Origin of the sequence: Pseudomonas urmiensis (assembly GCF_014268815.2) — a bacterium.
GTDB classification, from domain to species: Bacteria; Pseudomonadota; Gammaproteobacteria; order Pseudomonadales; family Pseudomonadaceae; genus Aquipseudomonas; species Aquipseudomonas urmiensis.
The window spans coordinates 4,611,610-4,668,912 of sequence record NZ_JABWRE020000001.1 but is presented as its reverse complement, the minus strand read 5'-3'; the positions used below and the strand labels follow the sequence as shown (position 1 = coordinate 4,668,912).

General features: G+C 62.8%; 51 protein-coding genes and 2 tRNA genes (1 of these 53 only partly in view). 26 read left to right on the top strand and 27 right to left on the bottom strand.

The features are described from left to right. The 10 genes from HU737_RS21135 to HU737_RS21090 form a co-directional block, all read left to right on the top strand. On the top strand, positions 1-270 hold the end of the coding sequence (locus tag HU737_RS21135; RefSeq protein ID WP_186552825.1) for a PP2C family protein-serine/threonine phosphatase. It extends 450 nt beyond the left edge of the window; the window shows 270 of its 720 coding nt (coding positions 451-720); its start codon lies beyond the left edge, outside the window; the stop codon is at positions 268-270. Positions 271-277: 7 nt separating this feature from the next. Then, on the top strand, positions 278-3,298 hold the full coding sequence (locus HU737_RS21130; RefSeq protein ID WP_186552824.1) for a serine/threonine-protein kinase: 3,021 nt from the start codon (positions 278-280) through the stop codon (positions 3,296-3,298). Continuing rightward, positions 3,298-4,014 (top strand): ABC transporter ATP-binding protein, encoded by a 717-nt coding sequence (locus tag HU737_RS21125; protein ID WP_186552823.1) that lies wholly within the window; start codon positions 3,298-3,300, stop codon positions 4,012-4,014. Before HU737_RS21130 ends, HU737_RS21125 begins: the two co-directional genes overlap by 1 nt. Then, a complete protein-coding gene (locus tag HU737_RS21120) occupies positions 4,014-5,216 on the top strand; it encodes an ABC transporter permease (protein ID WP_186552822.1) in 1,203 nt (400 codons plus the stop codon). Before HU737_RS21125 ends, HU737_RS21120 begins: the two co-directional genes overlap by 1 nt. Beyond that, positions 5,209-6,981: a formylglycine-generating enzyme family protein gene (locus tag HU737_RS21115; protein ID WP_186552821.1), complete on the top strand. Its 1,773-nt coding sequence runs from the start codon at positions 5,209-5,211 to the stop codon at positions 6,979-6,981. The genes HU737_RS21120 and HU737_RS21115 overlap by 8 nt, the downstream gene beginning before the upstream one ends. A gap of 77 nt (positions 6,982-7,058) precedes the next feature. After that, positions 7,059-7,985: a type VI secretion system-associated lipoprotein TagQ gene (gene tagQ / locus HU737_RS21110; protein WP_186552820.1), complete on the top strand. Its 927-nt coding sequence runs from the start codon at positions 7,059-7,061 to the stop codon at positions 7,983-7,985. A gap of 151 nt (positions 7,986-8,136) precedes the next feature. Then, the gene (gene ssp4, locus HU737_RS21105; protein ID WP_189661677.1) at positions 8,137-9,027 is read left to right on the top strand and encodes an Ssp4 family T6SS effector; all 891 of its coding nucleotides are present in this window, start codon (positions 8,137-8,139) and stop codon (positions 9,025-9,027) included. Next, complete coding sequence (locus HU737_RS21100; RefSeq protein WP_186552818.1) at positions 9,027-9,440, top strand: hypothetical protein; 414 nt, start codon at positions 9,027-9,029, stop codon at positions 9,438-9,440. The genes ssp4 and HU737_RS21100 overlap by 1 nt, the downstream gene beginning before the upstream one ends. A gap of 163 nt (positions 9,441-9,603) precedes the next feature. Next, on the top strand, positions 9,604-9,795 hold the full coding sequence (locus HU737_RS21095) for a type II toxin-antitoxin system HicA family toxin (RefSeq protein WP_186552817.1): 192 nt from the start codon (positions 9,604-9,606) through the stop codon (positions 9,793-9,795). 16 nt (positions 9,796-9,811) lie between these two features. Beyond that, on the top strand, positions 9,812-10,219 hold the full coding sequence (locus HU737_RS21090; protein ID WP_186552816.1) for a type II toxin-antitoxin system HicB family antitoxin: 408 nt from the start codon (positions 9,812-9,814) through the stop codon (positions 10,217-10,219). Between the two features lie 14 nt (positions 10,220-10,233). Here HU737_RS21090 and HU737_RS21085 read toward each other — a convergent pair whose 3' ends face one another. Together HU737_RS21085 and HU737_RS21080 are read right to left on the bottom strand one after the other, a co-directional pair. Next, complete coding sequence (locus tag HU737_RS21085) at positions 10,234-11,625, bottom strand: ATP-binding protein (protein WP_186552815.1); 1,392 nt, start codon at positions 11,623-11,625, stop codon at positions 10,234-10,236. Position 11,626: 1 nt separating this feature from the next. Continuing rightward, positions 11,627-12,334: a response regulator gene (locus tag HU737_RS21080; protein ID WP_186552814.1), complete on the bottom strand. Its 708-nt coding sequence runs from the start codon at positions 12,332-12,334 to the stop codon at positions 11,627-11,629. Positions 12,335-12,472: 138 nt separating this feature from the next. On the opposite strand from HU737_RS21080, the gene HU737_RS21075 reads away from it, so the two are divergent. After that, positions 12,473-14,767 carry a TonB-dependent siderophore receptor gene (locus HU737_RS21075; protein ID WP_186552813.1) on the top strand — a complete coding sequence of 765 codons (2,295 nt, stop codon included), beginning with the start codon at positions 12,473-12,475 and terminating at the stop codon, positions 14,765-14,767. A gap of 69 nt (positions 14,768-14,836) precedes the next feature. Here HU737_RS21075 and HU737_RS21070 read toward each other — a convergent pair whose 3' ends face one another. From HU737_RS21070 to HU737_RS21020, 11 genes are all read right to left on the bottom strand, one after another. After that, a complete protein-coding gene (locus HU737_RS21070) occupies positions 14,837-15,184 on the bottom strand; it encodes a type II toxin-antitoxin system RelE/ParE family toxin (protein WP_186552812.1) in 348 nt (115 codons plus the stop codon). A 10-nt stretch (positions 15,185-15,194) separates the two neighbouring features. Continuing rightward, positions 15,195-15,443, bottom strand: coding sequence for a type II toxin-antitoxin system Phd/YefM family antitoxin (locus HU737_RS21065; RefSeq protein WP_186552811.1), 249 nt, complete (start codon positions 15,441-15,443; stop codon positions 15,195-15,197). Between the two features lie 75 nt (positions 15,444-15,518). Then, positions 15,519-16,454: a DNA-binding transcriptional regulator DsdC gene (gene dsdC / locus HU737_RS21060; RefSeq protein ID WP_186552810.1), complete on the bottom strand. Its 936-nt coding sequence runs from the start codon at positions 16,452-16,454 to the stop codon at positions 15,519-15,521. 8 nt (positions 16,455-16,462) lie between these two features. After that, on the bottom strand, positions 16,463-17,821 hold the full coding sequence (gene dsdA / locus HU737_RS21055) for a D-serine ammonia-lyase (RefSeq protein WP_186552809.1): 1,359 nt from the start codon (positions 17,819-17,821) through the stop codon (positions 16,463-16,465). Positions 17,822-18,167: 346 nt separating this feature from the next. Next, a tRNA-Thr gene (locus tag HU737_RS21050) sits at positions 18,168-18,243 on the bottom strand. A gap of 98 nt (positions 18,244-18,341) precedes the next feature. Beyond that, entirely contained in the window at positions 18,342-18,590 is a 249-nt protein-coding gene (locus HU737_RS21045) for a hypothetical protein (RefSeq protein ID WP_186552808.1), read from the bottom strand. A 307-nt stretch (positions 18,591-18,897) separates the two neighbouring features. Continuing rightward, positions 18,898-20,124, bottom strand: coding sequence for a methyltransferase (locus HU737_RS21040; RefSeq protein ID WP_186552807.1), 1,227 nt, complete (start codon positions 20,122-20,124; stop codon positions 18,898-18,900). Positions 20,125-20,224: 100 nt separating this feature from the next. Further along, positions 20,225-20,914, bottom strand: a complete 690-nt coding sequence (locus HU737_RS21035) for an ABC transporter permease (RefSeq protein WP_186552806.1) — start codon at positions 20,912-20,914, stop codon at positions 20,225-20,227. Next, positions 20,911-21,606, bottom strand: coding sequence for an ABC transporter permease (locus HU737_RS21030; protein WP_186552805.1), 696 nt, complete (start codon positions 21,604-21,606; stop codon positions 20,911-20,913). Before HU737_RS21030 ends, HU737_RS21035 begins: the two co-directional genes overlap by 4 nt. A 55-nt stretch (positions 21,607-21,661) precedes the next feature. Continuing rightward, positions 21,662-22,417, bottom strand: a complete 756-nt coding sequence (locus HU737_RS21025) for an ABC transporter substrate-binding protein (protein ID WP_186552804.1) — start codon at positions 22,415-22,417, stop codon at positions 21,662-21,664. Positions 22,418-22,428: 11 nt separating this feature from the next. Then, positions 22,429-23,202: an ABC transporter ATP-binding protein gene (locus HU737_RS21020; protein WP_186552803.1), complete on the bottom strand. Its 774-nt coding sequence runs from the start codon at positions 23,200-23,202 to the stop codon at positions 22,429-22,431. 672 nt (positions 23,203-23,874) lie between these two features. Between HU737_RS21020 and gabP the strand changes: the two genes are divergently transcribed. Continuing rightward, positions 23,875-25,269 (top strand): GABA permease, encoded by a 1,395-nt coding sequence (gene gabP, locus HU737_RS21015; protein ID WP_186552802.1) that lies wholly within the window; start codon positions 23,875-23,877, stop codon positions 25,267-25,269. Positions 25,270-25,421: 152 nt separating this feature from the next. Here the strand turns inward: gabP and HU737_RS21010 are convergent, their stop codons facing one another. Beyond that, complete coding sequence (locus HU737_RS21010) at positions 25,422-25,865, bottom strand: hypothetical protein (RefSeq protein WP_186553220.1); 444 nt, start codon at positions 25,863-25,865, stop codon at positions 25,422-25,424. Positions 25,866-25,996: 131 nt separating this feature from the next. Here HU737_RS21010 and HU737_RS21005 point away from each other — a divergent pair, with 131 nt between their 5' ends. Beyond that, on the top strand, positions 25,997-26,530 hold the full coding sequence (locus tag HU737_RS21005; RefSeq protein WP_186552801.1) for a hypothetical protein: 534 nt from the start codon (positions 25,997-25,999) through the stop codon (positions 26,528-26,530). 55 nt (positions 26,531-26,585) lie between these two features. Here HU737_RS21005 and ppk2 read toward each other — a convergent pair whose 3' ends face one another. From ppk2 to HU737_RS20980, 5 genes are all read right to left on the bottom strand, one after another. Then, positions 26,586-27,593: a polyphosphate kinase 2 gene (gene ppk2 / locus HU737_RS21000; RefSeq protein ID WP_225915631.1), complete on the bottom strand. Its 1,008-nt coding sequence runs from the start codon at positions 27,591-27,593 to the stop codon at positions 26,586-26,588. 214 nt (positions 27,594-27,807) lie between these two features. Next, positions 27,808-27,883, bottom strand: a tRNA-Phe gene (locus tag HU737_RS20995). Positions 27,884-27,974: 91 nt separating this feature from the next. Further along, a complete protein-coding gene (locus HU737_RS20990) occupies positions 27,975-28,247 on the bottom strand; it encodes an oxidative damage protection protein (RefSeq protein WP_186552800.1) in 273 nt (90 codons plus the stop codon). Then, entirely contained in the window at positions 28,244-29,311 is a 1,068-nt protein-coding gene (gene mutY / locus HU737_RS20985) for an A/G-specific adenine glycosylase (protein WP_186552799.1), read from the bottom strand. Before mutY ends, HU737_RS20990 begins: the two co-directional genes overlap by 4 nt. Beyond that, positions 29,308-31,560, bottom strand: coding sequence for an AsmA family protein (locus HU737_RS20980; RefSeq protein WP_186552798.1), 2,253 nt, complete (start codon positions 31,558-31,560; stop codon positions 29,308-29,310). The genes mutY and HU737_RS20980 overlap by 4 nt, the downstream gene beginning before the upstream one ends. 418 nt (positions 31,561-31,978) lie before the next feature. Here HU737_RS20980 and HU737_RS20975 point away from each other — a divergent pair, with 418 nt between their 5' ends. The 6 genes from HU737_RS20975 (at position 31,979) to hisF (ending at position 36,864) form a co-directional block, all read left to right on the top strand. Beyond that, positions 31,979-33,637 (top strand): OFA family MFS transporter, encoded by a 1,659-nt coding sequence (locus tag HU737_RS20975; protein ID WP_186552797.1) that lies wholly within the window; start codon positions 31,979-31,981, stop codon positions 33,635-33,637. 188 nt (positions 33,638-33,825) lie between these two features. Beyond that, positions 33,826-34,419, top strand: a complete 594-nt coding sequence (gene hisB / locus HU737_RS20970) for an imidazoleglycerol-phosphate dehydratase HisB (RefSeq protein ID WP_186552796.1) — start codon at positions 33,826-33,828, stop codon at positions 34,417-34,419. After that, entirely contained in the window at positions 34,420-35,058 is a 639-nt protein-coding gene (hisH, locus tag HU737_RS20965) for an imidazole glycerol phosphate synthase subunit HisH (protein ID WP_186552795.1), read from the top strand. After that, complete coding sequence (locus HU737_RS20960; RefSeq protein WP_186552794.1) at positions 35,059-35,319, top strand: DUF2164 domain-containing protein; 261 nt, start codon at positions 35,059-35,061, stop codon at positions 35,317-35,319. Positions 35,320-35,346: 27 nt separating this feature from the next. Then, the gene (gene hisA / locus HU737_RS20955) at positions 35,347-36,084 is read left to right on the top strand and encodes a 1-(5-phosphoribosyl)-5-[(5-phosphoribosylamino)methylideneamino]imidazole-4-carboxamide isomerase (RefSeq protein WP_186552793.1); all 738 of its coding nucleotides are present in this window, start codon (positions 35,347-35,349) and stop codon (positions 36,082-36,084) included. 9 nt (positions 36,085-36,093) lie between these two features. After that, complete coding sequence (hisF, locus tag HU737_RS20950) at positions 36,094-36,864, top strand: imidazole glycerol phosphate synthase subunit HisF (protein ID WP_186552792.1); 771 nt, start codon at positions 36,094-36,096, stop codon at positions 36,862-36,864. A gap of 260 nt (positions 36,865-37,124) precedes the next feature. On the opposite strand, the gene choV is transcribed toward hisF, so the two are convergent. The 3 genes from choV to HU737_RS20935 form a co-directional block, all read right to left on the bottom strand. Then, the gene (choV, locus tag HU737_RS20945) at positions 37,125-38,303 is read right to left on the bottom strand and encodes a choline ABC transporter ATP-binding protein (protein WP_186552791.1); all 1,179 of its coding nucleotides are present in this window, start codon (positions 38,301-38,303) and stop codon (positions 37,125-37,127) included. Continuing rightward, the gene (gene choW / locus HU737_RS20940; protein WP_186553218.1) at positions 38,300-39,148 is read right to left on the bottom strand and encodes a choline ABC transporter permease subunit; all 849 of its coding nucleotides are present in this window, start codon (positions 39,146-39,148) and stop codon (positions 38,300-38,302) included. The genes choV and choW overlap by 4 nt, the downstream gene beginning before the upstream one ends. 81 nt (positions 39,149-39,229) lie before the next feature. Further along, on the bottom strand, positions 39,230-40,177 hold the full coding sequence (locus HU737_RS20935) for a choline ABC transporter substrate-binding protein (protein ID WP_186552790.1): 948 nt from the start codon (positions 40,175-40,177) through the stop codon (positions 39,230-39,232). 442 nt (positions 40,178-40,619) lie between these two features. On the opposite strand from HU737_RS20935, the gene HU737_RS20930 reads away from it, so the two are divergent. From HU737_RS20930 to HU737_RS20900, 7 genes are all read left to right on the top strand, one after another. Then, positions 40,620-41,996, top strand: a complete 1,377-nt coding sequence (locus HU737_RS20930) for an L-serine ammonia-lyase (RefSeq protein ID WP_186552789.1) — start codon at positions 40,620-40,622, stop codon at positions 41,994-41,996. 470 nt (positions 41,997-42,466) lie between these two features. Beyond that, positions 42,467-43,573 carry a choline metabolism transcriptional regulator GbdR gene (gene gbdR, locus HU737_RS20925; RefSeq protein ID WP_186552788.1) on the top strand — a complete coding sequence of 369 codons (1,107 nt, stop codon included), beginning with the start codon at positions 42,467-42,469 and terminating at the stop codon, positions 43,571-43,573. 191 nt (positions 43,574-43,764) lie between these two features. Then, positions 43,765-44,265 carry a sigma-70 family RNA polymerase sigma factor gene (locus HU737_RS20920; protein ID WP_186552787.1) on the top strand — a complete coding sequence of 167 codons (501 nt, stop codon included), beginning with the start codon at positions 43,765-43,767 and terminating at the stop codon, positions 44,263-44,265. Positions 44,266-44,365: 100 nt separating this feature from the next. Beyond that, positions 44,366-45,337 (top strand): FecR family protein, encoded by a 972-nt coding sequence (locus HU737_RS20915; RefSeq protein WP_186552786.1) that lies wholly within the window; start codon positions 44,366-44,368, stop codon positions 45,335-45,337. 279 nt (positions 45,338-45,616) lie between these two features. Beyond that, the gene (locus HU737_RS20910; protein ID WP_225915630.1) at positions 45,617-48,457 is read left to right on the top strand and encodes a TonB-dependent receptor; all 2,841 of its coding nucleotides are present in this window, start codon (positions 45,617-45,619) and stop codon (positions 48,455-48,457) included. A gap of 29 nt (positions 48,458-48,486) precedes the next feature. Next, positions 48,487-51,270, top strand: coding sequence for a M16 family metallopeptidase (locus HU737_RS20905; protein WP_186552785.1), 2,784 nt, complete (start codon positions 48,487-48,489; stop codon positions 51,268-51,270). Continuing rightward, positions 51,267-52,934 carry an ABC transporter ATP-binding protein/permease gene (locus HU737_RS20900; RefSeq protein ID WP_186552784.1) on the top strand — a complete coding sequence of 556 codons (1,668 nt, stop codon included), beginning with the start codon at positions 51,267-51,269 and terminating at the stop codon, positions 52,932-52,934. Before HU737_RS20905 ends, HU737_RS20900 begins: the two co-directional genes overlap by 4 nt. Positions 52,935-53,122: 188 nt before the next feature. On the opposite strand, the gene HU737_RS20895 is transcribed toward HU737_RS20900, so the two are convergent. The 5 genes from HU737_RS20895 to choX form a co-directional block, all read right to left on the bottom strand. Continuing rightward, positions 53,123-53,380, bottom strand: a complete 258-nt coding sequence (locus HU737_RS20895) for a hypothetical protein (protein ID WP_186552783.1) — start codon at positions 53,378-53,380, stop codon at positions 53,123-53,125. 278 nt (positions 53,381-53,658) lie between these two features. Continuing rightward, positions 53,659-54,129 (bottom strand): thioesterase family protein, encoded by a 471-nt coding sequence (locus HU737_RS20890; RefSeq protein WP_186552782.1) that lies wholly within the window; start codon positions 54,127-54,129, stop codon positions 53,659-53,661. Between the two features lie 10 nt (positions 54,130-54,139). Then, a complete protein-coding gene (locus HU737_RS20885) occupies positions 54,140-55,105 on the bottom strand; it encodes an L-carnitine dehydrogenase (protein WP_186552781.1) in 966 nt (321 codons plus the stop codon). A gap of 134 nt (positions 55,106-55,239) precedes the next feature. Continuing rightward, positions 55,240-56,124 (bottom strand): 3-dehydrocarnitine:acetyl-CoA trimethylamine transferase CdhC, encoded by an 885-nt coding sequence (gene cdhC / locus HU737_RS20880; protein WP_186552780.1) that lies wholly within the window; start codon positions 56,122-56,124, stop codon positions 55,240-55,242. 170 nt (positions 56,125-56,294) lie between these two features. Next, positions 56,295-57,239, bottom strand: coding sequence for a choline ABC transporter substrate-binding protein (gene choX, locus HU737_RS20875; RefSeq protein ID WP_186552779.1), 945 nt, complete (start codon positions 57,237-57,239; stop codon positions 56,295-56,297). Positions 57,240-57,303: the final 64 nt, after the last annotated feature.

Below are 57,303 nucleotides of genomic sequence, written 5' to 3'. Positions count from 1 at the left end.
GAGGCGCGCGTGCACCCACGCGGAAACATCGTCACCCGCGCCATTGGCGTCGAGGATCACCTCGAGCTGCAGGCCGTCACCTTGCAGGTGCAGCCGGGCGATACCTACCTGCTGTGCAGCGATGGCCTGAACAAGACCGCCGAAGATCACGAGATCGCCGAAGTGCTCGGCCACGCCGACCCCTACCAAGTGGTGCGCAGCCTCGTCCATCTGGGCCTGACCCGTGGCGCGCCGGACAACATCACCGCTGTGGTCGTAAAGGCGAACTGAACAGAGCATGGACATGCACATCCCCGGATTCGACATCGACGGCGAGATTGGCCAAGGCGCCATGGCCAGCGTCTACCTGGCCACCCAGCGCTCACTGCAGCGCAAGGTGGCGTTGAAGGTCATGGCCGCGAGCCTGGCCGCCGACCCGACCTTCTGCGAGCGGTTCTTGCGCGAAGGCCGTACCCTGGCCCGCTTGGCGCATCCGCACATCGCCACCATTCACGACATCGGCAATGTGGGCGAGCTGTACTACATGGCCATGGAGTTTCTGCCCAGCGGTACGCTCAAGGAGCGCATCGCTGACGGCCTGACGCCGCAGCAGGGCCTGTTGTATGTGCGCCAGATCGCCCAGGCGCTGGGCTATGCCCACGCCCAGGGGCTGGTGCACCGTGACGTCAAACCGGCCAACATCCTGTTCCGCGCCGATGGCACCGCCGTGCTGTCGGACTTCGGCATCGCCAAGTCGCTGGATGATCGCACCCAGTTCACCCAGGCTGGGTTTGCTGTGGGCACACCCAGCTACATGAGCCCGGAACAAGCCCGCGGGCTTGAGATCGACGGCCGCGCCGACCTCTACGCGTTGGGCGTGGTGCTGTATGAAATCCTGGTCGGCAAGCTGCCGTACAACGGCACCGATGCGCTGTCCACGGCGTTGGCGCACCTCACCGAGCCACTGCCGGAACTGCCCATCGAGCATGGCCGTTACCAGGACATCTTGCGCGGGCTTCTGGCCAAGGACCCGAATGAGCGTTTCGCCGACGCTGCCGCCTTGCTGGCAGCGCTTGACCGCTTGCCGGTAGAAAGTACTGACAGCACTGTCATCCGCCCGCTGCCGCTGCCGCTGCCGCCAGTGGCACCGGCCAAGCCAGATCTGGCCGGGCTGACGCCGGTGTCTATCGAGATCCCCAAGGCGCCGCCAGCGCCCGAGCCGGTTAGCGCCGCCACTGTCGACCGCGCCCCTGCGCCAGCTGCCAAATCGGCATCGAATAAACCCGCCAAGGCGGTCCTGGCCTTGGCCATTGCCGCTGCGCTGGGCCTTGGTGGCGCGTTCTTCTGGCTGCTTGGCGGCGACCAGCAGCCCGCAGCGCAGGCGCCGCAAGAGCAATCGCCGGTGGCGCAGACAGCCGGTCAAACTGCGCCTGAGCGCACACCGCTCGCCGCCGTCGATGACCAGCGGCCTTTGCTGATGCCCGGCAAGAAGACCCTGTACCAGCGTGTGCTCAGCCAGCCCGGCGCGCAGCTGCTCGATCAGCCTGACGGCAGTGCTGGCGAGCGTTTGCCAGCGTTCAGCGTGCTCTATGTCTACCAACGCAAGGAGGTCGACGGTAAGCCGTGGATCGAGGTCGGCAGCTCCAGCGATGGTCAGCGCGATGGCTGGTTGCCGGCCAGCGCGAGCAGCGATTGGAAACAAAGCCTGGTGCTCAAGCTCACCGAGCGTTCCGGCCGCTCACCGGTGATGTTCATGCGCAATGCCGACGACGTGCAGCGCCTGCTCGATGACACCGGCCAGGCGCGCGAGCAGTTGCTCAAGGCGCAGAACCATCCCGACCAGGTGCCGCAGGTCATGGCCTTGGAGCCGACTGCCAGCGCCGTGCCGCAAGAGCAGTTCTACCTGATGCCGATCTTCGATTTCCGCGAAAGCTTCGATGCCCAGGGCCAGCCGGTGCAACTGCTCAACATCGCCTCGATCGACCCCGGCGCCAGCGCCCGCGACACGGCGCCAAAGGCCGCCGGGGTGGCGGGTGCCGATGGCAAGGCGTTTCGCACCGGTATCGTGCTGGTGGTGGACACCTCGGTTTCCATGCAGCCCTACATCGACCGCGTGCGCCAAGTGGTCAGCGAGCTGCAACAGCAGTTGGCTGCACGTGGCGAGCTGGACAGCGTCAGCTTTGGCCTGATCGGCTTTCGCAATAGCACCAAGCGCACCCCGGGGCTGGACTACCTGAGCAAGACCCTGGTGAGCCTGGAGCAGGGCCGCGATCCGGCGCGCTTCCTCAAGGCTGCGGCGCAAGTGAAGGCCACCAGCGTGTCCAGTCACTCGTTCAATGAAGATGCCTTTGCCGGGGTCATGCAGGCCGTTGAAGGCATGGACTGGAACGGCTATGGCGGGCGCATCGTGCTGTTGGTCAGCGATGCCGGCGCGCTGCGCAAGAACGACCCCTACAGCAGCACCCAGATGAACGAGGCCGAGGTGCGCCAGGCCGCCTTGAGCAAGCAGATCAAGATCTACGCCCTGCACTTGCGCACCCCGGCGGGGCAGAAGAATCATGCAGGCGCCGAGCAGCAGTACCGGGTGCTGACGGCCGACAGCAACCCGCAGATCGGCGACCTGTATGTGTCGGTGCCCGGCGGTGACGTCAACGCCTTTGGCGAGCGCGTGCGCGAGATCGGCTCGACCTTCGCCGAGTTGGTCCACCAGGTGCGTAGCCAGCAGCCCCAGCCGGTGCCATTGCTGACCTCGGCGTCGAGCCTGGCTGCCAAGTCGCAGGCCATCGGCTATGCCATGCACATGGATTTCCTTGGCCGCCAAAGCGCCAGCCAGGCGCCGCAACTGGTCAGCGCCTGGACCGCCGACCGCGACCTGACCAACCCTGCGCTGCCCACCTTGCAGGTGTGCGTGATGCTGACCAAGCTGCAGCTCAACGATTTGCAGCAGTCGCTCAAGCTGATCGTCGATGCCGCGCGCAAGACCCGTAGCTCGCCTGGCGATTTCTTCAATGAGATCGCCAGCGCCAGTGCCTACATGAGCCGCGATCCTGGGGCACTGAGCAAGGGCACCAATCTGGCCCAGAGCGGTGTGCTCGGCGAGTACCTGGAAGGGCTGCCGTACCGCAGCAAGTCGCTGAGCATGAGCCAGGACCTATGGCTGTCGCTGTCGGTCGCCGAGCAGCAAGACTTCATCGACGAGCTCGACTCGAAGATCCGTCTCTACGAAACCTTCCACAACGACATGGCCAACTGGGTGCGTTTCGGCAACGCCGAGCCGGGTGACGCCTTGTATCGTGTCCCGCTGTCGACGCTGCCGTGATGATCAACCTGCACGAGGTGCGCAAGACGCGTGGCGAGGGTAGCCAGCGCTACAGCCTGGAGATCGAGCGGCTGTGCTTGTCGGCGGGTGAGCGGGTGGCGTTGGTCGGCCCCAGTGGCTGTGGCAAAAGCACCTTGCTCGACCTGCTCGCGCTGGTGCTCGAACCTGATGCTGCGCAGGCATTCGGCCTCGCCCTCGATGGCCGCGAGGAAGATATCGCCGGGCTCTGGCGCAGTCATCGGCTCGACCGTCTGGCCGCCTTGCGTAGCCGCCATCTGGGCTATGTGTTGCAGGCCGGTGGGCTGTTGGGCTTTCTCGATGTGCGCGGCAATATTCGCCTGCCTCGGCAACTGCTGGGGCTGGACGAGGACGGCAGTGTCGAGCGCCTGGCGCAAGCGCTGGATGTCCACGACCAGTTGGAAAAGCGCCCGGGGGCGTTGTCGCTCGGCCAACGCCAGCGCGTCAGTTGCGCCCGCGCCCTGGCCCATCAGCCGGTGCTGCTGTTGGCCGATGAGCCGACGGCGGCGCTGGATCCGCTCAACGCCGAGCGGGTCATGGGCCTGTTGCTGCGTCAGGCCGAGGCACGCCGGGTGACCTGCGTGATCGCCACGCACGACGAACAGCTGGCCCGTGACGCTGGCCTGCGGGTGCTGCGCATGAGCTGTCGGCGCGATGCCGATGGTGGTGTCACGGCGACCTTGGGCAGGGCCGCCTGATGCGCCCGCTGCTGATCGCCAGCCTGGCCTGGCAGGACTATCGCAGCGATGCACGGCTGTCGGCCTGCAGCGTGTTGGCGCTGGTGGCGGTGATTGCGCCGCTGCTGGTGCTGTTCGGGCTCAAGTTCGGCTTGGTCGGCAGCCTGACCGAGCGCTTGCAGCGCGATCCTGGCGTGCGCGAAATCATCCCCTTGGGCGGTGGTCGTTTCGATGCCGCGTTCATCGCCAATCTGGCTACCCGCGAGGAGGTGGCATTCGCCATTGCCCGGACCCGGCAGATCGCCGCGACAGCCGAGTTGCGGCTACCGGCACAGGGCCGTGCGGTGACGGTGGAAATGCTTCCCACCGCTGACGGTGACCCGTTGCTGCAAGGGGCGCCAGTGCCAACCGGCCTGCAACAAGCGGTGCTCAGCTTCACTGCGGCAGAAAAGCTTGGGGTCAAGGCCGGTGACTCGCTACTGGCCAGCTTCAGCCGCCAGCAGGCGGGGCAGTTGCAATGGCGCCAGAGCGAGCTGCAGGTGCTGGCGGTGTTGCCGCTGGCAGCCTTTGAACGCGATGGACTATTTGCCTCGCTGACGCTGCTGGAGGCCGCCGAAGATTATCGCGATGGCCGCGCCGTGCCTGCCCTGGACTGGGCCGGTGAGCGCGAGGCCAATGCCACCCAGCGGGTGTATCCGGCGTTTCGCCTGTATGCCCGCTCGCTGAACGATGTCGAGCCGCTGCGCCAGTACTTTGCCGAGCGCAAATGGCTGGTGTCGACCCAGGCGGCGCAGATCGCCCAGGTGCAGTCGCTGAGCCGCAACCTTGACCTGGTGTTCTGGATCATCGCGGCCCTGGCTGTCGTTGGTGCTACCGCCGCCATCGGCGCAGGCGCGGTGGCGGCGGTCGAGCGCAAGCAGCGCGAGTTGGCGGTGCTACGCCTGCTTGGCTTCGGCACTGGCGCACTGCTGCTGTTCGTGGTGCTCCAGGCGTTGTACAGCGGGGTGTTCGCCGCGGCCCTTGGCGGCCTGTTGTATGCCCTGGCCGAGCTCGGCCTGAACCGAATGTTCACCCAGGTGCCGGGCGAGTACGCCAGCCATCTGCTGCCCCTGCACTACCTCGTCGCGCTGCTCGCCGTCCTCTCGGCCAGCACCTTGGCTGCCGCCCTGGGTGGCTGGCGGGTGGCGCGGATCGATGCTTGCGAAGGAATCCGTGATGTCTGAATTTCGCCTCGGGGCGCTGGCCCTGATCCTAGCCACCCTCAGCCTGGGCGCCTGCTCTCAGGCAGAGGATGAACAGCCCAAGGCAGCTGCCAAGGCTGAAACTGGCCAGCCGCTCGCCGCTGACAAGTTGGACAACCCCAAACCCTTGGCCGGAGATGTCAGCCTGCCGCTGCCCTGTGGCGGCGAAATCGTCTTCCGCCCTGTCTATGTATTGGCCCAAGGCAGCCTCGACGATCGTGAGGTGAGCCTGGGTTACCCCTTCAGCGAAGGCGAGGCGGGCTACAAGCAGTCGTTCATTTCTGGCTATCGGCGCGACTTCATCAACGGTCAGTTCAGCCTGGCCGACTTGGCCCCGCAGTGGCAACAGCAGGTCTCGCCGAACCTGCCCAAGGTCGACGCGAAAAGCCCGCTCAAACCGATGATGTATTTCATCGGCAAGTACGAAGTCACCGCCCGCCAGTATGCCCAGGTGATGGCCCAGGCCCAGGCGCTGGCCAGTGGCGAGCAGCCGCCGGCGTGCGCGCCAGTCACCGACATGGCCGGGCGCCTGCCCAAGGTCAAGCTGTCGCGCTTTGAGGCCGAGCGTTTCGCTGCGGTGTACAGCGCCTGGCTGATGCAGCATCACCGCGCGCTGTTGCCGGTCAGTGGCCGTGGTAGCAAAGCCGAAGATGGCGGCACTGGCTTCGTGCGCCTGCCGACCGAGGTGGAGTGGGAGTTCGCCGCGCGCGGTGGCTCGCTGGTCAGTCGCCAGGAGCTGGAGGGCCGCTTGTTCCCGCGCAAAGTCGAGGGCAGCGACAGCGAAGGGCCGTTGGCCGACTGGGCGGTGTTCAACCAGGTCGCCGGCGGCACAGGCCAGGCTGCGCGACTGTTGCCAATCGGCACCAAGTTGCCTAACCCGTTGGGCTTGTTCGATGTGATCGGCAACGCTGCGGAGATGGTGCAGGAGTCGTTCCAGCTGGTCCATGCCGGGCGCCGCCAGGGCGCTTATGGCGGCTTCGTGGTCAAGGGCGGCAACTACCTGGAAGGCGAGGGCACTTTGTTCACTGGCATGCGCCGGGAGTACCCGCTGTTTGGCGCCGACGGCACCGAGCAGCGCAACGAGACCACCGGTTTTCGCCTGGCCATTGGCGCGCTGTCGGCGCCGCGTTCGCGTTATCAGGAACTGTTCGAGCAGTGGCAAAAGGAGGGTCGCCTGGCCAGCCTGACCGATGCCATCGATGACGCTCAGGACCCGACCAAGCGCCTGGACGGGATCATCGCCAGCGCCACCGACCCGCGCCTGCAAGCCGAGCTGGGCCTGGTCAATGAAGAGCTCAAGCGCAACGTCTCGCTGATCGCCCAGCAGCGCGAGGAGGCCGCCGGCAACTTGATCCAGTCCGCAGCCCTGGTGGCCGAAACCATCAACAACTACAACATTCGCCTGACCAACCTGCGCAACACCCAGGCCAAGGCGCAAGCGGCTGGCGATCAGACCAGCGCGCGCATGTACGGCGCCGCCATCGCCAACGGCCGCAGCGCCCTCGATGGCGCGGTGGCGATCTATATCGACAACCTGGCCAGCGGCACGCGCTACACCGACGCGGTGATCCAGGCGCAGTTCCAGCGGGTCAAGCAAGAACTCAATCTCAAGCCGGTCCTGGGCAAGAGCCTGGAGAGCCGCGCCACCCTGTTCGTCCGCCACGTCGGGGAGTACCGCCAGCAACGGCGGGCCGATCCGGCGACGATCCTCAAGGAGCTGCTGGCATCGGCCGCCCCGCGCCCTTGAACGACTGCAATGCAAGCAAGCCATCCCGGGCGGCATGACGCCACCCGGACCTGTACAACCCAAGCGAGAACCTGACCATGCTTTTCACCCGTAACGCTCTGATCAATGCCACCCAGGCCCGTACCGCACTGCTCCTGGCCGCAGGCTTCAGCACCGTACTGTTGGCCGGCTGTGCTGGCTCGCCGGTCTCCAAGGTCGGTGCCAGCACCAAGGTCGAGTACTACCCAAGCTGCTACGAGCCTGTGCAGCACCTGCGCTCCACCGACTCCGACATGACCAAGTCGGTCGCCACCGGTGCCCTGCTCGGCGCGGTCGGCGGCGCGCTGACCGGCGCCCTGGTCGACGGTGACAAGCGCGGCCGCAATGCCGCGATTGGTGCCGCAGGCGGTGCCCTGGTCGGTGGCGCGGCGGGCTACTACACCGAGCGTCAGAAACAGATCAGCGACGATAAGCAGCGCATCGCCTCGTACGCTACCGACATCGACAAGAGCGCGGCCGACATGGACCGTACCACCACTTACGCCAAGGCTTCGCAGAGCTGCTACCAGCGCGAGTTCGCCAACCTCATGGATGGGCGCAAGGCCAACCGCATCAATGACACCGAAGGGCGCAAGCGCCTGGCCGAGATCGTCGCTGGCCTGCAAGAGTCGAACAACCTGATCAGCGCTGTCAGCGGTCGCCTGGGTGAGAACCTCAACAACTACACCCAAGCCTACGAGCAGGACCTCAAGCAGGTGGGTGTACAGCGCGCCGATGTGACCGTGGTGGCAGCGGCCGAATCGCCGAAAGCCGCGACCACCGGCAAGAAGGCCAAGGCGGTGAAGAAGACCAAGCTGCCTGACGTGCCGAAAGAAGCCGTCGCTACCGAGAAGACCCTGCAGAACGCCACCAGCAAGAAAACCGAGGCCCAGCAAGTGGCCAAGGCTGGCCAGGATCAGGTCAACGGTATGTGCCGCAACCCAGACATGGGTGACTGGGCGCCGGTGCCTTGCCCGAACGTTTGATGCCTGATCTTCAAGGCAGTTAAGTACCTCGTGGGAGCGGGCTTGGCCCGCGATCGAGTCCGTCACGACGCGGACTCATCGCGGGGCAAGCCCGCCTCCCTATGAGGCACGCCCGCCTACTTCTGCAAGGACAGCACTCGTGACAGACCTTTTGGCAAACCCATTGGGTAATACCTCGCAGTTTCTCGCGCGTCAGCGAATCCAGGCACGAATCAACTTGCCGAAAATGTTCGCCGCGATCGATGCCGACCCCCGCATCGTTGGGGCAGGGGTTGTGTACATTGACGCTGACTTCAATGTCATTACCCTGCGTGAGTTCCAGCCGATCTGCAGCATCAGGCCCAAGCGCGTGATTCTGCGGGAAATCAACAAATACCAGACCCCCGCGCAGTACACCGAGCAGTTGCAAAACAATCCGCGTGAGTCGCGAGTGGTCAAGGAAGCGATCAACACCTCGCTTTCCTGCGCCGGTGCATTCATCGGCTGGTGGGTGGTTTTCAGCGGTACCATCGCCGCGCCGTTCACTGCAGGTACCAGCCTGGTGCTGACCTATGTCGGCGGTACAGCAGCTGCAGCCAGCACTGCCCAGTGCGCCATTGGGGTTATCCGTACGGTGCGCGAAGTGACCAATCCGGCCGCCAACGATGCACTGGATGAAAACCAGTGGTACCAGGCGGCTTCCAAGGTGCTCGATGGCGCGTCGCTGCTGGGCGTCGGGGCTTCGGGGCTGACCACGCTCAAATACCTTCAGGTGCACAAGGCCTCGACCGGGCGCAGCTGGCTTGAACTGACCCGATCACTCAGCCGGCAGCAGCGCAAGGCGCTCACCGATGAGCTGCTTTCGATCAAGCATCCCAGTCTCACGCCCAAGCAGCTCAAGTTACAGCAGGCTGCAGGCACGATGACCAAGCGCTACACGCCCACGCAGATCAACCATGCCACCCAGACGCTGTTGCGCGACTCTCTTGGTGCCACTTTTGGTCTAGCCGGCAGTGCCACGGTGCAAAGCATCGCCGTGGGCCTCTATGAGGAGTTCGAGTGATGATGAAGTTTGGCGAGTTCCAGGCTTTCATGCGGTGTTACTTCCCAACGTTTTTGTTGGGCTTTTTCACCTGTGTGATGTCGGGGGCTTTGTCACTGGCTATGTGGATCGATAGTCACTGGCGCAATCATCCGGATAATCCGTTGTACACCCTGATGGGCACGGCAACGCTAGCGCTGTTGCTCTGCGCTGGGCACTTCGCGATGATCCGCGGCCTCAAGTGGGCCATGTGGGTTGTTTTACCCGTCCCGTTCGTGGCGTTGCTGATGGCATTGAGTCTGTTGGGAAGCGGTTTGAATGCGGTGCTATTGGCGATTCTGCTGGCGCTGCCGTTGTTGGCGGCATGGGTGTTCAATAGCGAGCGGCATCGCGAAATGCGTCGGCGGTTGGTGGAGTTACGGCGCCAGCGCTGAGCTGCGACCTGTACTCGGCAAGATCCCGCATCACTTGTTTTCGGCTCTCATTTCCGCCTTCACCATACTTGCTTGTGAGCAATCCACCGCCAAGCGGTGGGTATGGTGTTGATAGTTGCGTATCGGTGGGTATAATAACCACTGCGGCAGCCAAGGAAGGTTCATGAACAGCCGCGAACTGATTTGCGTCATCCAAGCAGATGGCTGGTATCTGGTGCGCACGCGTGGCAGCCACCACCATTTCAAGCATCCACACAAGACCGGGCTGGTCACCATCCCCCATCCAAAGAAAGATCTGCTGCCAAAGACGGCAGCCAGCATTCTGCGGCAGGCGCGGATCGGCTATGCCAGCTGACCATGGAGAGCACCCGATGCTGTTCCCTATCGCGATTTTTCCCGGTGACGACGCCCATGCCTGGGGCGTGGAAGTCCCGGATATTCCTGGCTGTTACTCGGCAGGCGAGGATTTGGACGACGCCATGGCCATGGCTCGTGAGGCCATCGAAGGCCACTTGGAGCTGCTTGCCCAGGACCAACAGGAGATCCCCAAAGCCCGCAAAGTGACGGTGCACGCCGCTGATCCGGCCTATGCCGGCTGCACCTGGGCACTGATCGATATCGACATCACTCGCTACCTAGGCAAGGCAGAAAAACTGAACATCACATTACCGGCCTATTTGCTCAACCGAATCGACGCTTATGTGAAGAATCATCCTGAGCAGAAAAGCCGCTCTGGGTTTCTAGCCGAGGCCGCGCTGAAAGTGCTTCAGGGTAACTGAGCGTCATCACACTTCTACGGCGTGGCTCGAGATCTGGGCAGTAGCACGCTGACTCGCAAGCCACCCTCGGGGCGATTGGTTACGATCAAATCACCGCCATGGCTGGCTGCGATTCGCTGAGCGATACTCAGCCCCAATCCGTAACCTCCCGAGGCTTGGTTGCGTGAGTTCTCGCCACGTACGAACGGCTCGGTGATGGTGCTCAACTGCGCAGCGGCAATACCTGGGCCGTGGTCATCGATATGGATGGCAACCTGGTCTGCAGTCGGCTGCAGCGTGACCGAAACCTCTTTGGCATAACGCAGCGCATTCACCAGAAGATTCTGCAAACAGCGTTGCAGCATCAGCGCGTCGACCTCGATCATCCCCGCCTGGCCATGCACCGGCAGCGGCTCTTCAGCGCTTGCGAGGTCTGCGCACAGGCGAGCCAGCAACCGGTCCATGTCCACCTGCTGCAGGTTCTGCTGCTCGCCGGCACGCAGGTAATCCAGGACCTGGCCGATCATCTCGTCCATCTGCACGATGTTCTGGCGCAGTCGCTCTTTATGTTCGCCCGGCTCAAGCCGTTCCAGGCGCAGGCGCATGCGCGTCAGCGGCGTACGCAGGTCGTGCGACACCGCTGCGAGGAAGTAGGCTTTGTCGTTGACCATGGCAATCAAGCGCTGCTGCATGGCGTTGAAGGCCTGGGCTGCTTGGCGTACTTCCTCTGGGCCGTCCAGCGGCAACGGCGCCTGTTCCAGATTGCTACCCAAGCCCCGCGCGGCATCGGCTAGGCGGCGTAGCGGGCGCAGGCACAGGCGCACGGCAATCAGGCATACCAGCAGTACCGCGACGATGCGCAAGGCGTACACCCTCAGCAAGTAGTCGCTGATCAGCACCCAGGCCGACTCGCCACTCCAGCCCTGCAGTTCCTCGCCGTCGATGGTCAGCCAGTGGCCGTCGGCCAGGGGCACGGCGAACTGGATATGCGCCTGGGCGGTGCGTAGGCCAAACAGACTGCGCCAGACGATCGGCTGGCCGAGCTCATCGGTCAGTTGCACCTTGAGCAGGCGCGCGTGTGCGTCGCGGCCCAGTTCGTATGCCAGGGCTTGATCTAGCAGCAACTCGACCCGGTGTCGGCCGCGGCGCTCGTCTGTGCGCGCGACAGGCTCGGACTCGGCGCAGCGTACCTGGTAGTGATTGGGCAACTGCAGGCTGCCAGCATGGCAGTCGGCCTGGGCGATCAGTGGCGCACTGCGGGCCGCGATCAGGCGTACCGGCGCTTCCATGACCTGGGCGAAGCGCACGTCGAACCAGATGCTGCTGGACATCAGCTGGATCACCAGAGTGCCGCTGACCATGATCAGCAGCAACTGGCCGAACAGGGTCTTCGGCCACAGGCGGCGCAGTGGGATCGGCAGGCGCATGTCAGCGCTGGGCGCCGGTGAGCAGATAGCCTTCGTTGCGAATGGTGAGAATCTGCACCGCGCCATCCGGGCTGCGCCGCAGCTGCTGGCGCAGGCGGCTGATGCACATGTCCACCGAGCGGTCGTCAGGCAGGTGGTCGCGGCCAAATGCACTGCGCGTCAGCAGATCGCGCGAGACCACCCGGTTGTTGGCATCGAGCAGTTCGCGCAGCACCCGGTAATCGGAGCGGGGCAGGGACAGCGCCTGGCCATCGGGGCAAGTCAGCAGGCGCTTGATGTGGTCCAGGCGGTAGCCAGCAAAGCTTTGCTCGTCCTGGGCGAGTGCCTCTACGGCCTGTTCGAGGCGCTGCGGGCGACGCAGCACGGCCTTGATCCGGGCGATCAGTTCGCGTGGCTCGAAAGGTTTGGCCAGGTAATCATCGGCGCCCACTTCCAGGCCGATGATGCGATCAAAGGTACTGCCCTTGGCCGACAGCATAATCACTGCCAGGCCCGGCTGGGCCTGCAACTGGCGGCACAGGCTCAGACCGTCTTCGCCAGGCAGCATCACGTCCAGTACCACCAGATCGACCTTGTGCCGCGCCAACTGTTGGCGCATCTGCTCGCCATCGGCGGCGGCCAGTACCGCATAGCCAGCATCGCTTAAGTAGTCGCAGAGAAGTTCGCGGATTTCGTCGTCATCATCGACAACCAGCAGGGTGGTGCTCATGGGCCAAGTACCTGTTCGGGGAGCGCCAGCAGTGCTCGTTACGTTCGATTACATGCCCGTACATGCCGGCCATGGTGCGCAGAGGGCGCATGCCTAGAATCGTATCAAAAAATCATCTGCGAATACGAAGCTTTCCCAATGACTCAGAGCATCAGCCACCCCATGTCACCTTCAGTACGCGGTACTAGCCGCCTTACTCCGCTTGCCCTGTGCATCGCTGCGGCCTTCAGCGCCCAGACCCTGGCCGCCGACAACCAGCCCTTGGAACTGGATGCCACGCAGATCGAAGACAGCGCCCTGCTGCCGGCCGATCAAGCGGGTCAGCTTGGCTATACCGTCGAGAGCACGCGCAGCTCAACGGGCCTGAAGCTTACCCCGCGCCAGACCCCGCAGTCAGTCACCAGCATTACTCGGCAACAGATGGATGACCGCGATATCCACACCATCGAGCAGGCGCTCGACACCACCCCTGGGGTGACTGCGAGCAAGATGGAAGTGGGCGGGCGTACCGATTTTCGCGCACGCGGTTACTCGATTTCCAACTGGAAGGTGGATGGCCTGCAGTTTCTCGGTGGCTCTGACTTCAGCGGCGGCGGCAATGCGCTGAACATGGACCTGTACGAGCGCATCGATATCGTCCGTGGCGCCAATGGCTTGCTGGGTGGTACCGGTGATCCTTCGGCAACGGTCAACCTGATCCGCAAAGCGCCGAGCAGAACCTTCGGCGGCAGTGCTTATGCCACCTACGGCAGTTGGGACAAACGCCGCCAGGGCGCCGACTTGAACCTGCCGTTGTCCGAAGATGGCCGCTTGCGGTCGCGCTTCGTGATGACCCAGCAGGATGCCAACTCGTTCCGCGACAACCAGTCCGAGCGCTCCCGCGCCGCCTTGGCCAACTTCGAGTTCGACCTGGATGACGCCACCACCCTTGGAGCGGGTTACCAGTACGAGTACAACAAAGTGGTCGGCGGCGGCTGGGGGGCCAACATCCCCATCTGGTACCGCGACGGCAGCAAGACCGACCTGCCGCGCAGCACCAACGTGGTCCCCAGCTGGAGCTTTGGCGAATACACCACCCGCACCACCTTCGGCTCGCTGGCGCACAGCTTCGACAACGACTGGAGCCTGGACCTGAAAGTCGCCCAGAGTGAAACCGAGGCGCTCAACCACCGCGGCTTGGCCAAGGTCAATTCGGCGGGCCGGGGCAGCTATGGCGGCTATTGGGAGCAGGACGGCAGCGGCGCTGTGCTCAATGGCCTGCACAGCTCCAGCGACACCACCCAGCAGTCGGCGCAGATCGATCTGTCTGGCCCGTTCCAGCTGTTCGGCCGCACCCATCAGGCGATGGTCGGCTACAACGACAGCCGCACCGTCGCCTGGTCGCCGGAATACACCTGCACCATGCTCAGCGATGATCGCGTCAGTGCCCCGGCCTTAGGCTGTCAGTTCCGCGCCAATAATGGCTTGCCGCTGAGCGATTGGCACAATGGCGTGGACAGCGACTACGCCATGCTCGCCTCCAGGACCGGCCGCCACAGCAAGACCACCACCCGCCTGCAAGGCCTGTACGCCGCCACCCGCTTGAGCATCAGCGATCCGTTGTCGGTGATTGCCGGGGTGCGCAGCACTGACTATTCGGCCACCACCCGCAACGTCAGTGGCGTGCGCAGCAACCAGCAGAACAACGGCATCGTCACCCCTTACCTGGGCGTGGTGTATGACCTCAACGACAATTACTCGCTGTACGCCAGCTACACCGACATCTTCAACCCACAGAGCGAAGAGACCGTCAGTGGTAGCAAGGTCGAGCCGATCCGCGGGCAGAGCTATGAGACCGGCATCAAGGCGGCCTGGCTCGACGGCCGCCTGAACGCCTCTGCGGCTTACTTTCGCACCAAGCAACAGAACAAAGCGGTGCTCGACGACGGCCAGTCCACGCCTACCGGCGGTGATGCCTACACCACCGGCACTGGCCAGGAAACCGACGGTATCGACCTGGAGCTCGCTGGCGCGCTGACGCCGAACTGGAACGTCTATGCCGGCTACACCTACCTGCATTTCCGGCGCATCGACAGTGACGGGCGCAGCGACCCCGCGCACCTGTTCAAGGCCTCGACTACCTATCGCTTGTCCGGCCCGCTTGAGCGCCTCACCGTCGGCGCAGGTGTCACTGCGCAAAGCAACATCCGCGCGATCTCAAGCCCGGCTGGGCAGCCGGTCAATGGTGTGAGTTCGGGCGCGACCGACGTCAACTGGTCGGGCTACGCAATCTGGAACGCCATGGCCAAATACCAGCTGACCGATGACACGGCGGTGAGCCTCAATGCCAACAACCTGTTCGACAAGCACTACTACACCCGCTACGGGTTCTATGCGGGGGCGATCTATGGCGATCCGCGTAATCTGGCGGTGACGGTGAGTACGTCGTTCTGAGGGCACGTGGCCTCTTCCCAAGCACGCTTGCCGCGAAGAGGCCAATCGTGTCTTGAGTATCGGTTGCGCTCAGGCAAAGGGATAAATCAGGCAGTATCTGATGAGGGCCTGTTCAACGCTCTGCTTTTGTCTAAGCACAAGCTCAACAGCTATGGCGTTGTCGACATCATAGATCTCGTAGAAGACCCGGTAGCCATCGACATTGAGTTCACGATACTGAATTACGCCCAGATCGCTGGCTTGGGGGCTAACCGGGTAGCCCGCAGGCGTCGCAACGAGTTTTTCTTCGATGGTGTCGATCAGGCTGGCAATCTTTCCCAGTGCGATATCTGTTCCGTGATAGATCGCCAGGTAGTGAACCTGATCTTCCAGGCTTTGCGAAGCGCAGTCGGTGAAGCGCAGATTGATCGTGCCCATGCGGTAGCCGTTACTCCTTGGCAAATTTCTTCAACAACCGCGCTTTCACCTCTTGCGCGTCGCTGTGTTTTCCCTGGGCGTATTCACGTGACCCCATGGCCAGGAGCTTGACTAAAGCGATAGCTTCATCCCGCCGCTTGCGCTCAGCGTAGGACTCAACGACATAAGCGGGAATACCGTTTTGGGTAACGACCATGGGTTCTTCCAGATCCAAATCGGCGGCATGGCGCTTGAGATAGCTAATAGTTTCGACTCTCATGGGAGCACCTCGTGTTCAGTACGCCTATCCTAGACCAAATTTAGACTGAAACAAGACCGATTGTCGCTTGTGCAGTCAGGGTTTTGCGCACTCCCGCAGCCAATCCATAAATACCGCTAACCGCTTAGGTACGCTATCGAGTACCGGATGCACCAGGTAGTAATCATAGTGGCCTGAGCGGCAGAACCCACCCAGAGGCAGCACCAGCTCGCCGCTATCCACATGCTTTTGCACCAACTGCTGCCGGCCGATGGCGATGCCGGCGTGGTTGATGGCGGCTGTCACGGCCAGGTCGGAACGATCGAAGGTCAGGCTGCGTTTGGGTAGCGCTGCCAGTAGGTCGTGTTGCGCGGCCCATAGTGTCCACTCCGCATCATAGGCGGCATGATCCCAGGCGAGGGAGTCGTGCAGGGTGGTGCAGTGCTGTAGATTTTGCGGGTTTTCCATCAAGCCATGGCGTTGTGCGTATTCAGGGCTGCACACCGGCGCCAGGTGTTCGTGCATCAGCCTGTGGCTGGTCAACCCAGGAAACTCGCCATTGGCGTAGTACAGGGCCAGGTCGATCTTGCGCGTGCGAAAGTCGACATTGTCATTGCCCACGCGCAGATCCAACGCGATAGAAGGGTAACGTTCGATGAAATCCGCCAGCTTCGGCACCAGCCAACATTGGGCGATGGACGGCCTCACGTAGAGCGCGATCGATCCAGCGACCTCGGCTTGGGACGAGGGCTCAAGCGCCTCGGACAAGTCGCCCATCGCCTGCTGAAGTATCGCGAAGATCCTCTCGCCTTCATCGGTCAGGGCGACCTGGCGAGTCAGGCGCTGGAACAGTTTCATCTGCAGCGCCTGCTCCAGCCGACTCATCCTGTGGCTCACGGCACTGGCGGTGATGCACAGCTCCTGCGCTGCTCGAGCGAAGCTCAGGTGCCGAGCCGCCACCAGAAACGTATGCAGGTTGGCGAACTGGCTGCTGTTCAGCCGGGAGCTGATACGTGGCGGAAGGTTGAGCACGGTTTCCCTCAAGCTTGCGGTTGGGCCAGCAGTTCCCGGCCCTTGGCCAGATACGTTTGCATTTCATCGTCGGGCACCCTGTTGCCCCCGGTTGCCCACACTAGGTGGGTGGCGTGGGCCATGGCTTGGCGATCCAGGCCCAGGCGCGCTAGGTAACCCTGCTGCTCAGCAAGCACTCTGGCAATACCGGGCACACCGGCTAGTGCCGAAGGCTCAAGACGCAGACCCTCGCTGCGCTGCATCAGCGCCAGCAAACTGTACAGTTCCTCGTCGCTGACCGTGTAGAAACCATCGAGCAAACGCTGCATGGCCTTGCCGACGAACCCCGAAGCGCGGCCCACCGCCAGGCCATCAGCGGCAGTCACATTGTCGATGCCGAAGTCCTGCACACTCACTTGGTCATGCAGCCCGGTGTATACCCCCAGTAGCATGCAGGGCGAATGGGTCGGCTCTGCGAAGATGCAATGCACCGCATCGCCAAACGCCAGCTTCAAGCCAAAGGCCACGCCCCCTGGTGCGCCACCAACGCCGCAAGGCAGATAAACGAACAGCGGGTGTTGTGCATCGACGCGAATGTTCGCCGCCGCCAATTGCAGTTTCAGGCGCTCGGCGGCCACCGAGTAGCCGAGGAACAGGTTGACCGAGTTTTCATCGTCGACAAAGTGGCAGCCAGGGTCGGCCTCGGCTTGCTGGCGCCCTTGGGCAACCGCCACGCTGTAGTCGCTGGCGTACTCGACCACCGTCACCCCGTGCGCGCGCAGCGTGTCCTTCTTCCACTGCCTGGCATCTGCCGACATGTGCACGGTCACCTGGAACCCCAGCGCGGCGCCCATGATGCCAATCGACATCCCCAGGTTGCCGGTCGAGCCGACGGCAATCGTGTACTGGCCAAAGAACGCCCGGGCCCGCTCGCTGTCGAGCAGCGCGTAGTCATCATCGAGCGTGATCAGCTTGGCGGCCAGGGCCAGGTCTTCGGCATGCTTGAGCACCTCATAGATGCCGCCGCGAGCCTTGATCGAGCCTGAAATGGGCAGATGGCTATCGCGCTTGAGCCATAGCGCGCCGGTCAAGGTCTGGCCGTAGCGCTCGCTTAGCAATGGCTGCAGCCGAGTCAGCGGCATGATGTCGGATTCGATGATGCCGCCGCTGCTTTGGGTTTCTGGGAAGACGCGCTGTAAGTAGGATGCGAACCGCGTCAGCCTCGCGCTGGCATCGGCCACATCTGCCGCAGTCAGCCCTACGTCGGCCAGGGCTTGCGCGGTCGGCGCTACGCCGGGGTTGAACCAGGTGGTCTGTTGCAGCGCGACCAGATCGCGGATCAACGGAAAACGGGCATACCACTGTTCGAGCGTGCTTCCCAGAATCATGACGGGGTCCCTGTGCTTGGTCTGTATGAAACCTGTTCTGCATTAGAAGGCACAGCGCGCAGGGGTGACAAAGGATTGATGTTCAGGGGGTAGATGATTTGCGGTCATCTGTAGGTGGCGCTCTGTAAGAATGTTTTGGGCCGTGAATGGCATAGCGCTCCGTCGGCGAGCCTTTAGCCACGCTTGCTCATGCAGCGGATTTTCGCCTTGGGTCGCTGTGGATAAACGTGTTCGGGAGCAGGTTTATCGTTAGGCGGCTGAGCGTGTGCTCGAGTGAGTTGTTTGGAGTGCGGGGCAGCGGAAAACAAAAAAGGCCCACCCGAAGGTGAGCCTTTGATGTTGTGTATGGTGCCGGCACCAGGAATCGAACCCGGGACCTACTGATTACAAGTCAGTTGCTCTACCATCTGAGCTATACCGGCACAGGGGCGTCATTATAGCGATCGGTTGGCGGCTGTAAATACCTTCCGTGCGATCTTTGCATAAAGACCTAAGTTACCGCGCCGAAAGGAGAAATTTCCTACCAGCCGCGGTGGATGGTATTGACGCTTGGCTCGGGCGTGGCGGGGTTGAAAAACAGCTTGTCGTTGTCGCAACCGCGCTTGCGGCAAGGCGTCTCGGCGCGCAGCGGTAGGCCATGGTCGCCGCCAAGCTGCATGCCGGGGGTGTTCCAGCCCAGGTCAGTGGTTTTTGGCGTGGGGGCGTTGTTGGCGCAGCCGCCGAGGGCCAGGGCGAAGCTCAGCAGGGCGAGGGGTTTGGCTTGGATCACGATTTCGAAGTCCGTTCGTAGGTCTGGTTATTTCTGAGTGCAAGGTGCGCAGTGATGGCAATTGTAACCCAGTGGATTTGTTCGGTGGGCACGTTGCCAGCTCCCATTTCGCGCTATGCCGCAAAACGCTTATGCACAAGGGGCATGCCAGCGTTGCGCTGAAGGCATACCGTTGGTCGTTACCACCGGTCTTTGCGCAAAGGCCTGTTTTTGCTGGGTTTGAAGATCCGAGAGGGTAAGCGGAAGGCTTTAAATAGCACCTTGGATCCGAAATTATGCAGTGTTCATCAAAAGCTTGTGCACAGACTTATCCACAGGTTTTTCCAGCTTTTAGCTCGGCCATTAGCATCAGGTTGCGAGGGGTAAGTGGGTACTCGCAGAACAAGCCAACCTGCACGTTGTAACCCTGTTCTTGCAGGAACAGCGCACGATCGAGCACCAGCCACAGCTCCAAGGGCCGTCTGAACAAGTTGCGCACCCGCTCCAGGTTGCGCACTTGCGCCAAGCGTTGCCAGCCGGCAGCCTCCAATGCAGCCCAGTTGGGTTCGCCGCTGAGCGTCAGTTGCTTGAGTTCGGCCAGGTCACGGCAGTACTGGGCAAAGGGCTTTTCCAGCCAGCTAACGGGCAGGGACGGGGTTGGCAGGTAGTCGTCGCTTTGGCGTTGCTCGCGTTGCAGCAGGTCAAAACCCAGTCGCCGTGCCATCGAGGTATCTCGCTGGCGGCGTACGCGGGCGCCAGCGGTGACTGTTTCGCTCAAGGGCAGGCCGAGGTCATCAAGATCCAGCTGCAAGGTCGAGGCACTGGCGGCTGTGGACATCGGCTGGTAGTGCTCGGCCTGGATGCGGTTATAGCAGCAGGGGGCCAGGGCGACGTGCTGGCAGCCCTGCTCGGCGGCTAGCCGCAGCAGGCGGACATGTAGATCGCCACAGGCATGCAGGGCGACCACGCTTTTGTTGCCATCCAGGTGACGGGCGCTGTCTGCGGCCATGACATCCTGATGCTGGTGGATGGCTGGGAGGTGGTGGTGATCGCTCAAAGCCTGGCCGGCTGCGACCAGCGCGGCATCGTATTCAAGGCAGGTCAGCTGTTGGCCGGGCTGCAACAGGCGGCGGCCGAGGTGGCCTTTGCCTGAGCACCAATCCAGCCAGTGCTGGGTGTGCTGGCGAAAACTCAGGCGGCGGCTGAAGGCTTCGATCTGTTGCCATTTGCGGCCGGGCACGCCGACGTCGAGGCGGTGGCCGGCAGGGGGAAGGCCTGCGTCAGGTAGCTCGCCGAGCTCGCTCAGGTGCTGGGCTTGGGTGGCCAGCTCGGGGAAAGGGGAGGGCAGTTGGCTGGGGTCGAGTTGGGCGTCGGCGTCTTCTAGCGAGCGTTGGCGCAACCAGGTCGAGAGCTGTGGGTGTTGGGCTTCCCAAGGTAGCTGTAATGAGGTGAACGGCCTTGGTTTCCACAGGTGTTGGTGCTCGACGATGAATGGGTCGAGGGCCTGGAAGCGTTCGAGGAGTTGAGCGCTGTGGAGCAACGGCGTGGGTTTCATGGGCGTTGGGCGTTGGAAGTCAAAGGGTGTCAGTGATGGCCTCATCGCGGGGCAAGCCCGCTCCTACCGAGTCAATAGGAGCGATGAGGCCGCTACTGACTCAGCGCCCTTGGCAGGCGTCCACGCGCAACCAGCGTTCCAGCAGCTTGAACCCCTGCACCAGCAAGAACGAGATCAGCAGGTAGAACAACCCGGCAGCAAAGAAGATCTCCACCGGCAAGTAGGTGCGGGCGATGATGGTCCGTGCCATGCCGGTCAGTTCCAGCAGGGTGACGGTACTGGCCAGGGCGCTGGCCTTGAGCATCAGGATCACTTCGTTGCTGTAGGCCGGCAGGCCTATGCGCGAGGCGCGTGGCAGCATGATGTAGAACAGCGTCTTGGCCCGCGACATGCCCAGCGCGCGCGCCGCTTCGATCTCACCCTTGGGGATCGCCTGCAACGCACCACGCAGGATCTCGGCGATGTAGGCGGCAGTGTGCAGGGTCATGGTCAGCACGGTGCACCAGAACGGATCGCGCAGGTAGGGCCACAGCGCGCTGCTGCGCACCGCATCGAACTGGGCCAGGCCGTAGTAGACCAAAAACAGCTGCACCAGCAGCGGAGTGCCGCGGAAGAAGAAAATGTAGCCGTAGGGCAAGGCGCGTACGTACCAGTGCCGCGAAGCGCGGGCGACACCCAGCGGGATCGCCAGGATCAATCCGGCGATGACCGCGATAGCCACCAGCTCCAGGGTCAGGGTTGCGCCCTGAGCGAGGCGTGGCAGCCATTTGATGATGACTTCCCAGTTCATTGTTCGGCCCTCACGAAGCCGCGAGCGGCGCGTTTTTCCAGGAAGTACATGCCGGTCATGGCGATCACGGTCAGGCTCAGGTAGATGCAGGCCGCAACCATGTAGAAGGTGAACGGCTCCTTGCTCACGGTCACCGCGATCTGCGAGTGACGCATGATTTCTTCCAGGCCGATCACCGACACCAGTGCGGTGTCTTTCATCAGGATCATGAACAGGTTGCCCAGGCCCGGCAGGGCGATGCGCCACATTTGCGGGAGGATGATCCGCGACAGGATGCGGCCCTTGGACAGGCCCAGGGCCATGCCCGCTTCACGGTGGCCCTTGGGAATCGCCAGGATCGCGCCACGGAACACTTCCGTGGCGTAGGCGCCAAAGCACAAGCCCAAGGCGATTACGCCCGCAGCGAAGGCACTGAGCTCAAGGCCGGGAATATTCAGGGCTTCGCCCAAGCTGTTGACCAGGCCAACGGTACCGAAATAGATCAGCAGGACCCACAGCAGCTCAGGCACGCCGCGAACCAGGGTCGAGTAGAAGCCGCCAAGCCATTGCAGTGGCTTGATCGAAGAAGTCTTGGCCAGTGCGCCGAGCAGGCCCAGGACCAGCCCCAGCAGCAGGGCGCAAAGCGCCAGTTTTACGGTCATGAAGGTGCCAGCCAACAAGGCCGGACCAAATCCGTGCAGGTCGATATTCATGGGTAGATGCGTTCTAGGGACCGACACGCCGCAAGGGCGTGCCGGTCGGGGCGAATCATTCGATGCTGAACGGGAAGTACTTGTCGTTGATCTTCTTGTACGTACCGTCGGCTTTGATTTCTTTCAGGGCGGCGTTGAGGTCGTTACGCAGCTTGTCGTCACCCTTGCGCACGGCGATGCCGATCTTGTCGGACTCTTCTACAGGCTCGCCCTTGAACTCGTAGTTCTGGCCGTCCTTGCTCTTGAGCCACTCGTACTGCACGTACTTGTCGGCGAGGATGCCGTCGATACGGCCGGACAGCAGGTCCAGGTAGGCGTTTTCCTGGGTGTCGTACAGCTTGATCTGAATATCATCGCCGTAGTTGTCTTCCAGCCAGGTGCCGGCCAGGGTTGCGCGCTGGGTACCGATCACCTTGCCCTTGAGCGAGGCCTTGTCGGTTTTGAAGTCGACGTTCTTCGGCGCGATGAACTGCAGCTTGTTCGAGTAGTAGGGGTCGGTGAAGTCGACCGCCTGCTTGCGCTCGTCGGTGATCGACAGCGACGACACCAGGAAGTCGAACTTCTTGGCGTTCAGGGCGGGGATGATGCCGTCCCAGTCGGAGGTGACCACCGAGCACTCGACTTTCATCTTGGCGCACAGGGCGTCGCCGATGTCTTTGTCAAAGCCCACGACGTTACCGCTGGCATCCTTGTTGTTGAACGGCGGGTAGGCCGCTTCGATACCCATGCGCAGTTTTTCCGCGGCCATGGCGTTGGCCGAGAAGACCAGGGTGGCGGCGGCGGCCAGGAGGAATTTCTTGTAGGTCTGCATGTATTGCTCCGTTAGCGGTGGCTGGACATGAATTGCTTGCAACGCGCCGAGTTCGGGTTTTCAAAGACCTGCTGCGGCGTTCCTTGCTCTTCCACCAGGCCCTGGTGCAGGAAGACCACTTCACTGGACACCTGGCGGGCAAAGTTCATCTCGTGCGTCACCAGCAGCATGGTACGGCCTTCGTCGGCCAATGCGCGGATAACGTTAAGCACTTCCTGGACCATTTCCGGATCGAGCGCCGAGGTCGGCTCGTCGAACAGGATGACCTTGGGCTTCATGGCCAAGGTACGGGCAATGGCAGCACGCTGTTGCTGGCCACCGGAAAGCTGGGCGGGGTAGCTGTGACGCTTGTCATAGATGCCAACCTTGTTCAGCAGCGCCTCGGCGTGTTCGATCGCCTCGGCCTTGCTCTGGCCCAGCACCCGGCGCGGCGCCTCGATGATGTTGTCGAGGATCGACATGTGCGGCCACAGGTTGAAATTCTGGAAGACAAAGCCGATTTCGCTACGCAGGCGATTGATCTGGCGGTTGTCGGAGGGGATCAGGTCGCCATTCTTGGCAGCCTTGAGCTTGAGCTCTTCGCCGGCGACGAGGATCTGCCCCTGGTGCGGGTTCTCCAGCAGGTTGATGCAGCGCAGCAGGGTGGACTTGCCGGAGCCGGACGACCCCAGGATGGAGATCACGTCACCGTCACGGGCGGTCAGCGAAATGCCCTTGAGAATTTCCTGCTCGCCGTAGCGTTTGTGCAGGTTGCGGATTTCTAGCGCGGGCGTGGCCTCGGCCATGTGCGGTCCTCATGTGTTCGGGTGCGTTCCCAGCTGTTGGCGGCCTTCCTGGCGAGCGCCACGCTAGCATAGCGGCTCAGTGACATCCAACCGGGTCGCAGGGGGCTCGGGTCGCTGGCGGGACAGTTTGTCGCATCGCTGCAGCGCAACGTCGCGAGGATGTCCGCAGACCTTTGCGCCCAGCACCAGAGCCTTGATGAAAAAAGGCGCGATGGTGCCAGCTTTGGCCAAGCCTGGGAAGCCGTTTTTGGCCTCTTCGCGGCTAGCCCGCTCTCACAAATATCCCATAAACCTCAGGGATTGCGCCAAACCCTGTGGGAGCGGGCTTGCCCGCGAAGGATTCGACGCCTACTTGAGGGTTGCGCCGAAGGTTGCACTTTTCTGCCTGGTTATTGTGCGCAGGTGTTACCGAGGAGCACCTTTGGTGCGTTTGTAAGTGGGTATTTCTGTAATCTGGACTTGGCATGGGGGTTTGGCGGCCTTTCGGTCAAAGCCTGGCCGAATGCCCTGCAAGCCGCGCCATATCTGCCTGCTGAAAGAATTCAGACGAAAGCCATTCTCACCTGGCCCGGTTATTGCCATCTGGAAATCACTGAATGCAGCGACGTCTTCTTTCACCCCAGGCGCGCTGGCCGTCATTCGTGTAGTCCACCTCCTTACAAAGGTAGTTTTATGAGCGGTAACAATTCCAACGACCTCGCTCAGGGGCTCAAGCAACGGCATGTGACCATGCTGTCCATTGCTGGCGTGATCGGCGCCGGTCTGTTCGTCGGCTCCGGCCACGCCATTGCCGCTGCCGGCCCTGCCGTACTGCTGGCCTACGCCGCCGCCGGTACCCTGGTGGTGCTGGTGATGCGCATGCTGGGCGAAATGGCGATTGCCTCGCCTGACACCGGTTCGTTCTCCACTTATGCCGACCGCTCCATCGGGCGTTGGGCAGGTTTCACCATCGGCTGGCTGTACTGGTGGTTCTGGGTCTTGGTGATCCCGCTGGAAGCCAACGCCGCCGCAGCCATCCTGCATGCCTGGTTCCCTGCGGTCGATCTGTGGGCGTTCTCGCTGCTGATCACCCTGGCGCTGACCCTGACCAACCTGTGCAGCGTGAAGAACTACGGCGAGTTCGAGTTCTGGTTCGCCTTGCTCAAAGTGCTGGCGATCATCGGCTTCATCGTCGTTGGTTGCGCCGCCATGTTCGGCATGGTGCCCAGCAGCCAGGTCAGCGGTGTCAGCCACCTGTTCGACACCCAAGGCTTCATGCCCAATGGCCTGGGCGCCGTGCTGGCAGCCATGCTGACCACCATGTTCTCGTTCATGGGTACCGAGATCGTTACCATCGCTGCTGCCGAATCGAAAGATCCAGGTAAGCAGATCAGCCGCGCCACCAACTCGGTGATCTGGCGGATCTGCCTGTTCTACCTGGTGTCGATCTTCCTGGTCGTGGCCCTGGTGCCGTGGAACGATCCAGCCCTGGCCGAGACCGGTTCGTACCAGACCGTGCTGAGCATGATCGGCGTGCCGAATGCCAAGCTGATCGTTGATATCGTCGTGCTGATCGCCGTTACCAGCTGCCTGAACTCGGCGCTGTACACCTCCTCGCGCATGCTGTTCTCGCTGAGCAAGCGTGGCGACGCCCCGGCTGTGGCCCAACGCACGACCAAGGCCGGTACTCCGCACTGGGCAGTGTTGCTGTCTACTGCTGCGGCCTTCCTCTGCGTGTTCGCCAACTTCGTCGCACCGGCGCAGGTGTTCGAGTTCTTGCTGGCCAGTTCCGGTGCTATCGCTTTGCTGGTGTACCTGGTGATTGCCGTATCGCAACTGCGCATGCGTAGCCAGCGCGAAGCGCGTGGTGAGAAGATCGACTTCAAGATGTGGCTGTTCCCCGGCCTGACCTGGGCGACCATTGCTTTCATCATTGCCGTGCTGGTGGTGATGGCGATCCGTCCGGATCATCGCGCCGAGATCGTCGCGACCGCGTTGCTGAGCATTGGTGTGGTGGCAGCGGGTCTGCTGGTGCATCGCAAGCGCAAGGCTGATGAAGCGGCGGGTCGGGTGGCGCTGGATAACTGATCCAGGCTGCTTGAACGCAAAAGGCCGCGCCCTGTGAAGGGTGCGGCCTTTTTGTTGGTCTGTGCGGGCCTGTTCGCGGGCAAGCCCGCTCCTACAGGATTGCATGCTACCTGTGGCAGCGGGCTTGCCCGCGAACAGGCCGTTAAAGCGCTTCAGCCAAACTGTTTTTGCTGTTGCTGCTGCTTGGCCACCACCTCGGATGCGGCGATGTAGGCTTGCTGGAACTCGTCGCTCTCCAGCCAGGCCATGGTGGTGTCTTCGTCGGCGCCGTCCAGCCAGGTGCGATAGGCAGTGAACACCAGCACGATGTAGTCAGTGGCGTGCTCTTCCTTGTGGCCCTTGAGCACCAGCGCCAGCAGCGGGTCGACCAGGAACACCGAGATCATCGCGACCAGGCCGCTCTCCTGGGCCACCTTCATCTTCTCGAACAGCTCCTTGTAGCTGTCCGACTCCATGGCCTTGTTGAACACCTGCTCGATGCTGGCGCTATCGCCAGCGCTGGCCTTGACCGCTTGGCCGCCACGCACCATGCGGTTTTGCTTGGCCTTGGAGGCGGCGCGCTTGGCGCGTTTCTGTTGTTTGCTGTTGGAGGCCATGGTGAGCAGGTGTCCTTGGAAGGCGGAAAATGTGCGTATTGAATCGCACTTGCCGGTGAAACCCAAGCGACATGCGACGGTCTCAGGCAGGCTGTCGGACATTTAGCAGTTGCCCCTTGAGGATTTCACGGATGAAAACAGCAATTTCGCTCGGCCTGTTGGCTGTGGCGCTTTCTGGTTGCGGCAATATCGCCGCGGTCAAGTCGTTCAACACCCCCTATGGCTCGCCGACCGCGGGTGACACTGCGCGCTTGCGAGTGATCGCCAATGGCATGGTGCGCGCAGTACCCGGCAAGGATTGCGTGGACTGGTACAGCCCGGGAGCCGGGGTGATCGCGGTGCCGCAGAAAGGCTTCGCCGACCGCAATGGCGAATCTCTGGGCATGCCCACTGGCGCCGCAGTGGCGCAGGGCGATGTGGTCAGCGAAGTGCTGGTGCCGGCAGGCAAGCCGTTTACCCTGCACTTTCTCGACGGTGGGCGCACCAGCTACAACAGCGTGACCAACTGCCTCGGGATGTTCTACTTCGTCCCGCAGAAGGGCGCCGACTATGAGGTAGTCATGCGCGGTTACAGCGGCTGTGGGGTGAAGCTGCAGCAGTTGGGGTTGGATCAACCGGTGCAGGCCACCAAGGCGGAGTACTGCAGCGCCATTGCCAACTTCTGAGTGAAGTTGGCTTTTGCGGGCTTATCGCGGGGGCAATCCTGGGCCTGCAGGGGGGTCATGCAGCTGGCGCTTCATCCTCTTCAAAGCCCCGCGACGCACGTCCCACCAGCAGCGGATCCGGCGCATGCGCCACGCTCAGGTCCTTGCCTGGGTAATCCAGCGAATGCAGGAAGTGCCGGATGCAGTTGATCCGCGCGCGCTTCTTGTCATCGGACTTGATCACCGTCCACGGCGCATCGCCGGTATCGGTGTGGAAGAACATCGCCTCCTTGGCGGCGGTGTAGTCGTCCCATTTATCCAGCGACTTGATGTCTATCGGCGACAGCTTCCAGTGCTTGAGCGGATCGTCACGCCGCGAGATGAAGCGCCGTAGCTGCTCCTCGCGATTGACCGAGAACCAGTACTTGAACAGCAAGATCCCGCTGTTGCAGAGCATCCGCTCCAAGTCTGGCGCCTGGCGCATGAATTCCAGGTATTGCACCGGTGTGCAGAAATCCATCACCCGCTCGACCCCGGCGCGGTTGTACCAAGAGCGGTCGAAGAAGACCATTTCTCCCGACGTGGGCAGGTGCTGGATGTAACGCTGGAAATACCACTGACCCTTTTCCTGCTCGGAAGGCTTCTCCAGCGCCACGATGCGCGCGCCGCGCGGGTTCAAGTGCTCCATGAAGCGCTTGATGGTGCCGCCCTTGCCAGCCGCATCACGCCCCTCGAACAGCACGACTACGCGCTGGCCGGTGTCCTTCACCCAGCTTTGCACCTTGAGCAGCTCGATCTGCAGGGCGTGCTTGGCCTTCTCGTAGTCGTTGCGGCGCAGACGGGTGACATACGGGTAGTTGGCCGGCAAGCGCGCCGAGGTGCTGTCCTCGTTGCTGCCCTTGCGCGCAGTGGCCACCTGCAACGCGGCAGGCTGCTGGCTGACCGTGATGATCGAGCTTTCGCCTGTGGCCTTGGCCGCTGGCTTGCGCTGGCGAGGGCGGCGCGTGCGCGGGGGTGGGGTGACGCTGGGCGTGGCCTCGACGCTTGGCGCGGCGGAAAGAAGCGGGGTGGATTCGTCGCTCATGGAAGTCCTTGCGGGTCGATTCGAGTGTCCACCTGGCATGCTAAGGCGTTTTCGCGAGCGGCTAGTTGATTCGGGTCAAGGAGGGGGTGGGAGGGGGTGGCTGCTGTGCAGCCATTCGCGGGAAAGCCCGCTCCCACAGGGTGGTTGGTGGGGGCTGGATAAAACTCGGGCAATAAAAAAACCCTGAATCTTTCGATTCAGGGTTTTAGTGTTTTGGTGCCCAGAGACGGAGTCGAACCGCCGACACGAGGATTTTCAATCCTCTGCTCTACCGACTGAGCTATCTGGGCAACGGGGCGCATTAAAAGGCTTTTTCAGGTTTGCGTCAACGACTTTTTGAAAATTTTTTAAATTAATTCCGTCGCTTACGATTTTGCTGGGTCATTCGGCCGGTGGCACGTAGCCGTCAGCCTTGGCGTAATCCTCGCCGGAGAAGTATTTGTCCATCTCTTGCTGGAGGAATTTGCGGTCCTCGGCATTCATCATGTTCAGGCGCTTCTCGTTGATCAGCAGGGTCTGGTGTTTCTGCCACTCATCCCAGGCCTTCTTCGAGATGTTGTCGAAGATGTCCTGGCCTTTGGCGCCTGGGTACGGCGGGCGCTCAAGGCCAGGCAGCTGTTCGTGGTATTTGCGGCAGTTCACGGTGCGGGTCATCGGGGCTCTCCTGCAATCAATTGGTCGGCCGCGCGTTTGAGCAGCTTCTTGACCGGGGCGGCGAGGCCCAGGCGCGGCGGGGTGGCGAGGTTATACCAGAGCCAGTCAGGCTCGGCCACGTGCGCGCCGAGCGGATCGACACGGACCAGCCAGGGCTCGATGGCCAGCTGGAAGTGGCTGAAGGTATGGGTCAGGCCATCGAGGGCCTGGCTGCCGGTCAGGCGCAGGCCGTGCTGGTAAGCCAGGTCATCGAGCTGCTCCAGGCTGTCTAGCTCGGGCAGGCTCCACAAACCGCCCCACAGGCCGCTGGAAGGGCGCCGGTAGAGCAGGATGGCGCCTTCTTGGTTGGCCAGGATCGGCATCAGCGTGCGCCGCTGTGGCAAGGTCTTGCGCGGCTTGGGCTCGGGGTAGTGAGTCTCCTGGCCGAGCAAGTGCGCCTCACAGCCGCGCTGGAGCGGGCAGATCAGGCAGCTGGGCTTGCTGCGCGTACACAGGGTCGCGCCCAGGTCCATCATCGCCTGGGTGTAGTGGTTGGCGCGGGCGTGTGGGGTGTAGCGCTCGGCAGTGGCCCACAGCGCGTTGGCCACCTTCGGCTCCCCCGGGTAGCCGCCCTGGGCGCTGTAGCGGGCCAGTACGCGCTTGACGTTGCCGTCGAGGATCGGCGCGCGGATGCCCATGCTGATGCTGGCAATGGCGCCGGCCGTGGAGCGACCAATGCCAGGCAGCTCGGTCAGCTGCTCGACACTACGCGGGAATTCGCCGCCATGCTGGTTGACCACGATCTGCGCGGCCTTTTGCAGGTTGCGCGCGCGGGTGTAGTAGCCAAGCCCGGTCCACAGGTGCAGCACTTCGTCTTCCGGCGCCTCGGCCAGGTCCTGCACGGTCGGCAGGGCCTGCATGAAGCGGTCGAAGTAGTTGAGCACGGTGCTGACCTGGGTCTGCTGCAGCATGATTTCCGACACCCACACCCGGTAGGGGTTGATGCCCTGTTGCCAGGGCAGGTCGTGGCGGCCGTGCTGGTCGTACCACTCCAGCACTGCGCTGGAGAACTGCTGGGGGCTCATCGCTTGAACAGCCCCTTGAGTGCGTCTTTCAATTCAGGGCTCACTTTGTCTCCGAGTTTCTCGTCGAGCTTTTCATCGATCTTGTCTTTCAGGCGGTTGCCGGCGAGTTTGGCGGCAACCTTGCCCAGGCCGTCCTGATCCAGGCGGCAGGCCTTGGCGCCAAGCTCCAGCGGGCCACGGCAGCGCAGCGGCACTTCGACGCCGACATAGCGCTCGTTGACCTGGCAAGCCGGGTCGGGCATGGCACGCTGATCGCCTTCGACCACTACGCCGATCCGGTAGTCCATGCCCAGCACGCGCAGGTCCAGGTCGCCCTGGCCGTTGACGGTCAGGCCGGGGATGCGTGCCTTGAGGTCAGGGTTGCTGGCCACGCCATTGCGCACCACCAGGCTGCCTCGCAGTTCCTCGAACGGCGTGTCCTTGCCGCGCGGCTCACCGCTGAGCGACTTGCGGTTGAGGGTAGCGATGGCCTGGCACAGCTGCTGCTCCAGGTTGGCGTTGACCAGTACACCATCATTGATGGTGAAGCTGGCGTTGCCATTGAGCGTATCGACCAGGGCCTTCTGGCTGTTGCCGGTGGCAGTCAGGTCGCTGTTGAGGGTCAGCAGGCCTTTGACTGGCGGCGTCTGCTCAGGGCTTTCGGACTTGATGAAGTGCTCGACCGGCACCCGGTTGATCTTGGTGTTGACGCCGATTTGCGGCACCGCCGGGCGTACATCGAGGGTGCCCTTGGCTTCGAAGCTGCCGTTGTACAGGCCGCCACGCAGGGTTTCCAGGGTCACCAGGCCGCCCTGGCCTTTGGCCTTGAGCTGGGCGTCTGTGATGGGCAGCTTGTCCAGGGTCAGCGCGCCGAAGCTGAGCTCGGCTTGTAGATCGAGGGCGCGCAGGCGATCGACCGGCAGCAGTTTGTCGTTGCTCCAGGCCACCTGGGTCGGGGCGTTAGGCAGGGGTGAACTGCCAGCGCCGGCCACGGCGGTGGTTTCCTGCTGCTTGACTTCGGCCTGGCGCGCAGCGGTGGCGCCCTTGGCTTGTTCGCTCTTGGCCGGGAAGTAGCGATCGGCGTCGAACTTGTCGCCTTTTAGCTGCAAGCGCAGGGCTTGCTTGGCGAAGTCTTCGATTGCCACGCGGCCGCTGAAGGTGCTGTCGTCCAGTTTCACCGCCAGGTCTTCCAGCGCCAGGCTGTTAGGGCTACCGGCCAGGCGGCTGACCAGCTCCAGCTTGCCGAAAGCGGCTGGATCGGCAGTGGCGGGCAGCGGCTGGCCGATGCCGTCGAGGAAGGTGCGCAGGTCGAATTGGGCAATCGACAGCCCGCCGCTGACCTGTGGCGTCTTGTCCAGCTCACGCACATTCAGCTCGCCAAGCGCGCGCAGCTGGTTGGCGGAGACCTTCAGGCCATTCCACGAGGCGACATTGGCCGCCATGTCGACCAGCAGTTGGCCTTGGGCGTTGAAGGTCAGGGTCTTGCCGGCCAGTGGTTCGCCCGAGGTTTCGCCGGACAGGCGCATGTCTTCGAGGTTGTAGCGCTTGAGCTTGCGGTCAAAGCGCAGTTCGCCGGTCAGTTCGGTGCGGGCTTTGATGTTCGGCTGCGCAGCGCTGAGGAAGGCGCTGGCCTTCAGGGCAATGTTCGCCCCTTCATGCACCGGGCCAGTGCTCAGCTGGATGCTCTCGGCACTGACGCTCTGGCCAGTCTTGGCATCGGTGTACTGCACGCGGGCGTTGTTCACCGTCAGGCTGTCGATATCCAGCTTGACCGAACGTTCGCTGGCGTTGTCGGCTGCTGCGGGCTCGCCCGCGGGCGTTGCAGCGGGGGCGTTGGGCGTGCTGGCGCTGGCATCTTGCGCCGGCAGTGGCTTGCCGATGTCTTGCCAGTTGCCGTGGCCGTTCTCATCGCGGACCAGGTTCAGGTTCAGGCCTTCGACCCGGACATCACTCATCTGCACTTCGCGGCGCAGCAACGGCAGCACGCGCACCGACAGACCGAGCATCTGCAGGTCGGCGAACGGCTCTTTGGGCTTGTTCAGGGTGGCGATGCTGGCCTCATGCAATTCCAGGCCGAGCCAGGGGAACAGGCTCCAGCCGATATCGCCATTGAGGGTCAGCTCGACGTGGGCCTTGTCGCGCGCCAGTTGGCGAATCTCGTCTTTATAGTCGTTGGGATCGAAGAGGTGGGTCAGGGCGAAGCCCAGTGCCACGATGATCAGCAGCAACCCGAGAAGTCCCAGCCCCAGGATTTTGCCGAACGCTTTCATGGGCGAGTCCTTGTAGTCCGATTTTTGAAAATTCAAGCGCCAGAGTATAGCGCCGCGACTAGCTGCCCTGAGTATTCGACTAGAGATACAGGGCATTTCCTACTAATTGAGCAGATTACACAGGGTCGTGCAGGCGCAGGCTGGTCGCGCGATGTGGTCAGTTCGGTTGATAACGAGTGGATTTCGACCGCCGCCACCCGGACAGTTCCTTGAATGGGTTCAGCTGTTGAAAAAATAACGATATCAGATTGCTTTCATTGAGCGATTCAGCTGGTAATCTTGCGCCGCTTTCGGAGCATAACGCGACCTTTTGTCGCGGATGTTGCCACGTTAACGGCCGGGCCATGCCTTGGTGCACTTGGATAAGAGCCGCGCGTCACATCCGCAAAGCACAGCCCACCTACAAGAGGAACAACCCATGAACAGCAGTATCACGGCAGGGGAGTTGGTGCGTGCGCCCGGCTTCCTGTCGAAGGAGCGCATCATCGCCCGCCCGGGCTTCAACCGCTGGCTGGTACCGCCGGCCGCCCTGGCGATCCACCTGTGCATCGGCATGGCCTACGGCTTCTCGGTGTTCTGGCTGCCACTGTCGCAGGCCATCGGCATCACCGCGCCAGTTGCCTGCTCGGCTGACATGGGCTTCGTCGCCCGGCTGTTCAGCGCCGAGTGCGACTGGCCGATCTCGATGCTGAGCTGGATCTACACGCTGTTCTTCGTGTTCCTCGGTTGCTCCGCCGCCGTGCTGGGCGGTTGGCTGGAACATGCCGGCCCGCGCAAGGCTGGCCTGGTGTCGGCGCTGTGCTGGTGTGGCGGCCTGCTGATTTCGGCGATCGGGGTGAAGACCCATCAGCTGTGGCTGATGTGGCTGGGTTCGGGAGTGATCGGCGGGATCGGCCTGGGCTTGGGGTACATTTCGCCAGTGTCGACGCTGATCAAGTGGTTCCCGGACAAGCGCGGCATGGCGACCGGTATGGCGATCATGGGCTTTGGCGGCGGTGCGATGGTCGGTGCTCCCCTGGCCACTGCGCTGATGGGCCATTTCGGCAGCGCGCAGGAAGTCGGCGTGTGGCAGAGCTTCGTCGCCATGGCGTTGATCTACCTGGTATTCATGACCGCTGGTGCCCTGGCCTATCGCGTGCCGCCGACCGGCTGGAAGCCTGAGGGCTGGACGCCACCTGCGAAAAAGGCCAATGCGATGGTCACTGACCGCCATGTGCATGTCAGCGTGGCCTGGAAAACGCCGCAGTTCGCCCTGGTCTGGCTGGTGCTGTGCCTGAACGTTTCGGCGGGTATCGGCATCCTCGGCATGGCCTCGCCTCTGCTGCAGGAAGTGTTCGCCGGCAAGCTGCTGGGCAACGAGCTGAGCTTCAGTGAGCTGAACGCCGCGCAACTGGCGCAGATTGCCGCGATCGCCGCAGGCTTCACCGGCCTGTTGAGCCTGTTCAACATTGGTGGGCGGTTCTTCTGGGCGTCGTTCTCCGACTACATTGGTCGCAAGAACACCTACTTCGCCTTCTTCGCCCTGGGCGTGGGCCTCTACAGCCTGGTGCCGAACATGGGCCACCTGGGCAACGTGGCGCTGTTCGTCGCTGCGTTCTGCATCATCCTGTCGATGTATGGCGGCGGCTTCGCCACGGTGCCGGCGTACTTGGCGGACCTGTTCGGTACGCAGATGGTCGGTGCGATCCATGGTCGTCTGCTGACTGCCTGGGCGGCGGCGGGCGTGCTTGGGCCGGTGCTGATCACCTATCTGCGTGAATCGCAGCTGGCGGCGGGTGTGGAGCGGGCTGCGGCCTACGACATGACCTTGTACATCCTCGCAGGCCTGCTGGTGCTGGGCTTTATCTGCAATGCGCTGGTGCGGCCGGTGGCGGACAAGTACTTCATGACTGATGCAGAACTCGCCGCTGAGCGTGCGCTGAGCCATGACAAGGGCGCCGATGGCGCGCGTTCGCTGGAATGGCATGCGGCGCCGGGCAGCCTGCCGCTGGTGCTGGTGGCGTGGGCCGTGGTGGTAATTCCGCTGGCCTGGGGCATCTGGGTGACCTTGCAGAAGACCGCTGTGCTGTTCCATTGATGTAGACCGCAGCAGCTCTATCGCGGGGCAAGCCCGCTGCCACGTTGCGCTTCAGCTCTGGAGTGACGGCGTGGCAGCGGGCTTGCCCCGCGCTGCTTTGCACAGCCATATGTCATCCGCGTTTCAAGCGGGCGCGTTCTAGGCCTATAATGGCAGCCTTTTCGCCCAATGATTTTGCGGAGCTGGTGATGGTCGAACGTAAGGCTTCCGTCGAGCGCAATACCCTGGAAACCCAGGTGAAGGCCTCGATCAACCTCGATGGCAGTGGCAAGGCCCGATTCGATATCGGTGTGCCTTTCCTTGAACACATGCTCGACCAGATCGCCCGGCATGGGCTGATCGATCTGGACATCGAGTGCAAGGGCGACCTGCACATCGATGATCACCACACTGTCGAAGACGTCGGCATCACCCTCGGCCAGGCATTCGCCCAGGCCATCGGTGACAAGAAAGGCATCTATCGCTACGGCCATGCCTACGTGCCGCTGGACGAAGCGCTGTCGCGCGTGGTCATCGACTTCTCCGGCCGCCCAGGCCTGCAGATGCATGTGCCGTACACCCGCGCCTCGGTTGGCGGCTTCGATGTCGACCTGTTCCAGGAATTCTTCCAAGGCTTCGTCAACCACGCCCTGGTGACCCTGCACATCGACAACCTGCGTGGGCACAACACCCACCACCAGATCGAGACCGTGTTCAAGGCCTTCGGCCGCGCGCTGCGCATGGCCGTGACCCAGGACGAGCGCATGGCCGGGCAGATGCCGTCGACCAAGGGATGCCTGTAAATGCAGACGGTAGCCGTAATCGACTATGGCATGGGCAACCTGCACTCGGTGGCCAAGGCGCTTGAGCACGTTGGCGCTGGCAAGGTGCTGGTCACCAGCGACGCAGCGGTGATCCGCGAGGCCGACCGGGTGGTGTTCCCAGGTGTCGGCGCGATTCGCGACTGCATGGCCGAGATCCGCCGCCTGGGCTTTGACAGCCTGGTGCGCGAAGTCAGCCAGGACCGGCCGTTCCTCGGTATCTGTGTCGGTATGCAAGCGCTACTCGAACACAGTGAAGAGAACGACGGCGTCGATTGCATCGGCCTGTTCCCTGGCCAGGTGCGCTTCTTCGGCAAAGACCTGCAAGAAGATGGCGAGCACCTGAAGGTGCCGCACATGGGTTGGAACGAAGTCAGCCATGCGGTCGAGCATCCGCTGTGGCATGACATCCCCGATCGTGCCCGCTTCTACTTCGTCCACAGCTACTACATCCATGCAGGCAAGCCCGGCCAAGTGGTCGGTCGCGGCCACTATGGCGTCGACTTTGCCGCAGCGCTGGCCGAGGGCTCGCGATTTGCCGTGCAGTTCCATCCGGAGAAGAGCCATACCCATGGCTTGCAGCTGCTGCAGAACTTCGTCGCCTGGGATGGGCGCTGGTAAATGAGCAAGTCGCGGACCAAGGCACCGATCATTACCCTGGCCCCCGAGCAGGAGCGCGAAGCGCTCGACACGCTCAAGCGCTTCCTGGAAGACCGCTTCGAGCTTGAGCTGGGGTCGTTCGAGGTGGCCGAGGTCCTTGACCTGTTCAGCAAGGAAATTGCACCCCACTACTACAACAGGGCGATTGCCGATGTTCAGCTGCACCTCAAGGAGCGGTTCGAGAGCATCGAAAGCGACCTGTGGGCGTTAGAGAAGCCCTGAAATCCACCGATTAGACAGGTTCCCAAGATGCTGATTATCCCCGCTATCGATCTCAAGGATGGTGCCTGCGTACGCCTGCGCCAAGGCCGCATGGAAGACTCCACGGTGTTCTCCGATGACCCGGTGAGCATGGCCGCCAAATGGGTTGAGGGTGGCTGCCGTCGCCTGCACCTGGTCGACCTCAATGGCGCCTTCGAAGGCCAGCCAGTCAATGGCGAAGTGGTGACTGCCATCGCCAAGCGCTACCCGAACCTGCCGATCCAGATCGGCGGCGGCATCCGCTCGCTGGAAACCATCGAGCACTACGTCAAGGCCGGCGTCAGCTACGTGATCATCGGCACCAAGGCGGTCAAGCAGCCTGAGTTCGTCGCCGAGGCATGCAAGGCCTTCCCGGGCAAGGTCATCGTTGGTCTGGATGCCAAAGACGGCTTCGTCGCCACCGATGGTTGGGCCGAAGTCAGCTCGGTGCAGGTCATCGACCTGGCCAAGCGTTTCGAGGCCGATGGCGTCTCGGCGATCGTCTACACCGACATCGCCAAGGACGGCATGATGCAGGGCTGCAACGTGCCTTTCACCAAGGCGCTGGCCGAAGCCACCCAGATCCCGGTGATTGCCTCCGGCGGCATCCACAACCTGGGTGACATCAAGGCCCTGCTCGACGCCAAGGCCCCTGGCATCATCGGCGCCATCACCGGCCGGGCGATCTACGAAGGTACTCTGGACGTCGCCGAGGCCCAGGCCTTCTGCGACACCTACCAAGGCTGAGGACACGACATGGCACTGGCCAAGCGCATCATCCCTTGCCTGGACGTGGACAACGGCCGGGTGGTCAAGGGCGTCAAGTTCGAGAACATCCGCGATGCCGGTGATCCGGTTGAGATCGCGCGTCGGTACGATGAGCAGGGTGCCGACGAGATCACCTTCCTTGACATCACTGCCAGCGTCGATGGCCGTGACACCACCCTGCATACCGTCGAGCGCATGGCCAGCCAGGTGTTCATCCCGCTGACCGTCGGCGGTGGCGTACGTACCGTGCAAGACATCCGCAACCTGCTCAATGCCGGTGCCGACAAGGTCTCGATCAACACCGCTGCGGTGTTCAATCCGGAGTTCGTCGGCGAGGCTGCGCAGCGCTTTGGTTCGCAGTGCATTGTGGTTGCCATCGATGCCAAGAAGGTGTCCGCGCCGGGCGAAGCGCCGCGCTGGGAGATCTTCACCCATGGTGGGCGCAAGCCGACCGGATTGGACGCGGTGGAATGGGCGAAGAAGATGGAAGGCCTGGGTGCCGGTGAGATCCTGCTGACCAGCATGGATCAGGACGGCATGAAAAATGGCTTCGATCTGGGCGTGACCCGCGCCATCAGCGATGCGCTGGGGATTCCGGTGATCGCTTCGGGAGGTGTGGGTAATCTGCAGCACTTGGCTGACGGGATTCTGGAAGGGCATGCCAGCGCGGTGTTGGCGGCGAGTATCTTCCACTTCGGCGAGTACACCGTGCCTGAGGCCAAGGCCTACATGGCTGCGCGCGGGATCGTCGTTCGCTAAGACACCTGCATAGCGCTCGCAAGAGCGCTATGCAGTGCGACTGCTACGTGGGTGGGGTGCGTCGCAGCTGCTTCGTGGGAGCTACTGCGCGGGGTGGGGCGTAAGATCTGCTGGGTGGGAGCGGGCTGCGTGGGAGCTGGCGCGTGGGAGCGGGCTTGCCCCGCGATTGCAGTGGAACATTCACCATCGCTATCGCGGGGCAAGCCCGCTCCCACGAAGCTCCCACGCGCCTGCTCCCACGCGCCCGTTTCCCACGGGCATCAGCCGTGATTCTTGCCCAGCAGCGCGTGGTAAAGCTCGGTATCGCCCAGAATCCCGACCACCTTGTCGTTCTCCTGCAACACCAGCTTGTTCCCCGTCTGATAGCGAATCTGCAGCGCTTCGCGCATGCCGATATCCGCATGCACCAGGGTCGGTTTGCGATCCAGCCCCTCAACGGCCTGCCCCGGCGCCCAGTTCTGCATATCCAGGCCATTCTGGCCCTGGCGCGCACGCTTGAGTGAATTGCCTTCACCCAGGTCCAGCCACGAATCACCACCCGGATCCAGGCACACCGAACCATTGATCCGCTTGCACTTGTCCAGCGTGCGCATCAGGCTGCGCCCGCACAGTACGTTGAGTGGGTTGGTATGGGCGACGAAGGTGCGTACATACTCGTCGGCAGGGTTGAGCACGATCTCCTCAGGCTTGCTGTACTGGATGATCCGTCCATCTTTCATGATGGCGATGCGGCTGCCGAGCTTGAGCGCCTCGTCCAGGTCGTGGCTGACGAACACGATGGTCTTGCTCAGCTTGCGCTGCAGCTCCAGCAGTTCGTCCTGCAAACCTTGGCGGATCAGCGGGTCTAGTGCCGAGAACGGTTCGTCCATCAGCAGGATATCGGCATCCATCGCCAGTGCCCGGGCCAGGCCCACGCGTTGCTGCATGCCGCCGGACAGCTCGTCGGGCTTCTTGTTGCGCCACTGGGTCAGGCCCACCAGCTCAAGCTTTTCATCAACCAGCTTGCGCCGCTCTTTTTCCGGCCGGCCCTGCATCTCCAGGCCAAAGCTGATGTTCTCGCGCACCGTCAGCCAAGGCATCAGGGCGAACTTCTGGAACACCATGGCAATGCGCTTGGTGCGCATCATCTTCAGCTCGGCCGGGGTGCAGTGGGCGATGTCGATGTGGTTGCCTTCGTGCTCGACGAACAGCTTGCCGCGGCTGACGGTGTTGAGACCGTTGATGCAGCGCAACAGGCTCGATTTGCCTGAGCCAGACAAGCCCATCAGCACGCAGATCTCGCCTTTGTTGATGTCCAGGTTGGCTTTTTCCACCCCGACCACCAGGCCAGTCTGCTTGAGGATCTGCTCGCGGCTCAGGCCTTTGTCGAGCAGCGCCAGGGCCTCGCGCGGCTTGTTGGAGAAGATGACGTCGACGTCTTCGAATCGAATGATGCTCATGCCTCACCCCTTACCGTGACTTCCGGTTGCTTGCAGATACGGTCGAGCATGATCGCCAGCAGCACGATCGCCAGGCCCGCTTCGAAGCCGAGGGAGATATCGGCGGTGTTCAGTGCGTTGACTACAGGTTTGCCCAGGCCATCGGCGCCTACCAGGGCGGCGATCACCACCATCGACAGCGACAGCATGATGCATTGGGTCACGCCCGCGGCGATGCTCGGCATCGCGTGGGGCAGTTCGATGCGCGTCAGCAATTGGCGGCGCGAGCAGCCAAAGGCCTTGCCGGCATCGAGCAGCTCTTGCGGCACGTCGCAAATGCCCAGGTAGGTCAGGCGGATTGGCGCGGCAATGGCGAACACCACGGTCGAGATCAGCCCCGGCACTACCCCCAGGCCAAACAGGGTCAGGGTCGGGATCAGGTAGACGAAGGTCGGCACTGTCTGCATCAGGTCGAGCACCGGGCGCATGGCGGTGTAGAACATCGGCTTGTGCGCGGCAAGGATGCCCAGTGGCACGCCGATGGCCACGCACACCACCGTGGCGAAGGTCACTTGAGCCAGGGTCTCCATGGTTTCCTGCCAGTACCCCAGGTTGAGGATCAGCAGGAACGACAGGGCGACGAAGGCGGTGAGCGCCCATTTGCGCTGGATCAGGTGAGCCAGGGCAGCGAACAGGGCAATAAGGACGAGGGGGTTGAACCAGGTCAGGGCACTGGTGACCCCATGGATCATGAATTCCAGGCCTTGGGCGATGGCGTCGAAATACTCGGCGCCGTTCTGGGTCAGCCATTCGACGAACGACGCGATGTACTGTCCCAGGGGTATTTTCTGATCAATGAGCATGATAGCGAGCTTCCACCTGCATAGATTGGAATCAGTCCGCAGCGGCCACGGTGCCGCTGCGAGGTAGTGCCTACTGCTACTGCGTTACTGCGCAAGCTTTGCCTTGGCCGCCTCCAAGCCCGGTTTGCCGTCCACGGTCGTCACCCCGGCCAGCCAGGTGTCGAGCACTTGCGGGTTGTTTTTAAGCCACGCCTTGGCGGCCGCGTCGGGCTTTTGCTTGTCGTCCAGGACCTTGCCCATCAGCTCGCTTTCCATGTCGAGGGTAAACGACAGGTTCTTCAGCAACTGGCCAACGTTGCTGCACTCCTGTGCATAGCCCTTGCGGGTATTGGTCAGTACCGTCGCCTTGCCCAAGTCAGGGCCGAAGAACTCGTCGCCACCGGTCAGGTACTGCATCTTGAAGCGCTTGTTCATCGGGTGCGGTTCCCAACCGAGGAACACCACCGCTTCGCCGCGTTTCTGCGCGCGATCCACCTGCGAGAGCATGCCCGCCTCACTGGATTGGACGATCTTGAAACCGGCGCTTTTCAGGCCAAAGGCGTCCTTGTCGATCATGCTCTGGATGGTGCGGTTGCCGTCGTTGCCGGGCTCGATGCCGTAGATCTTGCCGTCGAGCTCTTTCTTGAACTTGGCAATGTCGGCGAAATCCTTCAGACCCTTGTCGTACAGCGCCTGCGGTACTGCCAGGGTGTACTTGGCGTTTTCCAGATTGGCCCGCACGGTCTCGACGGTGCCGGCGTCGCGGTACTGCTTGATGTCGTTCTCCATGGTTGGCATCCAGTTGCCGAGGAACACGTCCAAATCCTTGCCGGCCGCCAGCGACTTATAGGTCACCGGTACCGAGATCATGGTGGTGTGGGTCTTGTAGCCCAGGGCTTCGAGCACGACGCTGGTCACGGCGGTGGTCACGGTGATGTCGGTCCAGCCGACATCCGAGAAACGTACCGTCTGACACTGTTCGGGTTCGGCGGCCTGAGCCAGCAACGGTGCGGCAAGCAACGCGACCAGCAACAGCGAGGGTGAACCTTTCATGGATGGACTCCTGTAGTTTTTTCTTCGGGTTCGCGAGGGTTGCCGGGCTTTCTCAGGGTCCGGTCAACCAGGCCTGCAGAGGGCAGGATGCGAGGCCGTGCAATACGAGTCGCTTTCGATAATCCTCCAGCGTTGGGCAATCGCCTACTGGTAGGGTCGTAACCAGTACAGGATGGGTCGCTTCCAGTACGGGCGATGTCGCATATGGATTTTTCCACCCCTACGGCCGCGTTTTTACGTCATCCGATCGCCCGAAAGCGGCGCAAACAGGGCCGGATCAGTGCGGCGCGGTCGGACAAAAGTACGTCGGTTGCAGACGGCGAAGGGGAAGGTAAAAGCCCGATGATGCGTGCATTAGCGGCAGCTCGCCGGTTTCAGACTAGCAGCTGCGGGGCCGCCCACATGGCGCGGCCAGACAAGCCCATCAAGAGGTGATTCGACAATGGCCATCAGCGTGTTCGACCTGTTCAAGATCGGTGTCGGGCCTTCCAGCTCCCACACCGTCGGCCCCATGCGCGCCGGCGCGCTGTTCGTCCAGGGCCTGCGTGAGCGTGGCGAGCTGGAGCAGGTGCGACGTATCGAGGTGCGCCTGTATGGCTCGTTGTCCGCCACCGGGGTCGGTCATGGCACCGATAACGCCACCATCATGGGCCTGATGGGCGAATGGCCGGACGCCATCGACCCGAGCCAGATCGTCCCGCGCATCGCCGACCTGCGCGAAACCAATATCCTCAAGCTGGATAACCGCCTGCCCATCGAGTTCATCTGGGCCCGCGACATGCAGCTACTCGAGCAGAACCTGCCGTATCACCCCAACGCCATGACCTTGATCGCCGAGGGTGAGCACGGCGAGCTGCACCAGGACACCTACTACTCGGTCGGCGGCGGCTTCGTGGTCGATGCCGCGCAAGCGGCCAGTGGCGTGCTGGATGCCGACCAGACGGTGCTGCCCTACGATTTCAACAGCGCCGCCGAGCTGCTGCGCCTGTGCAAGCAAAACGACCTCAGCGTGTCGCAATTGATGATGGCCAACGAGCGGGTGTGGCGCAGCGAAGCCGAGATCCGCGCCGGCCTGCTCACGCTCTGGGACGCCATGCAGGAGTGCGTGAGCAACGGCCTCAAGCACGAGGGCCTGCTGCCCGGTGGGCTTAATGTGCGCCGGCGTGCGGCCAAGCTGCACCGCAGCCTGCAAGAGATCGGCAAACCCAACGTGATCGGCTCGACCATGAGCGCGATGGAGTGGGTCAACCTGTTTGCCCTGGCGGTCAACGAAGAAAACGCCGCAGGCGGGCGCATGGTCACTGCGCCCACCAATGGCGCAGCGGGGATCATCCCGGCGGTGCTGCACTACTACATGCGCTTCTCCGACGTGGTCGATGACAGCAACGTGGTGGACTTCTTCCTCGGCGCCGCAGCGGTGGGCATCCTGTGCAAGAAGAACGCTTCGATTTCCGGTGCTGAAGTGGGCTGTCAGGGGGAGGTCGGTTCGGCCTGCGCCATGGCTGCCGCAGGCTTGGCCCAGGTGCTCGGCGCCACGCCGGGGCAATTGGAGAACGCCGCTGAAATTGCCTTGGAGCACAACCTGGGGCTGACCTGCGACCCGGTTGGCGGGTTGGTTCAGGTGCCGTGTATCGAGCGCAACGCGATTGCCGCAGTCAAGGCGATCAACGCCGTGCAGATGGCCCTGCGCGGAGACGGCGAGCACTTCATTTCGCTCGACCAGGTCATCCGCACCATGCGCGATACCGGCGCCGACATGCATGACAAATACAAGGAAACCTCGCGTGGCGGCCTCGCCGTCAGTGCGATCGAGTGTTGATCTGCGACCCTGTCGCGCTTGCGATTCGCGGGCAAGGCCGCTCCTGCAGGGTTCGGTGTAACCCCTGTAGGAGTGGGCTTGCCCGCGATTGGGTTACACGCTGAAATCAACCCGCCTCAATTTGGTGCGCCGGTCATCAGCATTTTCAACTTAACTGTGCAGCAGGCTGATACTGGTGCGGTGACAGGGCCACATGTCGCTCACTGATATGTACCCAGGCACTGCTACCGAAATGCTCACTGTTACGAAGGAAAAGCCCTACAACGCAAGTTTGAGCATCTTACAGCGCTGTAGGAAAACTCTGGATCCACAGGCCTTGAAGGTCGTTTTTGGATTTTGTTGGATGCGCGTTCAATTTCAGGCATGCCATTTGCGTTGGAATTGGCAAAGCCCCCGCAAACGAACTGGGGCCATTACAAGAACAGTGCCCGCCTGAGGCACACCCTGCATTTGTGTGAGGAGAAATCGCGATGACGTCGTACACCTCCGGGACCCAAACCCAGAACCGCACAGCACCCCAGTCCATCGGATTTCTCCTGCTGGACAACTTCACCCTGATTTCCCTGGCATCGGCCGTCGAGCCGCTGCGCATGGCCAACCAACTCTCCGGTCGCGAGCTGTATCGCTGGCACACCCTGACGGTCGATGGTGGCCAGGTCTGGGCCAGTGACGGTTTGCAGATCACCCCTGATGCAGCGATGCACAGCGCGCCGCCGATCGATACCGTGATCGTCTGCGGCGGAGTCGGTATCCAGCGCACCGTCACCCGCGAGCATGTCACCTGGCTGCAAGCCCAGGCCCGCCAGTCGCGCCGCCTGGGTGCGGTGTGTACCGGCAGCTGGGCGCTGGCCTGTGCCGGGCTGCTCGATGGCTTTGATTGCAGCGTGCACTGGGAATGCCTGGCATCGATGCAGGAAGCCTTCCCGCGGGTCAACATGAGCACCCGCCTGTTCACCCTCGACCGCAACCGCTTCACCAGCTCTGGCGGCACTGCGCCGCTGGACATGATGCTGCACCTGATCAGCCGCGATCATGGTCGCGAACTGTCGGCAGCCATCTCCGAGATGTTCGTCTACGAGCGCATCCGCAATGAGCAAGATCACCAGCGCGTGCCGCTCAAGCACATGCTCGGCACCAATCAGCCGAAGTTGCAGGAGATCGTGGCGTTGATGGAGGCCAACCTCGAAGAGCCGATCGATCTCGACGAGCTCGCGGTGTATGTGGCGGTATCGCGCCGGCAGCTCGAGCGGTTGTTCCAGAAATATCTGCACTGCTCGCCATCGCGCTACTACCTCAAGCTGCGACTGATCCGCGCCCGCCAGCTGCTCAAGCAAACACCGATGTCGATCATCGAAGTGGCCTCGGTGTGTGGCTTCGTCTCCACGCCGCACTTCTCCAAGTGCTACCGCGAGTACTTCGGCATTCCGCCGCGCGATGAGCGTGTTGGCTCCAACACCGCCCAGCAGGTGGCGATGATGCCGATCCCGCAGGCCATGGCGCTGTCGCCGCACAGCGGGCCGTTGGCGGCACTTAGCCAGGCGCGTAACGAGTCGACGTTTGCCAGCGTAAGGCTCTGACTGCGCGTCGTGCTTTTCGCGGGCAAGCCCGCTCCCACAGGTTTTGCAGCGCAACAGACCCTGTGGCAGCGGCTGGCCGGCGATGAGGTCGGAGCAGCCAATCGAGACTATTCTGGTCATTCAATAGATTGATAATGATTCGCAACTACGGGTAACATCGCCGCCCCCAACGTTCCCTGGCATACCACTCCGTGGCGGATGACAAACTGCAGCTGTACCTGACCCATCGTCCGGCGTTGGTCGACTACGCCGCGCCGATCGTTGGCTGCCGTGCCCGCGCCGAGGATGTGGTCCAGGAAGCCTGGTTGCGATTCAGCCGTCACGATGACACCGCCGATATCCGCCACCCGGCCAGCTACCTGTACCGCATCGTGCGCAACCTGGCGCTCGACCAAACCCGCCGCAGCGCCACCGAGAAGGCCCAGCCTGGCGGTGACGAGATGCTCGCCGAACTGCCCGCCAGCAGCGCCTCACCCGAGCAAGCCGTGAGCCAGCAAAACGAGCTGGCGGCGATCAGTCGTGCCCTGGAGGAGCTGCCCGAACGCACTCGCGTAGCCTTCGAAATGCACCGCTTGGGCGGCTTCACCTTGCAGCAGGTGGCCGAGCACCTGAAGGTGTCGGTGAGCCTGGTGCATCAACTGGTCCACGATGCCTTGCGCCATTGTCTGGAACGGCTGGAGGGGGAGTTGTGACGAGCGTGCTGAAAAAAAACCATGCTGGCGCGTCTTTTGCCGAACGGGCCGACTCTGTGCGACCCTTCGCGCCCTCAAGCCCCCAGGAGACTTGCCGGACATGACGTCAGCAGACCCCGTATCCAGCCGCCGCGACCAGGCCCTGGACTGGCTCATGCGCGTGCAGCAGGCTCCGCACGATACTCAGTTGCGTGCCCAGCTTGCGCACTGGTGCGCCAGTGATGTGGCCAACGCCGAGGCGTATGGCAAGGCCGAACGGATCTGGCGCCTGACCGGTCAGTTGGCGCCGAGCACTGCTGCGCAATGGCCGCCGGCGCCAGCGGCTAAGGTGGTGCCGTTGCCTACCCGAACAGCGCCGCGCCGGCGCTGGTGGCTGGGTGCGGCGGTAGCGGCGTGCTTGCTGGTGGCCATTGCGCCGACGCTGAGCGTGCGCTTGCAGGCCGACTACCGCACTGCCCAAGGTGAAACCCGCGATATCACCCTGGCCGACGGCAGCGTGGTGCAGATGGATAGCGACACGGCGATTGCCGTGGACTACGCCGGCAGCCACCGCGACGTGCGCCTGCTTGCCGGGCAGGCATTTTTCAAGGTCATGCCAGACAAAGCCAAGCCTTTCCATGTCCGCGCCGATGCGGTGCGGGTCACCGTGACTGGCACGGCGTTCAACGTTGAACTGCGCCCAGGTGGGGTGGGCATTGATGTTGAACATGGCTCGGTGCGCGTCGATGACACGCAGCGGGCGCAGGCCTTGGCCAGCGCCTTGAGCGCTGGGCAGCGGCTGCGCTATGTCGACGGTTTGGTACAGGTGCGCAGCTTCCAGCCATCCCAGGCGGCGGCTTGGCGCCAGGGGCAGTTGATCGCCGATGAAGCCACGGTGGCAGAGCTGGTCGCGGAGCTGGAGCGGTATCTGCCGGGCAAGGTCGTGTTGCGTGACCAGAGCTTGGGAGAGCAGCGCGTTACCGGTGTGTATGACCTGCGTAAGCCAGAGGCGGCGTTGAGTGCTGTGGTACGGCCGCATGGCGGCAAGGTCACTGCTTATGGGCCTTGGTTGGTTATCCTGAGCAGGCCTTGAGATTTTTGGGGCCGCTGTGCGGCCCTTCGCGGCGGTTCGGCGTCCCGACAAGCCCGCTCCCACAGGTACCGCGCCATCTCAAGGCAAACGCTATCCCTGTGGGAGCGGGCTCGCCCGCGAAGGGCCGCACAGCGGCCCCAAAAATCTTCCGCTGAAAAAATATTTCAAAATTTTCTGAAAAATCCCTGAACTGCCCCGTCTTGTTCCCCGCGCGCAACAACTGAGATCGATTCGTATTCATTTTTGCTGCCCGGCATCTGTCCGGGGCGGGGACGTGGGATGACTGAAGTACTAAGCCGCAGGCCGCGCCTAGCGCGGGATTGGTCGTTGCGCCTGAAAAACGCCGCTGGGGGCGGCATGCTGGGCGTGTGCTGTGCGTTGCTGACGCTACCGACCTATGCCGAAGAGCCTGCCGAGCGCGCCGTGCTGACTCAGGTGCACGCCTTCGACATCCCTGCGCAAAAACTGGCCATCGCCCTGATCAACTTCGGCCAGCAAAGCGGCCTGCAAGTGACCGTCGACCCGGATCTGCTCGACGGCCTGCAGTCGACCCCCATCAGCGGCCAGCTAAGCAGTGAGGCGGCATTGTCCTGGCTGCTGCAGGGCAGCGGCATCACCTGGGACTACGAGTCCGGCGCGCTGGTCTTTCGCCTGCTGCAAAGCAGCGCCGATGGCCCGCTAGAGCTACACAACACGGTGATCCTCGGTGATACCGAAGAGAACAGCTTCATGGGCGCCACGGTCATCGACCGCAAGGCGATCCAGGCCTTTCCCGGCGCCAATGGCGACATCACCACCATGCTGCAGATGCACCCCAACGTGCAGTTCAGCACCGAGCAGAAAAGCTCCAACACCCCTGGTGAGATCGACCCGGCCGACATCAGCATCAACGGCGCCAAGTTCTACCAGAACAACTTCATGATCGACGGCATCTCGATCAACAACGATCTGGATCCCGGCGCCCACGGCTACGGTGAAACCCGCCAATTCGACTCTGCGCCCAGCCGCTCGCACGGGATTGCCCTGGATGCCGACCTGCTCGAAGAGATCAAGGTCTACGACAGTAACGTGCCGGTGGAATTTGGCGGCTTCAATGGCGGGGTGGTCGATGCCATTACCCGTCGCCCGAGCCAGGACCTGCACGGCAAGATCTCCTACGCCATGAGCCGCTCGGAGTGGACCCGCTACCACATCACCCGGGAAAACAAGCAAACCTTCGAGACCTCGTCCAACGAGAAGAATCAGCCGGAGTTCAAGAAGACCACCCTGCGCGGCACCCTCGAAGGCCACTTCAACGAAAACTTCGGTGCGTTGTTCAACTTCTCGCAGAAGCGCTCATACCTGCCGCTGCGCACTTACGACAATGGCTACAACAGCCCCGTCAATGACAATGAGCAAGAGCAGACCCGGGCCCTCGACAACTTCCTGCTCAAGACCTACTGGACGGTCAACGACCGCCTGAGCCTGGACACCTCGATCGTCTACGCCCCGCAGGAGAACACCTATTTTCGCGAGGACTACCGCGACTCGGGCTACACCAACATCAATGGTGGCTGGCAGGGTTCGTTCAAGGCGATCTATGAAGGCGACCATGCCCGCTGGACCCAGCAACTGGCGATCAGCGATCTGTATGCCTCTCGCGAGTCCGACCGCGACGACGTGGTCATGTGGTACTGGTCCGAGAGCAAGAACTGGGGCAACCCCGATGCCACCAGCGCGCGCAGTGCCGAGGGTGCGTTCGGCAGCATCTACCAGACCCAGCGTAGCGTCGACTACAAGCTCAAGGCCGACTGGCAGACCTTCAACCTGGGGACGGCGACACACAGCCTGAGCACAGGTATCGAACTGGGCTACCAGCAGGCGAGCTGGGAGCGTGAGGACGCAGCGTCCTCGGTGACCACCCTCAAGCGCGACAACGGCACCTCCTGTGGCGCTGATCCGCTGTGCTCGACAGGTTTGATGCTCAATGGCATGAACCGCCAGTACGCCTCGGCGATGATGAACTACGGCGCTGGCCAGATCGACATGGCGCAGAAGAAGTACGCGCTGTTCGTCCAGGACGAGATCGGCTACGGCAACCTCACCCTGCGCCCCGGCCTGCGCTATGAAGGCGACGACTACATGGAGCAGCAGAGCCTGGCGCCACGCTTTGCCGGTGACTATGACTTCTTCGGCGACCGCAGCACGGTGCTGGTGTTCGGCGCTAACCGCTACTACGGGCGCAACCTGTTCAAGTACCGCCTGGCCGACGGTCGTCAGGCCTATACCTCGCGTTACACCCGTGCCAGCCAGACCGCCGAGTGGCAGTTGGCGAGCCAGAACAAGAACATGAGTAAGTTCTCGACCATGGACATCCCCTACGACGATGAGTGGATGGTCGGCCTCAACCAGCGTTGGTTCAACACCGAATTTCAGCTCAAGTACGTCAACCGCAAGGGCCACGACCAGATCTACCGCACCCGGCCTTACTACAACCTCGATGCCAAGGACATTCCCGAGGGCTACAGCAAGGATTACTACGCCTATCTCAATGCCGGCACCAGTGAGAGCGAGAACCTCAGCCTGACCGTCACGCCGATGCGCCCGCTGCGTTTCTACGGCACCAGCACCAGCCTGCAACTGGCCTTGGACTGGTCGCGCAACAAGGACGCCTACGGCTCGACCTACGAGGCAGGCCTGGATGGCGAAGAGTTATCTGGCGAGGATGTGGTGCTCGACGGCAAGCGCATTGCCTATCACGAGTTGCCCGCCAGCGACTTCAACCGCCCCTGGACCGCACGGCTGACCACCATCACCGACATTCCCCAGTGGAACCTGTCGATCAGCAACTTCTTGCGTTATCGCGGCGCCTACGACCAGGTGGTCAAGGTCGACCCGGATGTCGAGGTCAACGGCGAAGTGCTCAGCCGCTACGAGACCGTCGCCACCCCGGCGGCGCCGACCTGGGACATGCGCGTGGCCTGGGACATCCCCACCGGCAAGGACCAGGCGTTTTTCGTCAACGTCGATGTGACCAACGTGACCGACCAGGTCAACAAGATCGCCAGTCGCGAGTCGGTCAGCGTGGTCAGCTACGAAGTCGGCCGCCAGTACTGGCTGGAAGTCGGCTACCGCTTCTGATTTCTCCTCTATAAACCGTGGACAACCTGATGAAAAAGCTCATTGCGGGCCTGCTCGGCCCATTGCTGCTCGGCGCCTGCGTGGCGCTCCCCGAAGCCGATGCGCCGTTACCCTGGGATGACCGGGTCAGCCAGGGCACCCTCGCCAACGGCCTGCAATACCGGCTGGTGCGCGAGACAACCCAAGCGGGGCGGCTCGATGTGCGCCTGACGGTCAACGCCGGCTCTGTCGACGAAGCCGATGACCAGATCGGCGTGGCCCATCTGGTCGAGCACCTGGTGTTCCACAGCCGGGCCGGGCAGGGTGAAAACCTGCGTGAGCGCATGACCGGGCTGGGCTGGGTGCAGGGTCGGCATTTCAATGCGCTGACCAACTATGAGCGCACCCAGTACATGCTCAGCCCGCCCGCCGGCGTACGCCAGGCCCCGCAGGCCTTGCAGGCGCTGGCCGACCTGGTGTTCGCCGGCGACTACAGTGCCGCGGATCTGGAGCGCGAGCGGCCGATCGTGATCGAGGAGTGGCGTGGCGGCCTGGGCGTGGCGCAGCGCATGAATCAGCAACGCACCGCTTCGCAGCGGGTCGGTTCGCGCTACCCCGAGCACCGTACCATCGGTAACGAAGCGGCGATTCGCAGCGCCAGCCTGGCCAGCCTGCAAGACTTCCAGGCGAGGTGGTACCAGCCTTCGAACATGGTGATTTCTGCGGTCGGCGACTTCGAACCTGCGGCGATGCTGGCGCAGATCGAGCAGCGCTTCGGCAAGGTCGAAGGCGCCAGCCCCCCGCTGCGCGAGCACCGCGACTTGCCGCTGGATAACCAACTGAAGATCTTCCGTCTGCAAGACCCGCAATCAGGCAGCAACCAAGTCGCCTTGCTGTTGCGCCTGCACGAGCCTGCCAGCCGCGGCACCACCCGCGCAGCCATGCGCGAGCGGCTGATCGACCGCATGACCCTGGCCGCGTTGCTCGACAGCCTGCGCCGCCAGCCGCTGGAGTCGGGGGTACGCAGTTTGGTTGCGCAGAAAACCCTGATCGGCCGTCAGTCGACCGTGCTGGGGATCGCCGCTGGGGTCGAAGGCCAGGCACATGAGCGGGCGCTGCGCCAGTTGCTGACGGAAATCGAACGCTTGCGCCAGCATGGCTTCAGCCAGGCGGACTTTACCCGTGAACAGGCACACATCCGCAGCCTGGGCGAGAAGACCCTGGCCAACCAAGCGCCGCGCAGCTTCGAGCAGTGGGTCGAGCAGTTGAACAATGCCACTGCGCCAGAGGCCAGCGTAGTCGAGCGCCATGCCGCCGCCCGGCGCTATTTGCAGGTGCTGGAGGACATCGATCTGGCGGACCTGGAGCAGCGTCTGCAACGTTGGCTCGGCAGCCCCGATCGCGTCCTGCAAGTCAGTGCCCCAGGCACTTCATTGCTGCAGCTGCCCACCGTGGCCGAGGTGGACGCGCTCCAGGCCAGTCTTGCCCAGACGAGCCTGGCGGCGCCGCTAACCAACACTGGCAACGCCACGCCAGTGGCGGCTTTTGTAGCCCCTGCGCCAGGGCCTGCAGGTACGCTCAGCAAGCACCAGGTATTTGCCAAGGAGCAGGTCGAACATTGGACCTTGAGCAACGGTGATCGCCTGGTGTGGTTGCGCCGCAATGGCCCTGAGGGCAAGGCCCTGCTGCAAGTGGAGTCGTCCGCAGGCTACGGCCAGCCAGGCGTACCTGGCTGGCGCGTGCAGATGGCTGCACAACTGGCGCTGCGCAGCGGTATCCAGCAGGGCAGCGTCGAGGCGCTGGCTGCCTGGAGACAGCAACACCGAGCCACCCTCAGCCTTGAGCACCAGCCACAGCGTTTGCAGCTGAACAGCAGTGGCAGCCCTGAGCAACTGGCAACCCTGCTGCAGAGCTATCGCATCAGCCAGCAGGCGCGCATCGACCCAGTGCTGTTCAGCGAAGCGCGCGATGAGTTGCTGCAACGCTTGGCCACTCGCCCGGACGATGTGCGTGGCCAGCATGAGGCCCAGCAACGGGCGCTCAAATACGGTGAAGATTACTGGCCAGCGCCGGATGAAGCGGCGCTGCAAGCCTTGAGCCTTGAGCAGCTTGACGCTGACTGGCAGCGCTTGGCCAGTGCCCCGGTGACGTACTACCTGATGGCCGATGTCGAGCCTGCGCGCTTGCAGCAATGGGTGCGCGAGCAGCTCGCGGGCTTGCCACGCCAGACGGCGCTGGTCACCGAGCCGGCTCTGCAACTGCCTGGCCAGCGGCGCCATGACCTGCCTATTGCGCTTGAGCCTCGGGTGGTGCTGGATGCCAGCAGCTATCAGCCGCATAGCTGGAGCCCGGAGGCCGCCATGCGCGTCGCACTGCTGCGCGATCTGGCCAACCAACGCCTCAAGCAACAACTGCGTGGCGAGGCGTCGGGGGTCTATCGCCTGCGTTTTGACAGCGAGCTGAACCCCGATACCCAGCGCATCGAGAGCCGGCTGAACTTCACCTGCGACCCGGCGCGAGTGGACGAGTTGTGGTCGCTGGCGCAGAAGACCCTGGCCGAGCTCAGCGTCGATGGGCAGTGGCTAACTGCGGCGCAGGGCGAACTGTCGCGTCAGGAGGCCCAGCGCCGCGACGACCCGCAGACCCAGTTCAAGCGCCTGATCCTCAGCGAACGGCACTGGCAGGATCCACGCTACCTGAGCAGCCAGGCCCGCTTGCCTGAGGCGCTGACCCTGCCGGCTGTACAGCAGCAGGCGCGCCAGTTGTTCCCTGCGGCCAACCAGGTCCAGCTGCGCCTGCTGCCCTCGGCCGCTGCCCTGGAGCAGGCGCTGTGAACACCCTGCGAAGGTTCTATCGGCTGAGCCGGCCGTTCTGGCAAGACCGCCAGCAGTGGCAGGCCTGGTTGATGCTGGCGACGGTGATCGGCCTCGGTTTGTTGGTGGTGCAGATCAACGTGCTGATCAATAGCTGGAGCAAGACCTTCTACGATACCCTGGCGGCGTTCGACACAACTGGGCTGTACGGCTTGGTGGGTGAGTACACCCTGTATCTGGGCCTTTACGTGCTGATCTACGTATCCATCGACTACATCCGCAAGGCGTTGGTACTGCGTTGGCGCCAGGCGATGACAGCGCGCCTCACCGACGCCTGGCTGGCCGAGCAAGCGTTCTATCGGCTCGGCCTGACGGGTGAGCCAGACAACCCCGACCAGCGGATCGCCCAGGACGTCGATCTGATGGTCGATTTGAGCATCGAACTGGTGGCCTCGCTGGTGATCAACCTGGCTCAGGTTGGCGCCTTCGTGGTGATCCTCTGGAACCTGTCGGGCGTACAGAGCTTCAGCCTGTTTGGCGAGACGTTCAGCGTGCATGGCTACCTGGTGTGGATCGTGCTGGCCTATACCCTGATCGGCAGCGCGCTGACCCACTGGATCGGCAAGCCGTTGCACGCACTCAATTACCAACGCGAGCACCGTGAGGCGGATTTTCGCGCCAGCCTGTTGCGCAAACGCGACCACGCCGAGCAGATCGCCCTGTATGGCGGTGAATCCGTGGAGCGCCAGCAACTGGCCCAGCGTTTCGCGGCGATTGCCCAGAACTGGCGGCAATTGATGGGGCGCGAGCGCGACTTGAGCCTGTTCACCGTCGCTTACCAGCGCTTCAGCCTGATCGTGCCGGTGTTCGCTGCCCTGCCTGCGTTCATGGCCAAGGCCATCACCCTCGGCGGGTTGATGCAGATCCGCAGTGCCTTCAACGCAGTGCACGACTCACTGAGCTGGTTCATCAAGCTGTACCACAAGCTGGTGCGCTGGAGTGCGGCGCTGGAGCGCCTTGACCAGTTTGAGCGGGCGATTCGCGCCAGCCGTCAGCAGCTGGTCAAGGCGCCGCAGGGTAGCTGCCTGTGCGCACGGGAGCTGACCGTCTGCCGGCCGGATGGCAGTGCCTTGCTCAGTGGTCTGAACCTGCAAGTGGGGCAGGGCCAGTGGCTGCGGCTAGCGGGGCGCAGTGGCTTGGGTAAATCGACCTTGATGCGCACCTTGCAAGGGTTGTGGCCGTATTGCCAGGGCGACTGGCAGCTACCGCCCGGGCGCAGTTTGCTGGTGCCGCAGAAGCCGTATCTGCCGCACATGAGCTTGGGAAGTTTGCTGGCTTATCCACAGCTGAGGGAGATGGACGATGCGCTGCTGATCGATGCTCTGGACAAGGTGGGCTTGGCCGGATTACGCGGGCGCCTGGATGATCACGCCGAGTGGGAGCGGGTGCTTTCGGGAGGTGAACAGCAGCGCCTGAGTTTAGCCCGAGCGTTGTTGTTCCAGCCCGATACGCTGTATCTGGATGAGGCAACCAGTCAGTTGGATTTCGAGTCGGCGCGAGGCTTGTTGGTGATGCTCAGGCGAGAATTGCCGGCGTGTACGGTGCTGGCGGTGACGCACCAGCCAGGCTTGGCGGGGTTGTTCGAACGCACCCTCGAGCTGGAGACTCAGCCCCAGCCTGCGTAACCGTGCCGGCCCCTTCGCGGGCAAGCCCGCTCCCACAGGGGGCGTTGATCTTGAGGGTGGCGGGGAGCCTGTGAGCTAGGCCTGGTGCCAGGGCATGATCAGAAATGTTACCCCAGCGCCCTCAAGATCAGTGCGATCACTGTGGGAGCGGGCTTGCCCGCGAACGAGGGCGCAGCCCTCGCAAATCCTCAAGCGCGCTTGCTGTACTGCGCCAATGCTGGCAGCAGCTGCTGCTCGATTGCTTGGCGTACCGCCGGCAGAATCGTCGCGCTACCGGTATACATCTGCTCGACCATGCCCTTGAGCGCTCGCGCATTAGGCTCGGTCAGCCCGCGCACCACCGCTTCGCAGGCCTGTTCGGCACTGGCCCCGGCCGGAATGTCGAAGCCCCGCGCGCGCAGGTGGCCCAACAGGTCGTCCTGATCAATCAAATCCGCATGCATCATGGCTGTTGTCCCTTTTATCGCTAAGAGAGTGCTGCTGTGATTGTCAGTCGATTCTGTGACCAACCCCGCGTACCGGCAAGGACAGAATGTCGCAATGACTGCTTTGGCTAAGAACAGGTCGTTCCCGGCTAAATCAATTGCCTGGGAAGTCAGCACACTGGGGTCATTCACGGCAACGCAGGGTTTGGTCACCCTCGCACGTCACGGTGGATGTTGCTCGCTCTTGGCCCCGCTAGCTCACGGCTTTGCGGGGTTATTTTTTGGGGCAGGTGAATGTTTTAACTCGGGAGTTTTATCACCCGGCCGACGAATTGTGCAGCGGGCAGGTCCTGCTGTTCGTCTACTAGCGTTTGCAACCGTGCCAGGCTGAGCTCAGCGAACGGCGCCGACTTCGGCCCTGCCAGATTCACATGCAGGAGCATCTGCTCGCTGGCCGCCAGGGCCTCGTCGAAGCCGGCCCGGTGCAGGCTGTGATACAGGTGCAGGCGCTTGCGATCGAACCCGATAATCTGCGTCTGCACCCACACCTCGCTGGCGAGCTTCACCTCATGCAGGTAGTTGATATGCGCCTCCAGGGTGAACAGCGAGTGCCCGCTCTGACCACGGCTGTCGGCGTCCAGGCCGATACGCTCCATCAGCGCATCGGTGGCGTAGCTGAAGATCAGCAGGTAATAGGCATCGCGCAGGTGGCCGTTGTAGTCGACCCAGTCCTGCAACACTGGGGTGCGATAGGTGATCAGTGCCGGCATGGTTGTCTCCTCACTCGCCGAAAGCCATGCCGTGCTTGGCCTTGGTGGTCTTGACCGCATCGAGCACCGCCAGCAGGCAGTCATCACGATAGCGCTCAAGTGCAGCGATGCTGCGTTCGCCTTGTTGCTCGGCGGTGCCATCGACCACATCGTCGATCAGTTGGTCGGTCAGCTGTGGCGCTGGGAGGTAGGTCCAAGGCAGCTGCAGGGCAGGGCCGAACTGGGCCATGAAATGACGCATCCCGGCGTCGCCGCCTGCCAGGGTGTAGGTCAGGAAGGTGCCCATGAACGACCAGCGCAGGCCCGCGCCGAAGCGGATCGCGTCGTCGATTTCACCGGTGGTCGCCACACCATCGTTAACCAGGTGCAAGGCCTCGCGCCAGAGTGCTTCGAGCAGGCGGTCGGCGATAAAACCTGGGACTTCCTTGCGCACATGCAGCGGGCGCATGCCAAGGGCGGTGTAGATGGTTTTCGCCGCCTCGATGGCTTGGGGTGCGGTGTTGCGGCCGCCAACGATTTCGACCAGCGGCAACAGGTATACCGGGTTGAACGGATGGCCAACCACGCAGCGCTCGGGGTGAGTCGCGGACTCGTAGAACTCGCTCGGCAGCAGTCCCGAAGTGCTCGAAGCAATGATCGCATTGGGCTTGGCCGCAGCGCTGATCTTGGCATGCAGTTCCAGTTTCAGCTCCAGCCGCTCTGGGGCGCTTTCCTGGATGAAATCGGCATCGCGCACGCATTCCTCGATGGTGGGCACAAAGCGTAGGCGCTGCTGCGCCGCGCCGGGGGCCAGGCCTTGTTTCTCCAGTGCCGGCCAAGCATTGGCGATGCGCTGGCGCAGGGCCGCTTCGGCGCCGGGCGCCGGGTCCCAGGCGATCACGTCCAAGCCGTGGGCAAGCGCCCGGGCAACCCAGCCACTGCCGATGACGCCACTGCCCAGCGCAGCGAAGGTTTTGATCTCGGTGATGAAAGGCATGTCGAGTCCTCAGGGTAAACAGAGAAAATTGGCTTGACGCTAATCCTGTGGGAGCGGGCTTGCCCGCGAACACCGGCGCAGCCGGTGCCATCTGCGCGCTGTCTGTTTCAAGGGCAGGCCTGCTGCCAATGGCATCAACGGCGCTTGAGATTCATTTTTTCCCGACCTTCTGCCGGGGTCAGGACGCGGGCACCGAGTCGGCTGACGATCTCCACCGCGCGCTCGACCAGCTGGCCGTTGCTGGCCAGTACGCCCTTGTCCAAGTACAGGTTGTCTTCCAGCCCGACCCGCACGTTACCGCCGAGCAGCACCGCCTGGGCGGCCATCGGCATCTGCATGCGACCGATGCCGAAACCGGCCCAGGTCGCGCCTTGTGGCAAGTTGTCGACCATGGCTTTCATGGTGGTGGTATCGGCCGGCGCGCCCCAGGGGATGCCCAGGCACAGCTGGAACAGCGGATCGTCGAGCAGGCCTTCCTTGATCATCTGCTTGGCGAACCACAGGTGGCCGGTGTCGAAGATTTCCAGCTCGGCCTTGACCCCCAGTTCTGTGATGCGCTTGGCTCCGGCGCGCAGCTGCGCGGGGGTGGAGACGTAGATGGCGTTGCCATCGCCGAAGTTGAGCGTGCCGCAGTCGAGGGTGCAGATTTCCGGCAGCAGCGCTTCGACGTGGGCCAGGCGCTCCAGTGGGCCGATCAGGTCGGTGCCTGGGCCGAATTCCATGGGGCGTTCGCCGGGGCCGATTTCCAGGTCGCCGCCCATGCCGGCGGTGAGGTTGACGATGATGTCGATGTCGGCTTCGCGGATGCGCTCCATGACTTCGCGGTACAAGTTGACGTCACGGCTGAAACGGCCGGTTTGCGGGTCGCGGACGTGGCAGTGGACCACAGTGGCGCCAGCCTTGGCGGCTTCGACGGCAGCTTCGGCGATCTGTTTGGGCGTGACGGGGACCAGGTGGCTTTTGGCTACGGTGTCGCCGGCGCCGGTGAGGGCACAGGTGATGATGATGTCGTGGTTCATGTTGGTTTCCTTCAGGCGTGTCGAGGCATTTCGTGGCTGCAGGGCGACGATGAAATGGGGGTGTCAGTAGTGGCCTCATCGCGGGGCAAGCCCGCTCCCACGCGGTCGCTGTGTGAGCGTCACCCTGGGGTTCGCTCGTGGGAGCGGGCTTGACCCGCGATGGCGAACGGTCAGTTGGCAGTGAGCTTGAGGTTGTCCGCCGCAGGCTTGCCGTCGAAGGTGGTCACGCCTTCGAGCCAGCGCGCCTTGTCTTCGGGGTGGTCTTTGAGCCACTGGCGGGCCGACTCCAGGGCGTCCTTGTGGTCGAGCAGCGGCTGCATCATGCGGCTCTCGTCCTCGGCGCTGAAGGTCAGGTTGGCCAGCAGCCGGCTGGCGTTCGGGCAGCGTTCGGCGTAGTCCGGCGCAGTGACCGTCCACACCGTGGCGCGGCCTTCGTCCGGGCCCAGGGCATCCTGGCTGTCACCCAGGTAGACCAGGTCGATGTTGACGTTCATCGGGTGCGGCGCCCAACCGAAGAACACCACCGCTTCCTTGCGCCGCACAGCGCGGTCGACGGCAGCGAGCATGCCGGCTTCGCTGGACTCGACCAGCTGGAACTTGCCGAGATTGAACTGGTTCTTGGCGATCATCGCCTTGATCTGGGTATTGGCCCCCGAGCCTGGCTCGATGCCGTAGATCTTGCCGCCCAGCTCTTTGTCGAACTTGTGAATGTCGGCAAAGCGCTTCAGGCCTTTGTCAGCCAGGTACTTGGGCACCGCGAGGGTCGCCCGCGCATCGCTCAGGCTCGGCTCCGCCAGCACCTTGACCTGCTTGGCCTCGACGAATGGGGTGATGGTCTGGTTCATGATCGGGTTCCAGTAGCCGAGGAACATGTCCAGGCGCTTGTCGCGGATACCGGCAAAGATGATCTGCTGCGAGGCGCTGGTCTGCTTGGTCTGGTAACCCAGGCCATCGAGCAGCACCTGGGCCATGGCGCTGGTGGCGATGACGTCGGTCCAGTTGACCACGCCCAGGCGCACCTTCTGACAGACCGCAGGTTCCGCGGCGAATACTGGGCTTGCCAAGGTGCTGGTGAGGGCGAGGGATAACAGGCTGCGGCGGATCAAGCTGTGCATGGTGGCTCTCCATCGGCAGTGCATATTGTTATGGTGGGCGGCCTCTGCGGGCCGTGTGAATAAG

Bases quoted from the DNA above. Each gene is read 5' to 3' on its own strand.
- HU737_RS21130 (WP_186552824.1), top strand. From the start codon at position 278: ATGGACATGCACATCCCCGGATTCGACATCGACGGCGAGATTGGCCAA.
- HU737_RS21125 (WP_186552823.1), top strand. From the start codon at position 3,298: ATGATCAACCTGCACGAGGTGCGCAAGACGCGTGGCGAGGGTAGCCAG.
- HU737_RS21120 (WP_186552822.1), top strand. From the start codon at position 4,014: ATGCGCCCGCTGCTGATCGCCAGCCTGGCCTGGCAGGACTATCGCAGC.
- HU737_RS21115 (WP_186552821.1), top strand. From the start codon at position 5,209: ATGTCTGAATTTCGCCTCGGGGCGCTGGCCCTGATCCTAGCCACCCTC.
- tagQ (WP_186552820.1), top strand. From the start codon at position 7,059: ATGCTTTTCACCCGTAACGCTCTGATCAATGCCACCCAGGCCCGTACC.
- HU737_RS21100 (WP_186552818.1), top strand. From the start codon at position 9,027: ATGATGAAGTTTGGCGAGTTCCAGGCTTTCATGCGGTGTTACTTCCCA.
- HU737_RS21095 (WP_186552817.1), top strand. From the start codon at position 9,604: ATGAACAGCCGCGAACTGATTTGCGTCATCCAAGCAGATGGCTGGTAT.
- HU737_RS21090 (WP_186552816.1), top strand. From the start codon at position 9,812: ATGCTGTTCCCTATCGCGATTTTTCCCGGTGACGACGCCCATGCCTGG.
- HU737_RS21085 (WP_186552815.1), bottom strand. From the start codon at position 11,625: ATGCGCCTGCCGATCCCACTGCGCCGCCTGTGGCCGAAGACCCTGTTC.
- HU737_RS21080 (WP_186552814.1), bottom strand. From the start codon at position 12,334: ATGAGCACCACCCTGCTGGTTGTCGATGATGACGACGAAATCCGCGAA.
- HU737_RS21075 (WP_186552813.1), top strand. From the start codon at position 12,473: ATGACTCAGAGCATCAGCCACCCCATGTCACCTTCAGTACGCGGTACT.
- HU737_RS21070 (WP_186552812.1), bottom strand. From the start codon at position 15,184: ATGGGCACGATCAATCTGCGCTTCACCGACTGCGCTTCGCAAAGCCTG.
- HU737_RS21065 (WP_186552811.1), bottom strand. From the start codon at position 15,443: ATGAGAGTCGAAACTATTAGCTATCTCAAGCGCCATGCCGCCGATTTG.
- dsdA (WP_186552809.1), bottom strand. From the start codon at position 17,821: ATGATTCTGGGAAGCACGCTCGAACAGTGGTATGCCCGTTTTCCGTTG.
- HU737_RS21040 (WP_186552807.1), bottom strand. From the start codon at position 20,124: ATGAAACCCACGCCGTTGCTCCACAGCGCTCAACTCCTCGAACGCTTC.
- HU737_RS21035 (WP_186552806.1), bottom strand. From the start codon at position 20,914: ATGAACTGGGAAGTCATCATCAAATGGCTGCCACGCCTCGCTCAGGGC.
- HU737_RS21030 (WP_186552805.1), bottom strand. From the start codon at position 21,606: ATGAATATCGACCTGCACGGATTTGGTCCGGCCTTGTTGGCTGGCACC.
- HU737_RS21025 (WP_186552804.1), bottom strand. From the start codon at position 22,417: ATGCAGACCTACAAGAAATTCCTCCTGGCCGCCGCCGCCACCCTGGTC.
- HU737_RS21020 (WP_186552803.1), bottom strand. From the start codon at position 23,202: ATGGCCGAGGCCACGCCCGCGCTAGAAATCCGCAACCTGCACAAACGC.
- gabP (WP_186552802.1), top strand. From the start codon at position 23,875: ATGAGCGGTAACAATTCCAACGACCTCGCTCAGGGGCTCAAGCAACGG.
- HU737_RS21010 (WP_186553220.1), bottom strand. From the start codon at position 25,865: ATGGCCTCCAACAGCAAACAACAGAAACGCGCCAAGCGCGCCGCCTCC.
- HU737_RS21005 (WP_186552801.1), top strand. From the start codon at position 25,997: ATGAAAACAGCAATTTCGCTCGGCCTGTTGGCTGTGGCGCTTTCTGGT.
- ppk2 (WP_225915631.1), bottom strand. From the start codon at position 27,593: ATGAGCGACGAATCCACCCCGCTTCTTTCCGCCGCGCCAAGCGTCGAG.
- HU737_RS20990 (WP_186552800.1), bottom strand. From the start codon at position 28,247: ATGACCCGCACCGTGAACTGCCGCAAATACCACGAACAGCTGCCTGGC.
- mutY (WP_186552799.1), bottom strand. From the start codon at position 29,311: ATGAGCCCCCAGCAGTTCTCCAGCGCAGTGCTGGAGTGGTACGACCAG.
- HU737_RS20980 (WP_186552798.1), bottom strand. From the start codon at position 31,560: ATGAAAGCGTTCGGCAAAATCCTGGGGCTGGGACTTCTCGGGTTGCTG.
- HU737_RS20975 (WP_186552797.1), top strand. From the start codon at position 31,979: ATGAACAGCAGTATCACGGCAGGGGAGTTGGTGCGTGCGCCCGGCTTC.
- hisB (WP_186552796.1), top strand. From the start codon at position 33,826: ATGGTCGAACGTAAGGCTTCCGTCGAGCGCAATACCCTGGAAACCCAG.
- hisH (WP_186552795.1), top strand. From the start codon at position 34,420: ATGCAGACGGTAGCCGTAATCGACTATGGCATGGGCAACCTGCACTCG.
- HU737_RS20960 (WP_186552794.1), top strand. From the start codon at position 35,059: ATGAGCAAGTCGCGGACCAAGGCACCGATCATTACCCTGGCCCCCGAG.
- hisA (WP_186552793.1), top strand. From the start codon at position 35,347: ATGCTGATTATCCCCGCTATCGATCTCAAGGATGGTGCCTGCGTACGC.
- hisF (WP_186552792.1), top strand. From the start codon at position 36,094: ATGGCACTGGCCAAGCGCATCATCCCTTGCCTGGACGTGGACAACGGC.
- choV (WP_186552791.1), bottom strand. From the start codon at position 38,303: ATGAGCATCATTCGATTCGAAGACGTCGACGTCATCTTCTCCAACAAG.
- HU737_RS20935 (WP_186552790.1), bottom strand. From the start codon at position 40,177: ATGAAAGGTTCACCCTCGCTGTTGCTGGTCGCGTTGCTTGCCGCACCG.
- HU737_RS20930 (WP_186552789.1), top strand. From the start codon at position 40,620: ATGGCCATCAGCGTGTTCGACCTGTTCAAGATCGGTGTCGGGCCTTCC.
- gbdR (WP_186552788.1), top strand. From the start codon at position 42,467: ATGACGTCGTACACCTCCGGGACCCAAACCCAGAACCGCACAGCACCC.
- HU737_RS20915 (WP_186552786.1), top strand. From the start codon at position 44,366: ATGACGTCAGCAGACCCCGTATCCAGCCGCCGCGACCAGGCCCTGGAC.
- HU737_RS20910 (WP_225915630.1), top strand. From the start codon at position 45,617: ATGACTGAAGTACTAAGCCGCAGGCCGCGCCTAGCGCGGGATTGGTCG.
- HU737_RS20905 (WP_186552785.1), top strand. From the start codon at position 48,487: ATGAAAAAGCTCATTGCGGGCCTGCTCGGCCCATTGCTGCTCGGCGCC.
- HU737_RS20895 (WP_186552783.1), bottom strand. From the start codon at position 53,380: ATGATGCATGCGGATTTGATTGATCAGGACGACCTGTTGGGCCACCTG.
- HU737_RS20890 (WP_186552782.1), bottom strand. From the start codon at position 54,129: ATGCCGGCACTGATCACCTATCGCACCCCAGTGTTGCAGGACTGGGTC.
- HU737_RS20885 (WP_186552781.1), bottom strand. From the start codon at position 55,105: ATGCCTTTCATCACCGAGATCAAAACCTTCGCTGCGCTGGGCAGTGGC.
- cdhC (WP_186552780.1), bottom strand. From the start codon at position 56,124: ATGAACCACGACATCATCATCACCTGTGCCCTCACCGGCGCCGGCGAC.
- choX (WP_186552779.1), bottom strand. From the start codon at position 57,239: ATGCACAGCTTGATCCGCCGCAGCCTGTTATCCCTCGCCCTCACCAGC.